Origin of the sequence: Cellulomonas sp. Leaf334 (assembly GCF_001424195.1) — a bacterium.
Taxonomy (GTDB): domain Bacteria; phylum Actinomycetota; class Actinomycetes; order Actinomycetales; family Cellulomonadaceae; genus Cellulomonas.
The window spans coordinates 1-53,605 of the sequence record NZ_LMOO01000007.1 but is presented as its reverse complement, the minus strand read 5'-3'; the positions used below and the strand labels follow the sequence as shown (position 1 = coordinate 53,605).

The following is a 53,605-nucleotide window of genomic DNA, read 5'->3' as shown; positions in this document are numbered from 1 at the left end:
CGACAGGACCGCGGCGACCACGTCGTCGTCCAGCGCTCGCTGCGAGCGCTCGGCGGCCTGCAGCTCGGCCAGCTGGGCGTCGTCCGGGAGCTCGCCGTGCCACAGCAGGTACGCGACCTCCTCGAACGAGCACTGCGCGGCCAGCTGCTGCACGGGGTACCCGCGGTACAGCAGGGAGTTGCTCGCGGCGTCCACGGAGGAGACCTCGGTGGTGTCGACGACCACGCCGGCGAGGCCCTTGTGGATCTGGACGTCGGACTCAGTCATGCGGTGTGCCTCCATCGTCGTTGACGGATCGGGACGTCCGAGGACGTGCGCGCTCGGGCGACCACGTCCTCGGACGGTGTGCGTGCGAAGACCTCAGAGCCTGAAGTTGAACACGTTCGCGTCGAACTGGCCGTAGGTCTCGTAGTCCAGCAGGTCGTAGAGCTCCGCGCGCGTCTGCATCCGGCCCAGCAGACCGGCCTGGGTGCCCTCGTCGCGGATCGTGTCGAGCCCCGCCATCGCGGCGCCCATGGCCAGCCGCAGCAGCGTGACCGGGTAGATGACGATGTTCATGCCGATGTCCTCGAGCTGGCGCGCCGTCAGCAGCTCGCCCTTGCCGAACTCCGTCATGTTGGCCAGCAGCGGGACGTCGACCGCCGCCCGCACGGCGGCGAACTCGTCGGGACCCGTCAGGGCCTCGGGGAAGATCGCGTCCGCACCCGCGTCGACCAGCGCCTTGGCCCGGTCGATCGTGGCGGCGAGGCCGTCGACGGCCCGGATGTCGGTGCGGGCCATGATGAGGAAGTTCGGGTCGCGGCGACCGTCGACGGCGGCGCGGATGCGCTGCAGCGCGGTGTCCTCGTCGACCACGGACTTGCCGTCCAGGTGCCCGCAGCGCTTCGGGTTGACCTGGTCCTCGATGTGGCAGCCAGCCAGGCCAGCGTCCTCCAGCCCTTGGACGGTCCGGGCGACGTTCATCGGTTCGCCGAACCCGGTGTCCGCGTCGACGATCGACGGGAGCCCGGTCATCCGGGCGATCTGCCCGGCCCGCTGCGTGACCTCGGTGGCCGTGGTCAGCCCGATGTCCGGCAGGCCGAGGTCGGCGGACAGCACCGCGCCCGAGATGTAGACGCCGTCGAAGCCCTTGGCCTCGATCAGCCGGGCCGACAGCGGGTTGAACGCGCCGGGGAGCCGCAGCAGCCGCCCGGACGCGAGGCCGTCGCGCAGAGCGATCCGCTTGTCGGCCGGTGTGGTGGTCGCGTACAGCATCAGAAGAGTCCTTCCGGCGTGCTGACCGTCTCCAGCAGACCCGCGGGGGCGACGACCGTGAGGCCGGCGAGCTCGTCGGCGGTCAGCGACGGCAGCCGCTGCGCGACGTCGAGGAACCGCTCGACCTCGTCGGCGGGGAGCACCCCGGCCGCCAGCGAGCGGAACTTCGCGACGTACTGCTCGCGGGCGAACGGCCGGGCGCCCAGCGGGTGGGCGTCGGCCACGGCGAGCTCGGCGACGACGACCTCGCCGCCGGTGGTCGTGATCTCGACCCGGCCGCCGAACGCCTTCTGCGCGGGGTCGCTCGAGTGGTACCGCTCGGTCCAGGCCGGGTCCTCGGTGGTGGTGACCTTCTGCCACAGCTCGACCGTGTCGGGACGGGCGGCGCGGTCGGGCGCGTAGGACGCGACGTGGTCCCAGGTCCCGTCCTGCAGCGCGACCGTGAAGATGTACGGGATCGAGTGGTCGAGCGTCTCGCGCGACGCCGTCGGGTCGTACTTCTGCGGGTCGTTCGCCCCCGAGCCGATCACGTAGTGCGTGTGGTGGGACGTGTGGATGACGATCGACGCCACGTTGTGCGGGTTGGTCAGGTCCGGGCGGTCGTGGTGCAGGCTGCGCGCCAGGTCGATCAGCGCCTGCGACTGGTACTCCGCGGAGTGCTCCTTGGTGTACGTGTCGAGGATCGCCCGCTTGGCCTCACCGGGGCCGGGCAGCGGCACGTCGTACGCCGCGTCGGGACCGTCGAGCATCCAGGCGATGACGCCGTCCTCGCCCTCGTAGATGGGCGTCGGCGACGTCTCGCCGCGCATCGCCCGGTCCACGGCCTCGATCGCGACCTTGCCCGCGAACGCGGGGGCGTACGCCTTCCACGACGAGATCTCGCCCTTGCGGGACTGCCGGGTGGCCGTCGTCGTGTGCAGCGCCTGGCCGACCGCGTGGAAGATCACCTCGGGGGACAGGTCCAGCAGGGTGCCCAGACCGGCGGCGACCGACGGCCCCAGGTGCGCGACGTGGTCGATCTTGTGCGCGTGCAGGCTGATCGCGCGGACCAGGTCCACCTGGATCTCGTAGCCCGTCGCGATGGCGCGCACGAGCTCCTTCCCGGAACGCCCGGTGTGCTGCGCGACCGCGACGATGGGCGGGATGTTGTCGCCCGGGTGCGAGTAGTCGGCCGCGAGGAACGTGTCGTGGTAGTCCAGCTCGCGGACCGCGACCCCGTTCGCCCACGCGGCCCACTCCGGAGACACCCGGGTACCGGGCTCGACGCCGGACACCGTCGCGCCGTGCTTCGAGCCGGCGTACGGGTGGCTCAGCGCCTGGGCGCGTGCGGTGGACGGGGGGGTGCGCGTCAGCGAGGCGACCGTCACCGCCGCGTTGTCGATGACGCGGTTGACGATCATGTCGACCACGTCGTCCGGCACCTCGACCGGGTCGGCGGCGACCTGCGCGATGGCCCAGGCCAGCTGGTCGGTGCGCGCCAGGCGGTCGGCGCTCGGGTGCACGCGCACGGCGTGGTTCTGGGTCATCGGGTCGCTTCCTGTGAGGTGGGAGACGTCAGCGTGCGTGGGCCATGTCGCCGACGGCGAGCCGGCGCAGGACCTCGACGACGACGGCCGCGGACCGCTCGGCAGCATCGTCCACGTGCGTGAGGAAGTCCGCACCCGCGACCGGGCCGCACAGGTCGGAGATGCCGCGGACCGACAGGAACGGCACCCCGTACAGGTGGGCGGTGTGCGCGAGGGCGGCCGACTCCATGTCGGTGGCCATGGCCGTCGGGAACGCCGTGCGGATCCGGTCGATCCGGCTGGCGTCGACGAACGCGTCACCGGACAGGATCGTGCCGGTCAGGACGCGCAGGTCGACGGCCGCGGTCGCCGCGGCGTCGTGCAGGATCTGCTCGGCCTCGTACACCTCGGGCATGCCCGGGACCTGGCCCAGCTCGTACCCGAACGCGCGCGCGTCGGCACCGGAGTAGAGGTACTCGGAGCCGACGACGACGTCGCCCACCCGCACGTCCAGCCCGACGCCACCCGCGCTGCCCGCGCTGATGACGGCACGCGGGTGCGTGCCCTGGATGGCGACGGCGGCGGCCGTGGCGGAGTTCACCAGCCCGATCCCGCACTGCACGAGCAGCACCTGCCGGCCGCACATCGTCAGCAGACGGTGCTCGGCGTGGCCCATCTGGGTGGGGTCCCCGACGACGTCGGCACGCGCGAGGAACGCGGCCGACTCGTCGGGCATCGCGGTGACGATGACCGCGTCGACGGCGATCACGCGGTGACCTGGGCCCACTCCTGGCGGGCGTCCAGGAACGTCTTCGCAGCCTCCTGCGCGCCGGAGAGCGTGTGGTTCGCACCCCAGCCGCACTGCACCTCGTTCGCGGCCGGCACCTCCGTGGCGGTCGTGATGTCCGTGAGCGTGTCCTGGACCAGGCCCAGCACGTCGTCGTAGGCCCACTCGCCCTGCAGGATCAGGTAGAACCCCGTCTGGCAGCCCATCGGCGAGAAGTCGACGACGCGCTCCGAGTGGTTGCGGGAGTGCTCCGCGAACAGGTGCTCGAGGGAGTGGATCGTCGGCATCTCGAGGTGCGCGACGTTCGGTTGCGTGAACCGGACGTCGTACTTCTGGATCACGTCCCCGGCGGGAAGCTGCTTGGTGTCGGCCAGGCGCACGTACGGCGCGGCGACGGTCCGGTGGTCGAGGTTGAACGACTCGACGTTCATGCGGGGCTGGTTCACGGCACAGGGTCCTTCTCGGTCGGCGACGGACCATTGTCTCCCGCGAGCGCCCGGTGGCCGAACTCGGGTCACCTACGATCGGCCCGTGCCGATCCCCGAGTTCATCCTCGCCCTGCGGGCCGCCGTCGGCCACGACCAGCTCTGGCTGACCGGTGTGACGGCCGTGGTCGTCCGCGACGACGAGGTCCTGCTGGTGAGGCGGGCCGACGACGGCGCCTGGACGCCGGTGACCGGGATCATCGACCCGGGCGAGGAGCCTGCCGTCGCCGGGTCGCGCGAGGTGCTGGAGGAGGCGTCGGTCGTCGCCGTCGCGGAGCGGCTGACGTGGGTGCACGTCCTGCCGCCGATGGTCTACGACAACGGGGACCGGGTGCAGTACCTCGACCACACCTTCCGGTTCCGCTACGTGTCCGGCGAACCGTTCCCCGCCGACGGCGAGAACACCGAGGCGGCCTGGTTCCCGCTCGACGCGCTCCCGCCGATGTCGGACGAGATGCACGCGCGGATCGGTTCCGCGCTGGCCCCCGCCGGACCGACCGCCTTCGAGAGCTGAGTCAGCGCGCGAGCCGTTCGACCACGGCGCCGTACAGCCCCGGCGCGGTGACCGCCAGCGGCACGATGCCGCGCCGCAGGGGTGACGCGGCGGCGGCGAGCAGGCCGCTGGTCAGTACCCGGTAGTCGCGGGTGGCTGCGGTCCACGCCTTCTCGTAGGCCGCGTTCGAGCGGCGGACGTCGTCGTCCAGCGTCGCGACGGCGGCGTGCGCCTGGGCGAGCCCGACCCGCACCCCCTCGCCGGTCAGGGCGTCGACGTACCCCGACGCGTCGCCGACGAGGCGCACGCGCCCGGCCGTGCGGTGCTGGCTCTGCTGGTAGAGCGGTCCCGCGCCGCGGGCGGGACCGAGCCGCTCCGCGCCGGCGAGGTGGTGGCGCAGCGCCCCGAAGGAGTCGAGGGTCCGGTCGTAGTCGTGGTGGGCGGGGCCCAGGAGCGCGACGCCGACGATGTCGTCGGCGACCGGGGTGACGTACGCCTCGACGGTGCGCCCCCAGTGCACCTCGACCAGGTCCGTCCAGGGCGCGACCCGGAAGTGGCGGCGCACCCCGAACCGTCGGGCGCGCAGGCGGTGGTGCGTCGCGAGGTCGACCTGGCGGCGGACCGTGGAGTGCAGGCCGTCGCACGCGAGGAGCCAGCGTCCCCGGATCCCCGCGCACCACACGGACGACCCGTCCTGCTCGACCGCACCGGCACGGCCCGGGACGACCTCGGCACCCAGCTCGACGGCCCGCCGCGCGAGGGCGGCGTGCAGGACGGTCCGGCGGACACCCCGCCCGGGGGACGACGCGAACAGGTGGTCGGCGGTGTGCGTGCCCCGCAGGTACCGGATCCCGGTGAGGGTGTGCCCGTCGGGGTCGACGCCGAGCCGGGCGAGCGCCGCGACGGCACCTGGCATCAGGCCTTCGCCGCACGCCTTGTCGACGGGGGTCGCGCGGGGCTCGACGACGATGACGGACAGCCCCGCGAGCCGCCCCTCGATCGCGACGGCGAGCCCGACGGGACCACCACCGATGACCAGCAGGTCGGCATCGGGGGTCATGCCGGGGCCGGGCTGACGGAACGCAGGGCTCGCTCCTCCGTGGGGATCCGGAAGCCGAGCAGCAGCACCGCGTTCAGCACCGTGAAGGCGATCGCGGTGACCCACGCGGTGTGCACCAGCGGGAGCGCGGCCCCCTCGACGGCGACGGCGACGTAGTTCGGGTGGCTCAGCCAGCGGTAGGGCCCTCGTCGGACCAGGGCGACCCCGGGGACGACGATCACCCGGGTGCTCCACTGGTTGCCGAGCGTCCCGATGCACCACCAGCGCAGCGCGTTCGCGGCGACCACGAACGCGAGCGCGGTCCACCCGAGCGCCGGGAGGAAGGGACGGTCCGCCACGTGCACCTCGACGACGCACGCGACGAGCAGCCCGCTGTGCAGAGCGACCATCGGCGGGTAGTGACGCTTGCCGGTCTCGATGCCGCCGTGCGCGAACGCCCAGGTCACGTGTCGTTGTGAGACGACCAGCTCGGCCAGGCGCTCGAACGCGATCACGACGATCAGCCAGTCGTACCAGCTCACCTACGGCTCCTCTGGCCAGCGCAGCAGGACGGTCTCCGTGCAGACCCCGGGACCGACGGCGAACAGCACACCGGCGGACCCGGGGATGTGCCCCCCGGCCGCCAGCTCGTCGGCGAGCACGTGCAGCACCCCCGACGACGACAGGTTGCCGACGCGCGCGAGCGACCGCCAGCTCGCCGCGAACGCCTCGTCGGGCAGCTCGAGCGCGCTCGCCGCGGCCCGCAGGATCCGCGGTCCGCCGGTGTGCGCCACCCACGTGCCGACGTCGGCGACCTTGAGGTCGTGCGCGGCGAGCAGGTCGACGACACCGGGGCCGAGGTTCCGCTCGACGATGTCCGCGAGGCTCGCCGCGAGCACGATCCGGAAGCCGCTGCCGCCGATGTCCCAGCCGAGCACGTCGGTGGTGCCCGGGACCAGGTCGCTGCGGGAGTCGACCACGTCGACGCCTCCGCGTACGTCGTCCACGCGGTCGCTGCCCACCATGACGACTGCCGCGGCACCGTCGCCGAACAGGCCGCTGGACACGATGTTCGCCATCGAGTCGTCGCCGTGCTGGAGCGTCAGCGAGCACAGCTCGACCGACACCAGGAGGGCGACGTCCTGCGGGTGGCCCTGCAGGTGGTCACGGACCCGGGCGATCCCCGCGGCGCCCGCGACGCACCCGAGGCCGAACACCGGCACCCGCTTGACGTCGGGACGCAGCCCGAGCCGCTCGACCAGGAGCACGTCGAGCGACGGGGTGGCGATGCCGGTGATCGTCGTGACCAGCAGGTAGTCGACGTCCGCGGCGTTCAGCCCGGCGGCGGCGAGAGCCTCGCGGCACGCCTGGGCCGCGAGGGTCGTGCCCTCGCGGACGAACGTGTCGTTGGCGACCGTGAACGTGGTCAGCTCTGCGTACTCGTCGAGAGGCAGGGCGAGGTGCCGCGTCTGGATGCCCGTCGCCGCGTGGATCCGCTCGATGGTGGCTAGGCGCCGGGGGTCCGAGGACAGCAGAGGAGCGATGACCGCGGTGATCTCGCTCTGGGCGTAGGAGTGCCGGGGGAGGACGGGGGCAATCGAGGCGATATGCGCCATCCGGGCATCGTGCCACGCGACCGCACGTCCGGCACGTGTCCGGGCCGTCGTACCGAACCTTCACCCCGACCTGCGACGATGGCCCGTCGAGACGGAGGTGGGTGGGTGGGCGAACGTGCCGGTGGGTCGCGCGTCGTCGACCTCGCGCTCGCCTGCCATCCGGCGCCCGCCGCCGCGGTGACCGTGTTCGCGATCGCCATGGCTGCGGGGACCGACGCTCCCGTCGGCACGACGGCGCTGATCGGTGCCGCGGTCCTGGCCGGCCAGCTCTCCGTCGGCTGGTCCAACGACTGGATCGACGCGGACCGGGACGCCGCCGTCGGTCGCACGGACAAGCCCGTCGGCGCCGGGCGGCTCACGGTCGCGACGGTCCGGACGGCGGCGCTGAGCGCGGCCACGGCGTGCGTGGTGCTCTCCCTGGCGCTCGGCTGGCGCCCCGGACTCGTGCACCTCGCGACCGTCGCGTCGGCCTGGGCCTACAACGTCCGCCTCAAGAGCACGGTCTGGTCCTGGGCGCCCTACGCGTTCTCGTTCGGGTTCCTGCCGCTGGGGATCGCCCTGGCTCTGCCGGGGTCGCCGGTCGCCACCTGGTGGGCGATGGCGGCGGGCGCCCTGCTCGGGATCGGCGCGCACGGGGCGAACGTGGTGCCCGACCTCCAGGACGACCGGGCGACCGGCGTCCGCGGGCTCCCGCACCGGGTGGGCGGGACCGCGACGAGCATCGGCACCGCGCTCGCGCTCGTCGGCGCGACGGTGCTGGTCGTCCTGGCCCCACCCGGCCCGCCGAGGGCGGTGGCAGCGGCGGCGCTCGTCGGCGCGGTCGGGCTGACGATCGCCGGGACGGTGCTCGCCCTGGGCGGAGGGCGGCACCGGCTGCCATTCCTGTTCGCCATCGCGGTCGCGGCGGTCGACGTGGTCCTGCTCGTCGGGTCCGACTGGGTCGCTTGACTTCGAGCGCGCTCGAACCGGCAGGGTGACGAGCAACCCCGTCGAAGGAGCTCCTCGTGCGCGTTGGCGTCCACCTCTACCGTTTCGACTCCGTCGAGCCCGGCGCCCTGCGCCAGGAGCTGGCCGACGCGACCCGCGCCGCGGAGGACTCCGGCGTCGCCTGGGTGTCGGTCATGGACCACTACTTCCAGATGATCGCCGCCGGGTTCCCTGCCGACGACCCGATGCTCGAGGCGTACACGACGCTCGGCTACCTGGCGGGCGTGACGTCTGAGGTGCAGCTGGGCGTTCTCGTCACGGGCGTGACCTACCGGCACCCGGGCCTGCTCGCGAAGATCCACGCCACCCTCGACGTGCTCTCCGGGGGCCGGGCCACGCTCGGCATCGGGGCCGCGTGGTACGAGGAGGAGCACCGCGCGATGGGCGTGCCCTACCCGCCGCTCTCCGAGCGGTTCGAGCGTCTCGAGGAGACCCTCCAGATCTGCCGGCAGATGTGGGACCCGGCCGACGACGGCCCCTACGACGGCACGCACTACCAGCTGGCCCAGACCCTGTGCTCGCCGCAGCCGCTGACGCGCCCCGAGATCCTCATCGGCGGCTCCGGCGAGCGCAAGACCCTGCGCCTGGTCGCGCAGTACGGGGACGCGTGCAACCTGTTCACGTCCACGCCCGACGAGGTCGCGCACAAGCTCGATGTCCTGCGCGGCCACTGCGCCGACGTCGGCCGCGACCCCGCCGAGATCCGCGTGACCATGCTGTCCCGCGGCGAGCGGCTGCTCGCCGGGGACGTCGACGGGTTCGTCGAGGAGATGCGGGCCTACGACGCCCTCGGCGTGGAGTCCGTCATCCTCACCCCGGCGGACACCAGCCTGACCGCCTGGGTGAAGGACGCGGTCGCCCCCGCCGTCCCGCGCCTGGCCGAGCTGGGCAGCTAGGCGCGTGCGTCCGCCGCCGCGTGCAGGGCGGCCACGTCGATCTTGTCCATCGTCAGCATGGCGTTCATCGCGCGGCCGGCGCGGCCCGGGTCGGGGTCGTTCAGCAGCTCCGGCAGGGCCGTCGGGACGACCTGCCAGGACAGACCCCAGCGATCCTTGAGCCAGCCGCACCGGCCGGGCTCGCCGCCGTCGGCGATCAGGGCGTCCCACACGCGGTCGCACTCCGCCTGGTCGGGGACCGAGACGGCGAAGGAGAACGCCTCGGTGAACGGGAACGCCGGCCCGCCGTTGAGGGCCTGGACCTCCTGGCCGTCGAGCACGAAGCTCACCGTCAGCGCGGTCCCGGCCTGGGGGGAACCCTCGGGGTACCGGGCGACCGAGAGGATGCTCGAGTTCGGGAAGATCTCGACGTAGCGCTGCGCGGCCTGCTCGGCCTGGTCGTCGAACCACAGGAACGGGCTGATGGTCATCTCGGTGCCTCCGGGGTGCTCGACGCGGGCCCACTGCCCGGCGTCCGTCGTGAGGTGGTCGGAGCCGTCCCCTCGATCTCGACATCGGGTCCGGGACGAGCTACCAGTGCGCGGGTGCGTCCAGACCGGCGGGGAGGCGCGTGGTCCGGTCGCCGCGCGCTGCGGCGACCTGCGGCAGTGTGACGAAGAGCGAGCCGGTGAGGTCGGCCCCGTCCAGCCGGGCACCGCGCAGGTCCGCGCCGAGGAGGTCAGCCAGCCGCAGATCGGCGCCGCGCAGGTCCGCGCCGATGAGGAGCGCGCCGCGCAGGTCGGCGCCGTGCAGGTCGGCACGCCGGAGTCCGGCACCCGTGAGGTCGGCGCCGCGCGCCTGCCGACCGTGCAGGCCGTCCCGCGCGAGCGTGCTCACACGTCCGAGCAGGTCACCGACCCTGGCCTGGGCGTCCGGTCCCGCACCGGCGTCCCGCAGGTCCGCCACCTCCGACCGAAGGCGGGCGACCTCGTCGTGCAGCGGTGCCGCGGCGTCGATCGACAGCGCCTCGGTCAGGTACCAGAGCAGCTCGTGCAGCCCACGCATGGTGCCGAAGACCGCGAACATGTCGGCGGCGATCGCGGGGTCGTCCCGCCACGTGCGGCCGTCGAAGAGCTGCTGCGTGACGAACTGGCCCGCGCCGAAGCACTCGTAGACCGTGCAGCCGGTGAACCCGCTGGTGCGCAGGTCGGGGTGGATGGCGCACCGGAAGTCGTCCTGCAGGTTGCGGCACGGCGTGCCGGCGGGCTTGTCGTACGCGAAGTCCGACGAGCGCTGGAACGAGTGCGCGACGCAGCACAGTCCCGCGCAGCGCGAGCAGTCCGAGCGCAGCTCCCGCAGCGGGATCGGCGCGTGGTCGGTCACGGGATCGAGAGTACGGCTGGTCGTCACTCCACCGCGTCGATCAACCGCCGCACCGCGGCGACGTGCTCGTGCAGCGCCTTGCGCCCGACCGGTGTCAGCCCGACCCAGGTGGTCCGTCGTCCGGCGTGGACGCCCTTGCGGCTGTGCAGGTAGCCGGCCTCGACCAGCGCCGAGACGTGCTTGGACAGCACCGAGTCGCTGACGTCGAGTGCCGTCCGCAACGTCGCGAACTCCGCTTCCGACACCGCGGACAGCGTCGTGACGAGCTGCAGCCGCGTGGGTGCGTGGATCAGCGGGTCCAGCCCGGTCATCGGCCGACGACCAGCAGCGCCGCGCACCCCAGGCACGCGACCACGGCGAGCAGCCCGAGCATCCGGGGGGAGGTGCCGCGCGCGTGGGCGGCGGGGTCGTGCCGGTAGGCGTGCCACCAGTGGCGGGCGCCGAGTGCGCAGCCGACTCCTGCCGCCACCGCCGCCACCGCGACCAGCCACCACCGGGAGCCGAACGCGGCGACGATCGCCACGGCGAGCGCACCGAGGTAGACGACCGAGGCGCGTGCGCCGGCCGCGAGGACGACCTGGCTGGCCAGACCGTCGACCCGGACGCCGTTGACCCGGCTGAACCGGTGCAGGAGGAGCGCCGCGACGCCCAGGAAGACCGCGACACCGGCCAGCGCGACGGCGACGCCCGTGGTCGCCTGCGCGGCGATCCCGTAGGCGGCGGCGCCGACCTGGACCGCGATCCCCGTGGCGAGCGCCGGGTAGAAGCCGACGGGCAGTCGTAGCCCGGACGCCAGTCGTCGGCGTGCCTCGTCGGCCATGTCCAGCTCTGCGCGTGGATCGTTACTTTCCATAGTGGAAAGCATAGGTCGAACTTTCCAGTCTGGCAAGTATGCGTCTGCCGTCGGCAGATCCGCCGACGGCAGACCCGGGGGTCGCGCACGGTCGGCGCGTGTGACGGTCGAGGGACCAGCGACCCACGGAGGCCCCCATGAGCACCGCACCACCCGCAGTCCGACCCTTCGACGACGACCTGTCCACCCGCCTCCTGCACCAGCGCATCGTGGTGCTCGGCCAGGAGGTCGACGACACCATCGCCAACCGTGTCTGCGCACAGCTGCTGCTGCTCTCCGCGGAGGACCCCCGGCGGGACATCGCGCTCTACATCAACTCCCCAGGAGGCTCCGTGAGTGCGGCGCTCGCGATGTACGACACGATGCGGCTCATCCCGAACGACGTCGCGACCCTCGCGATGGGACTGGCCGCGAGCGCCGCCCAGTTCCTGCTCAGCGCCGGCACCCCCGGCAAGCGGTTCGCCCTGCGGCACTCGCGCGTGCTCATGCACCAGCCGTCCGGAGGGATCGGGGGGACCGCGATCGACATCGCGATCCAGGCCCAGAACATGGCGCACGTGAAGCGGACCATGCAGTCGCTCACGGCGGAGCACACGGGTCAGTCGGTCGAGACCATCGAGCGGGACGCCGACCGGGACGCCTGGTTCACCGCCGAGGAGGCGCTCGCGTACGGGTTCATCGACCGGGTCGTCGAGCACCTTGACGACGTGCGGCCGGACGCGTCGCTGCGACGGGCGGGTCTGTGATGGCCGGCCAGTACACGATCCCGGTGGTCATCGAGCAGCGCCCGACGGGCGAGCGCGCGTCCGACGTCTACTCGCGCCTGCTCACCGACCGGATCATCTTCCTGGGCACCGAGATCGACGACGGCGTCGCCAACGTCGTCATCGCACAGCTGCTGCACCTGCAGTCGGAGAGCCAGGACTCGCCGATCCACCTGTACATCAACTCGCCGGGAGGCTCGATCACCGCGCTCCTGGCCGTGTACGACACCATCCAGTACATCAAGCCGACGGTGGCGACGTTCTGCCTCGGGCAGGCCGCGTCCGCAGCCGCGGTGCTCCTGGCCGCCGGCGCGCCCGGCAACCGGCACGTCCTGGAGCACGCGCGCGTGCTGCTGCACCAGCCGTCGGGCGGGGGAGAGGGCACCGCGGCCGACCTGGAGATCCAGGCGCGCGAGATCGCCCGGCTGCGCGAGCAGGTCGACGAGATCCTGCACCGTCACACCGGCCAGCCGCTGGCCAAGCTGCGCACCGACACCGAGCGCGACCTCATCCTCACCGCGCAGCAGGCGGTCGACTACGGGCTCGCCGACCGGGTGGTGACCACCCTCAAAGCCATCGAGTAGGAGGTCAGGCGGCGAGCAGGACGGCGGCGCCGGTGTCGCGGGGGGTGAGCGTCGTGACGGTCGCGAGCTCGGGACCCGCAGCCGGCGCCGTCAGGTCCACCACGACGCGGCCCTCGGCGAGCGCGAGCTGCGCGTGCGCGGTGCCGACGAGGTCGACGAGCCGCAGCCCGAGCGCCCGGCAGACCGCGGCGAGCACCTCCGACGACGCCTCCTTGCGGCCCCGCTCGACCTCGGACAGGTACGCGACGGACACCCGAGCGTCCTCGGCGACGTCACGCAGGGTCCGCCGCTGGCGCTCGCGCTGCTCGCGCAGGATCGAGCCGACGAGCCGCCGCAGCAAGGGCTCGGAGCGGTGCTCGAGGTGCGTCAGGTGCGGCGTCATCGCGTCCTCCGGGGTCCTGTGGTGCTCCTCGCCACGCTAGCCCGCGATGCCCGCTCCACGAGGCCGCGACCCTTCTGCCCTGAGCGGACGCACGACGTCGCCGACGAACCAGCCCTGAGTGACGTGTCGAGGCGTCGTGACAGCACTCAGGGCTCGTTCGCCGGTCGGGTCAGGGGCGGTGCCGCGGACAGGTGGAGGTCAGCTCGACACGTCGGCCGTCGTGAAGCGGCTCCACGCCAGGGCGCCGAAGATCGCCACCCATGCCGCCTGCAGTGCGAGTCCCTGTCCGAGCACGCCCCAGTCGGGTTCGAGGCGGAGGAACTCCGCGAAGTCGAGCCAGTGGTGGGTCAGCAGGGCGGGCGCGATCGTGGCCAGCTGCGGGAGCTGGTCGAGGACGCCGCAGACGATCGCGGTGACGACGGTGGCGGCCATCGCGCCGACGGGCACCTCGGTGAGCGTCGAGAAGAACAGCCCGACCGCGACGAGCCCGGTCATGGACAGCCCGACGTAGACGACGACCGCGGCGATGCGCAGGATGCCGTCGCCGAGAGGCACGGTGGTCCCCGACAGCAGCGTGATGCCGCGCAGGCCGAAGAACGCCGCCCCGGCCACGATCCCCACGATCGCGATCGCCGCCACGGCCGCGGCCGCGAACGTCAGGGCGCCGACGGCCTTGACCGCGAGCAGCCGACCCCGCGCGACGGGCACGGTCAGCAGGTACCGCAGGGTCCCGGCGGATGCCTCGCCGGCGATGGCGTCACCGGATGCGATGCCGATGGTCAGCGGCAGCAGGAACGGCAGGCACAGGAACAGGGACGCGACGACGAGGAACAGCCCGTTGCCGGTGACCCGCCCGACGAACCCCGGTCCCTGGCCGTCGAGCGCGGTGTCCTGGGAGAGGAACAGCACGGTCCCCAGCAGCAGGGGGACCAGTGCGAGCCCGAGCAGGAGGACGAGGTTGCGGCGCCGACCGAGGACGAGGCGCAGCTCGGAGCGGACGAGACGGAGCAGGGACCCTCGCAGCGGCCTGGCCACCGGCGTCGCGGTCTCAACGAGCGACATCGAAGCCCTCCCCGGTCAGCTCGACGAAGATCTGCTCCAGGTTGGGCCGCCGCACCTCGAGCCCCAGCAGGTCGACGCCCGCGTGCACGAGCGCTGCCGACACCTTCTCGGGCGGCACGGCGCCGAGGAGCGCGGACACGCCTGCTCCGGTGGTCTGGAGGTCGGTGAGACCCAGACCGGTGAGCACCTCCGCCGCGGCGCCGACGTGCTCGGGGGACGTCTGCACGGACAGCCGGGGCAGGCCGCGGGCGACGAGCTCGGCGCGGTCGCCCTGGAGCAGCAGGTGGCCGCCGCTCATGATCCCGACGTGGCTGCACACCTGCTCGATCTCGGCCAGCAGGTGCGACGAGACGAGCACCGTGGTGCCGTTCTCGGCGAGCTCCCGGACCAGGTTGCGGACCTCCCGGGTGCCCTGCGGGTCGAGGCCGTTGGTCGGCTCGTCGAGCACCAGCAGCTCGCGTGGCCGCAGCAGCGCCGCGGCCAGCCCGAGCCGCTGCTTCATGCCGAGCGAGTACTGCCGGTACGGCTTGCCGGCCGCGGCGCCCAGCCCGACGCGGTCGAGCGCCTCGTCGGCGCGCCGCCGGGCGGTGCGCGGGTCGGCCGTCGCGTCGCTGGCGTCGAGCCGCGCGAGGTTGGCCGAGCCCGTCAGGTACGGGTGGAAGGCCGGACCCTCGACGAGCGCGCCGACGCGCGGCAGCACGTCCGCGCCCGCACCCGGCATCTCCCCGCCGAGCAGGAACGCGCGCCCGCTCGTCGGCCGCACCAGACCGAGCAGCATGCGGATGGTCGTCGTCTTGCCCGAGCCGTTGGGCCCGATGAACCCGTACACGGCTCCGCGCGGGACGTGCAGGTCGATGCCGGCGACCGCGACCTGCCCCGAGCGGAACCGCTTGGTGAGGCCGTCGGTCGCGATGGCGAGGGACGCGACCGGAGCCGCACCCGAGGGTGCGGCTCCCGTCGTCGGATCCGTCACCGGGCCGCCAGGGCCTGGAGCGTGGCACCCGGCACCGCGCCGACCAGCACGCGGCCGTCGTCGGTGACCAGCACCGAGAGCAGCGCGGAGGACAGCAACCGTCCCTCGGGGACCTCGGTGGTCAGCGTGTCGTAGAGCGCGGTGGTGTCGAGGTCACCCATCGGTGAGCCCGAGCCCTCCTCCGGGACGAACTCCGAGTAGAGGTCCGCAGCACCCTGCGAGCCGAACGTCTTGTCGACACCGGGCAGGCTCGCCGCGGCCGACGGGTCACCGGCGACCAGGGCCGCCACGTCGAGCCCCGAGGCCTCCACGACGGCGTCCCAGCCGGTCCCGGTGACGGTGACGCCCTCCGGCAGATCCTTGGCGGAGCCGTCCGAGGCTGTCGCCGCAGCATCCTCCGGAACGTCCGGCAACGGCACGACGACCTCGCGGGTCGACGCCCCGGCGGGTGCCGAGAACGCGAGGACCGAGTCGGCCGGCGTCGCGAACGACACGTCGGTGAAGCCGATCTCCAGGGCGGGCGTCTTCGTGTCCGACGCGGCCCAGACCTGCACGCGCAGCGGGGTCGAGGTCTCGGCGTCCACGGCGACCACGATCCTCCCGACAAGGGTCGTGTCGCTCGTCGGCGTGACCACCAGCTGGTAGGCGGGCCGGCCGGCGACCTCCGTCTGCGCGTCGAGGGTCACCGTCGAGGAGAGCCGAGCCATCCCGACCGCCTGGCGACCGGCCTCCTCCGGCGTCGGCAGGTCACCCTGCACGGGCAGGTCGCCCGCCTCCGCCTGCGCGGTCAGCTCGTCGTACCGGGCGGCGTCGGCCGCGTCCAGGCTGTAGTGCACGACCGCGTCGTCGGTGCTCGAGTACGTCCACGCCTCCGGACCGTCCTGCACGACGGAGAACTCCGACGTGGCACCCAGGAGGGCGACGCGGGACCGGTCGCCACCGTCGGACCAGACCCGCATCGTCGACGACCCACCGAGGAGGGCGACCGGGTTGGCGCCCCCGACGTCACCGAAGGGGAGCTCCGGCAGCCCGAGGCGCGCGGTGTAGACGACCGTGCCGGACAGCGGCGACGGTTCGGCGCTCGCCACCTGCGCGGCGAGCTCCTCGGGGCTGATGGTCGGCAGGCCGGCGTCGTCGGCCGACGCGAACAGCGGGGGAGCGGCGAATGCCAGACCCACGGCCACGGCGGCGACGACGGGGACGGCCCAGCGGGTGCGGGGGGATGACAGGGCGCGGCGGGTGGGAGAAGCGGCAGGGCGACGGGACTCGGTCATGGCTCCACTGTGCGTCATGCCTGCTGAGGGCATCCTGAGAGCATCGGGACGTCGGCGCGGGCACCGGATGGGATGCTCAGGACATGCGGGTCCTGGTGGTCGACGACGAGCGCGGGCTCGTGCGCGCCCTGCACCGCGGGCTGACCGCCGAGGGCTTCGCGGTCGACGTCGCGTTCGACGGCGTGCGTGGGCTCGAGCTCGCCGCGCAGGGCACCTACGACGTCATCGTGCTCGACGTCATGCTGCCGCGCCGCAACGGGTACGACGTGGTCACCGAGCTGCGCGCCCAGGACGTGTGGACACCGGTCCTCATGCTCAGCGCCAAGGACGGCGAGTACGACGTCGCCGACGGGCTCGACGTCGGGGCGGACGACTACCTGACCAAGCCGTTCGCGTTCGTCGTGCTGGTCTCCCGGTTGCGCGCCCTCCTGCGCCGGCAGGGCCAGGTGCGGCCTCCGGTGCTGACCGCGGGGGACCTCGTCCTCGACCCCGCGACCCGACGCGTGACCCGGTCCGGCGAGACCATCGCGCTGACCACCCGCGAGCTCGCCCTGCTCGAGTACCTGATGCACCACGCCGACCGTGTCGTCGGCAAGGTCGAGCTGCGCGACCACGTCTGGGACGGCACCGGCGAGGACGTCAACGTGGTCGAGGTGTACGTCGGCTACCTGCGTCGCAAGCTCGGCCGGGAGTCCGTCGAGACCGTCCGCGGCGCCGGGTACCGCGTGGCGAGCTAGCCATGAGCGGCATGTCGCTGCGACTGCGTCTCTCGCTGCTGGCGTCGGGTGCGCTGTGCGTCGCGCTCGTCGTCGGCGCGATCGCGCTGACCACCGTCCTGCGCAGCACCCGCATCGACGCCCTCGACCAGGTGGTCCGCGACCGTGCCGCGACGGTGTCCGCGCTGGCGTCCGACGACCGTCTGCCCGAGACGCTGCCGGTCGCCGAACCCGGGGAGATCGTGCAGCTCATCGACGGCGACGGTGCCGTGCTCGCCACCTCCCCGAACGCGAGCAGGACGCTGCCGGTGCTGCCGCAGGACGTGCTGGCTGCTTTGAGCGGCGTCTCGACGACGGACCGCAGTGCGTACGACGACACCGCCCGCGTCGCCGTGCAGAGCACCACGTTCCAGGGCGTGCCGGCGACGGTCGTCGCGACCGTGCCGCTGACCGAGGTGCAGGGAGTGCTCGACGCGCTCCGGGTCGCGCTCGCGGTCGTCGTGCCGCTGCTCACGGTCGCGCTGGGGCTCGGCGTCTGGCTGATCCTCGGTCGGGCGCTGCGACCCGTCGAGGAGCTGCGTCGGGGTGCGGCGCTCGTCGCGTCGTCGGGCGGTCCGGGGTCGTTGCCGGTGCCGGCGCGTGAGGACGAGCTCGGTGCTCTGGCGCGCACGCTGAACTCGATGCTCGACCGGCTGGAGGCCGGTGCCGCACGGCAGCGCGCGTTCGTCGCCGACGCCGCCCACGAGCTGCGTTCCCCGCTCGCCGCGCTGCGGACCAGCGTCGAGGTCGCGCGGGCGCACCCGCAGTCCTACCGCACGGACGAGCTCGCGGCGGAGCTCGAGGGCGAGGTGCTGCGGATGCAGGCGCTCGTGGACGACCTGCTGCTGCTCGCGCGGGTGGGGTCGACGCCGATGGCGCACGAGGAGCTCGACCTCGGGGCGGTCGCGCGTGACGTGGTGCGGCCGACGGAGCCCGTGACCGTCACCGGCTCCGGGCGGGCCACCGGGGACGCGGCCGCGGTCGGCCGGGTGCTGCGCAACCTCGTCGACAACGCCGTCCGGCACGCGGGCTCCCGGGTCGCGGTCACCGTCGGCGACGGGTCGGTGCGGGTCGACGACGACGGGGCCGGTCTCGACCCGGCGGACCGAGACCGGGTGTTCGAGCGGTTCGTGCGGCTCGACGAGGCACGTCAGCGGGACGAGGGTGGGAGCGGGCTGGGCCTCGCGATCGCCCGCGAGATCGCCCGCGAGCAGGGCGGCGACGTCGTGCTCGGGACCGCGGACCTCGGAGGCCTGCGGGCCGAGCTGCGGCTGCCACGCTGACGTGGGCCGAGCCGTCGTCGTAGTTTGGTGGCGAGAGCCCCGGAGGTGACGACGATGCCCGAGCACGACCCGGTGCGCGACGCGGCCCGGTACCGCGTGGAGCGCGACTCAGCGGGTGAGCACGCCGAGAACGAGCCGGCCGCGATGCCGCGTGGCCGGATGGAGAACCGGCACCAGTGGGTCGACGTCGTGATCGACCAGGCGATCGCCCGCGGCGAGTTCGACGACCTGCCTCTGGCGGGCAAGCCGATCCCCGGTATCACGCGGCACGACCCGGACTGGTGGCTCAAGGCGCTCATCGAGCGGGAGCAGATCTCGGGGGTCCTGCCCGAGGCGATCCAGCTGCGCAAGGACGACGCCGTCCTGGCGGAGCGGCTGGACGCGCTGCACACGCAGGACGACGTGCAGGCCGCGGTCGAGGAGTTCAACGCGCGGATCGTGTCCGCCCGCCGGCAGCTCCTGGGCGGGCCGCCGGTGGTCACACCGCTGCGGGACGTCGAGGGCGAGGTGCGCGAGTGGCACGCCCGGCGTCGAGCAGCCGAGCCGCCACCGGCCCCGGAGCCGGTCCGCCGGCGCCGTCGTGGCAGCTACCGGTGGCGCCGATCGGCGAGCTGACCCGTCAGGCGCGGTCCTCGAGCGCCGGGAGGATCGTCGTCGGGATCGCGAAGGACAGCGAGATGGCGATGATGCCGCCGGAGAAGGCCCACGGGCCCCAGTCGCCGACGTTGAACGCCACCGTGAACAGGGCGAGGCCCAGCAGGAACAGGATGGCGGGGAAGACGACGCTGAGCATGCGACCGGGCGTGCCCGACCCGTCGTCCTCGCGACGCTCGATCACCGGGTAGCTCATGGGTCGTCCTCCAGGAGTGCTGTGCTGGGGTCCCCGGTGTGGTTCCACCGAGGACCCCAGCGTAGTCAGTGCGCCAGGGCCGGCGCCGCCTCGTCGACCGGTGCGCCGTGCGCGGACGGAGCGGCCCTGACGAAGAACGCGGCGGGGATCGCGGCGAGCGAGATCACCGCTCCCACCAGGAACGCCGCGTGGATTCCGCCCGCGGTCGCGTCGACCACCCCGGAGCCTGCGGCCGCCAGCGTGGCGCTCTGCGCGGTGAGCACGGTGACGAACAGCGCCGTCCCGGCCGCACCCGCCACCTGCTGGACCGTGCCGACCATCGCGCTGCCGTGCGAGTACAGGTGCATCGGCAACGAGCCCAGCGCCGAGGTGAACAGCGGCGTGAACATCAGGGCCAGCCCCGCGCTGAGCGTCACGTGGCACGCGAGCATGAGCCACGGCGAGCTCGTCGCACCCAGGAGCGTGAAGCCCCACGCGCTGGCGCTCACGATGATGGCGCCGGGGACCAGCAGCGGACGCGGACCGAACCGGTCGTAGGCCCGCCCGACGCTCGGGGCCAGCAGACCCATGAGCAGCCCGCCGGGCAGCAGGAGCAGACCGGTCTGCAGCGCCTCGAGGCCCAGCACCGTCTGCGCGTACAGGGGCACCAGGATCAGGGTCCCGAACAAAGACATCATGCTGATCGCCATCACGCCCACCGAGATCGTGAACGTGGACGACGAGAACGTGCGCAGGTCCAGCAGGGCGTCGTCGATCTTCTGCAGCTGCAGCTGGCGCAGCACGAAGACCACGAGCGCGACCGCACCGGCACCGAGCGACACCCAGGTGGACGTCGTGATGCCCGTCGTCGCCACGGCCCCGAGGCCGCTGAGCCCGTAGACGATCCCGCCGAACGCGACCGCCGACAGGATGACCGAGCCGATGTCGACGCGGGCGCGCCGGGTCTCGGTCAGGTTCGGCAGCCGGACCGCGCCGAGCGCCAGGGCGCTGATCGCGATGGGCAGGACCAGCGCGAAGAGCCAGCGCCAGTCGAGCACGCTGAGCACGAGCCCCGAGATGGTCGGGCCGAGCGCCGGGGCGACCGAGATGACGATGGAGATGTTGCCCATCGTGCGGCCGCGGCTCTCCGGCGGGGTCACCGTCATGACGGTCGTCATGAGCAGCGGGAGCATGATCGCCGTACCGCACGCCTGCACGACGCGGCCGACGATGAGCGCGTCGAACCCGGGCGCCAGCGCACAGATCGCGGTACCGAGGCTGAACAGGGTCATCGCCGCCAGGAACACGGCGCGCGTGGTGAACCGCTGGATCACGAAGCCGGTCACGGGGATGACGATCGCCATCGTCAGCATGAACGCGGTGGTCACCCACTGGGCGGTGCTCGCCGGGATGTCCAGGTCGCTCATCAGGCGGGGGAGCGCGACGCCCATGATCGTCTCGTTGAGGATGACGACGAACGTCGAGATCAGCAGCAGCCGGACGGCGAGACGGTCGCGGACGCCGGTCCCGCTCTCCGCGGGTGGATGGTTCGTGGTCAGGGTCTCGTCGGTCACGGAGCTACCTCGGGTGTGGGAGGGAAGTGTGTGGCGCTGCCGGTGGAGATCGGCGCGGCGGTGTGCACAGTCTGTGCGGTGCGGCCCGGACGGGTCGACGTTTTTCGCTGTCAGGAGACGGGTGTCACAGCTCCAGCGGCCAGAACGGCCGGACCTCGACGCGGCCGAAGCGGGCCATCGGGTGCGCCGCCGCCCGTTCCAGCGCCTCGTCGAGGTTCGCGCACTCCAGCACGTCGAACCCGGCGATGGACTCCTGCGTCTCCGCGAACGGTCCGTCGGTGACCAGCAGCTGCCCCGAGCGCACGCGGACCGTGCGAGCGTCCTGAGCGGGCCGCAGCCTGTCGCCGATGACGCTGAGGTGGCGACGGTCGTTCTCACCCACCCACTCGGCGATGGTGTCGTCCTCGGGGCGGTACGTCTCGGCGGTCGGGTCGTCGCAGATCAGCAGCAGGAAACGCATGGGTCCTCCAGGTGGTGGTCGTGCCTTCATCAGATGGACGATCCTGCGGGGGGCGGATCGACACGATCCGACGAGCAGTTTTCTAGTGCAGCGGTCGTGCGCGCGGCATGCGGGGCCCGAACCGGGGTGCGCGGGTGGTCTGGGTGAGCTCGATGAGCCGGATGACGCGCTGGCGGTGTCCCGCCCACGGCTCCAGGAGGCGCAGCATCCCCGCGTCGTCGGTGCGGCTGCCGGTCAGTGCCCAGCCGACGAGGTGCGCCAGGTGGTAGTCGCCGACGGAGACCGCGTCGGCGTCGCCCAGCGCGCGCGACGCGATCTCTGCGACGGTCCACGGCCCGATGCCCCGCACGGTGAGCAGGCGTCGTCGCGCCTCCTCGATCGGCAGGTCCGCGCCCTCCTGGAGCCGGGGCGCCACGACGGCGGCACGCAGCACAGCGCCCGCCCGAGCCTCCTCGACGCCCGCCCGGCGCCAGTCCCACACCGGGACCTCCCGCCAGGCCGCGGCGCTGGGGGGGACCCGCATCGTGCGCGGAGCCGGACCGGGGGCCGGGGTGCCGTGCTGCAGCACGAGCCGTCGCCACGCGGCCTTCGCGTCCAGACCGACCACCTTCTGCTCCAGGACCGCCGGGACGAGCGCCTCGAACACGTTGCCCGACCGGGGGATCCGCAACGAGGTCCGGCCCCGGTACGCCTCCCGGACCACCGGGTGCAGCGACGCGTCGAACCCGCTCGGGTCGTCGCGCGCGCCCAGCAGGTCGGGCACGTCGGCCAGCGCACGCTCCGCGCCCGGACCCCACGCGGTGGCATGGATCCCGTCGGCCCGGACGACGAGGTGGCGGGTGGCGGGACCGTCCGCGGTCAGCGTCGCCTGCCAGATCGCCCCGTCGGGCGCGAACCACCAGGCCGGGTCGCCGCCCCCGCGCCGCAGCGGACCGAGCGTCAGCCGGACGTCGACCCGGTCGCGCGGACGGTAGACGGACGTGCGACCCGCCTGCTCGTCGGTCGGCACGGTGGTCACGCCCACCACTATGCGCCGGACCGCCGACACACTGGGCCCATGACCATCCGCACGGGGATCTCCGGCTGGCGCTACGCACCGTGGCGCTCGGTGTTCTACCCCGCGGGGCTGCCGCAGCGCCGGGAGCTCGAGTTCGCGTCGCGGCAGCTCACGTCGATCGAGATCAACGGCTCGTTCTACGCGCTGCAGAAGCCCGAGAACTACCTGTCGTGGGTGGCTGAGACGCCCGACGACTTCGTGTTCTCGGTCAAGGGTCCGCGCTTCGTCACGCACCTGAAGAAGCTCGCCGACGTCCGGGTGCCGGTCGCCAACTTCTTCGCCAGCGGCGTGCTCGCGCTCGGCCCGAAGCTGGGTCCCGTCCTGTGGCAGCTCCCGCCGAACCTCGGGTTCCACCCCGACAGGCTCGCCACCTTCTTCGACCTCCTGCCGCGCACCACGGCCGAGGCTGCCCGGCTGGCAGCCGAGCACGACGAGCGCCTCGACGACCGGGCGTGGACCACCACGGACGCCGACCGCCCCATGCGCCACGTGCTGGAGGTCCGGCACGCGAGCTTCGAGGACCCCGCCTTCGTCGAGCTCCTGCGTGCGCACGGCATCGGGCTCGTCGTCGCCGACGCCGCCGGACGGTGGCCCGTGATCGAGGACGTGACGGCCGACCTGGTCTACGTGCGCCTGCACGGCGAGACCGAGCTGTACGCCAGCGGCTACGACGACGACGCGCTGGACCGGTGGGCGACGAAGGTCCGCGCCTGGGCGTCCGGTGGCGAACCCGTGGGCGCCCGCACCCTGGCCGGTGCCGCGGAGCCGGCACCCGAGCGCGACGTGTTCGTCTACTTCGACAACGACCTCAAGGTGCGCGCACCGTACGACTCGATCGCGCTCGCGGCCCGGCTGGGGCTCACACCGTCCCCGTGACCTCCCCACCGGCGACGTCCGCGGATCCGGTCGTCATGACGCGCGAACCGACGTCCGGGTCAGCGGCCCTTGAGGCGCTGGATCAGACGGCGGTCGCGCTTCGTCGGGCGGCCCGCGCCGCGGTCACGCTCGCCCGGGACCACGTGCTCCTTGGGCAGCGGCGCGGGGGAGCGGTCCAGGTAGCAGGCCACCGCGACGGGCGCGCCGACACGCTTCACGACCGTGCGCTGCACGACGACGATCCGCTCGCGCTCGCCACCGCGGACGTGCACCTCGTCGCCGGGGACCACCATCGTCGCGGGCTTGGCGCGGTCGCCGTTGACGCGCACGTGGCCGGCGCGGCACGCGGCCGCGGCGGCGGACCGGGTGGGGAACAGCCGCACCGCCCACGTCCACGCGTCCACGCGCGCCCGCGTCACCTCGCCCATCGTCCGAGCCTCTCACGCGTGCGATCGCGGTCCCGATCTGTCGAACCGCTTCCGCGGCGAAACGATTCGCGCCGCTGACCGTCGGCCGGACGGCCAGCACGCTGCACCGTGGCGGGCGTGTGCCCGCCCCGCCGGGGCATCGTGGCCGTCGGCGGATGCGGACGGAGGATCCATGACGACCAAGCTCGTGCGCCGACTGGCCGGCGCGCTCGCGGCCCTGGCGCTGCTCGTGACCGGAGCCGTGGGGCTGGCCGGCCCGACAGCCGCCGCCGACCCGGTGCGGATCATGACGCTCGGCGACTCGATCACGGGGAACCCCGGCTGCTGGCGGGCGTTGCTGTGGCAGAAGCTCCAGCAGACCGGCTACACGAACATCGACATGGTCGGTACCCTCCCCGCGCAGGGCTGCGGCGTGACCTACGACGGTGACAACGAGGGCCACGGCGGCTACCTGGTCACCAACGTCGCGGCGCAGAACCAGCTGGTCGGCTGGCTCTCGGCGACGGACCCGGACATCGTCGTCATGCACTTCGCCACCAACGACGTGTGGAGCAACAAGTCACCGCAGGAGATCCTCGGCGCCTGGACGACGCTCGTGCAGCAGATGCGGGCGAGCAACCCGGCCATGAAGATCCTCGTCGCGCAGATCATCCCGGTGGCGCCGTCGAGCTGCTCCGACTGCCCGCAGCGGACGGTCAACCTGAACGCGGCGATCCCGGCGTGGGCCGCCGGGCTGAGCACCTCGGCGTCCCCGATCACGGTCGTCGACCAGTGGACCGGCTGGAACCCCGCGACCGACACCTCCGACGGCGTGCACCCGAACGAGACCGGCATCGTCAAGCTCGCCGACCGGTGGTACCCGGCGCTCGCGGCGGCCCTGAGCGGGACGACCCCGACGCCGACGGCCACCACGACGCCGACGCCGACACCCACGCCGACACCCACCGCGACGCCCACGCCCACCGTCTCGCCGTCGCCGAGCCCGACGTTCACGATGCCGCCGGCGGGCGGCTGCACGGCCACCCTCACCGTCGCCAGCCAGTGGCCGGGCGGGTTCGTCGCGAACGTCCGCGTGGCCACCCGGTACGTGGCGATCACGAGCTGGCGGGTCACGGTGAACCTGCCGAACGGCACCGTGGCCAACGCGTGGAGCTCGGTGCCGACGACCTCGGGGACCTCGACGACGTTCGCGGCCGCGCCGTGGAACGGGTCGATCCCGGCGAGCGGCTACACCGAGTTCGGCTTCCAGGGCACAGGGAGCCCGAGCGCGTCGACGATCAGCTGCTGGTAGGACGACAACCCGACGACCTCGCGCGACGAGGTCGTCGGGTTGGTCGCATCAGGCGCGCAGTTCCAGGTAGCGGCTGATCAGGGCGCGGGTCGACGGGTCCTGGGCCGCGAGCGCCGCGGCGTCGCCCTGGACCGCCGGGGCGATCTCGAGCGCGAGCTTCTTGCCCAGCTCCACGCCCCACTGGTCGAACGAGTCGATGCCCCACACGACGCCCTGCACGAAGGTGATGTGCTCGTACAGCGCGATGAGCTGCCCGAGCACGCTCGGCGTCAGGGACGCGGCGAGGATCGACGTGGTCGGGCGGTTCCCGGAGAACACGCGGGCCGGGACGATGTCCTCGGCGGTCCCCTCGGCGCGCACCTCGTCGGCGGTCTTGCCGAACGCGAGCGCCTTGGTCTGCGCGAAGAAGTTGGCCAGGAACAGGCCGTGCACGTCGACGCCGTCGTCGGCCAGCGGGTGCGCCGGGTTGGCGACCGCGATGAAGTCGGCGGGGATGAGGCGCGTGCCCTGGTGGATGAGCTGGTAGAACGCGTGCTGGCCGTTCGTCCCGGGCTCGCCCCAGAACACCTCGCCGGTCTGCGTGGTCACCGGAGTGCCGTCCCAGCGGACCGACTTGCCGTTGGACTCCATGGTCAGCTGCTGCAGGTACGCCGCGAACCGGTGCAGGTACTGCGCGTACGGGAGCACGGCGTGGGTGTGCGCGCCGAGGAAGTTGACGTACCAGACGTTCAGCAGACCCATGAGGACGGGCACGTTCTGCGCGAACGGCGTCGTCGCGACGTGCTGGTCGACGGCGTGGAACCCGGCGAGGAACTCGCCGAACGCGTCGGGGCCGACGGCGATGGCCAGCGACGTCCCGATCGTCGAGTCGACGGAGTAGCGCCCGCCGACCCAGTCCCAGAACCCGAACGCGTTGGTCGGGTCGATGCCGAACGCCGCGACCTTGTCCAGGGCGGTGGAGACGGCGACGAAGTGCTTGGCGACGGCGGCGTTGCGCGACTCGTCGTCGTCGGCGGTGCCCAGCTGCTCCCAGAGCCACGTCCGGGCCAGGCGCGCGTTGGTCAGCGTCTCCAGGGTGCCGAACGTCTTCGACGCGACGATGAACAGCGTCGTCGCCGGGTCGAGGCCCTTGACCGTCTCCGCGAGGTCGCTGGGGTCGATGTTGGAGACGAACCGCACCTCGAGGCCGTCCTGCACGTACGGCTTGAGCGCCTCGTAGGCCATGACCGGACCGAGGTCGGAGCCGCCGATGCCGATGTTGACGACCGTCGCGACGCGCGCGCCCGTGACACCGGTCCACGCGCCCGAGCGCACCTTCTCAGCGAACGCATACATCTTCGCCAGCTCGGCCTGCACGTCGGTGTCGATGTCCTGCCCGTCGACGACGAGCGGCGGCTGCGCGCCCGCCGGCCGACGCAGGGCGGTGTGCAGGACCGCACGGTCCTCGGTGACGTTGATGTGGTCGCCGCGCAGCTGCGCCTGCACGCGGTCCGCCAGACCGACCTCGTCGGCGAGCCGGACCAGCAGCCCGAGCGTCTCGTCGGTGACCAGGTTCTTCGACAGGTCGACCGTGAGGTCCGCGAGCGGGAGGGTCAGGCGCGTCGCGCGCTCGGGGTCGTCGGCGAACCAGCCGCGCAGGTCGGGCGTGAGCGTCGACTCGTGGACGCTGAGCTCCTGCCAGGCGGCGGTGGACGTGGCATCGATCGGCGAGGTGGGCATGGGACAACCGTATTGCGCGGGCACGGCCCGTCGCACCGGCGTCCGCGTCCTACGGTTGTCCACATGTCACGCGTCCCCACCGCCGTCATCGCTGCGCTCACCCTGGTGGTCGGGTTCGCCGTCGCCGACCTCACCGGGGTGCGGCCGCTGGGCGGCGTCGTGCTGGTCGCGGGCGTGGTGTGGTGCGTCGTGCGGGCACGGTCCGCGGGCCGGTGGCGGGTCGCGGCGGTCGTGCTCGTCGGTGCCGTGTGCTTCGCCCTCTCGCACCCGCTCGGCGGGGTGATCGGTGCCTGGCCCGCCGTCCTCGTGGCCGCCCTCGTGCTCGGGGTCGCGACGTTCGCGCTGGTGGACCGCTCGTCCGCGCAGCCCGCCCGCGTCGGATGACGGCGCTGCTCGTCTGCTGCGGCCTGGCGACGCTCGACGTCGTGCAGGTGGTCGACCGGCTGCCCGCGGCCGACGAGAAGATCGTCGCCCGGAGCCTGGACGTCACCTTCGGCGGCCCGGCGGCGAACGCCGCCGCGACGGCAGCCGCGCTCGGGGTCCGCACAGTTCTCGTCACCGCGCTCGGGACCGGACCGGTCGCGGACCTCGTCCGCGCGGGACTCACGGCCGCGGGCGTGCAGGTCGTGGACCTGCTCGACGGACCGGGAACCCCGGCCGTCTCGACGGTGCTGGTGACGCGGGGGACCGGGGAGCGTGCGGTCGTCTCGGTCAATGCAGCGGCGATGCCGGACCTGAGCGCCCGAGCACGCGCCCTCGGCGTGCACGCGGGGGCGTCGGCGCTCCTCGTCGACGGCCACCACCTCGGGGCCGCGACGGTGCTCGCCGCCGAGGCTCGCACCCGAGGCATCCCGGTGCTCCTCGACGGCGGCAGCTGGAAACCGGGACTGGACGGACTGCTCGCTCACGTCGACCACGCCGTGCTGTCCGCGGACTTCCGGCTCGGCGACGGCACCGGCGACCTGCTCGACCGCGTTGCCGACCTGGGGCCGCGGTTCGTCGCGCAGTCGGCGGGCGGCGGGCCGGTCCGCATCCTCGTCGTCGGACCGCAGGAGCGTCGTCCGTCGGTGCTCCAGCCGCCGGCCGTCCCCGCCGCCGACATCGTCGACACCCTGGGCGCGGGGGACGTGCTGCACGGTGCGACGGCAGCCTCGCTCGCGGCGGGCCACGACGTCCTGACGGCGCTCGCGGACGGCATCGCCCGGGCGACCGAGTCGGTGCGTCATCCCGGAGCGCTGGGCTGGGTGCCCTGACGGACGACGAGCGACTCGACCGATCGGCCGAGCCGCTCGCGGACGTCCGTCCCTAGGCTGCACAACGTGATCCCCGACGCCCTCCGTCTGCTGTGGACGGCCCCCCGAGCACCCGGTGCGCCCGCACGGGTGTGGCGGGACTGGGTGCTCGTCGCCCTGCTCGCGCCCACCGCGGTGCTGGAGGCGGTGCTGCGGCCGGACGTGACGTGGCGGCCGGTCGCGCTCGTCCTGGCCCTCGTGGTGGTGGGGTCGCTCCTGTGGCGCCGGACCCACCCGTTGGGCGCGGTCCTGGCCGTGTTCGGCACCCTCATCGTGGTCAACACGGCGACCCTGGTCGGCGGGGCGGACGAGCTGGGGCTCTACACGACCACCTGCGTCATCCTGCTGCCGTACGCGCTGTGTCGTTGGGGCAGCGGACGGGAGGTCGCGCTCGGGCTGGCCGCGATCCTGGTGGCCGTTTCGCTCGGGATCGCCGCGGACTTCACCGGGGTCGCGGAGTCCGTCCTCGGCGTCGTGTTCATCCTGTCTCCCGCGGGAATCGGGGCCTGGGTGCGGCTGGCCTCGACGTCCCGGCTGCGTGAGCGCGACCAGGTCCGGCTGCGGGAGCGGGAGCAGCTGGCCCGGGAGCTGCACGACACCGTGGCGCACCACGTCTCCGCGATCGCGGTGCGCGCCCAGGCGGGTCGGGTGGTCGCCGCGACCAACCCCTCCGCCGCGCTCGACGCGCTCCTCGTGATCGAGGGGGAGGCGTCGCGTGCCCTGTCGGAGATGCGGCTGATGGTCAGCGCGCTGCGGGCCGACGAGGCTGCGGAGCTCGCGCCGCAGCGTGGGGTGGCGGACATCGAGCGACTGGCGACCGAGGGGCCGACGCCCGTGGCCGTCGAGCTGTCCGGCGACCTCGACGGCCTGCGACCGGCGGTCGGTGCGGCGCTGTACCGGCTCGCCCAGGAGTCCGTGACCAACGCGCTGCGGCACGCGCGGTACGCCTCGGGGGTGCGTGTGGGCGTGACTGCGGACGAGGCGAGCGTGCGCCTGACCGTGGTCGACGACGGCGAGCTCCAGGGCCGTGTCGGGACCGGCTACGGTCTGGTGGGCATGACCGAGCGGGCGGCCCTCCTGGGCGGCACGCTCGAGGCCGGACCAGGTCCGGAACGCGGCTGGACCGTGGTCGCGGTGCTGCCGAGGACGGGGGAGGTCGCATGACGATCCGGGTGCTCGTCGCGGACGACCAGGAGCTGGTCCGCACAGGGCTGTCGATGATCCTCGACGCGCAACCCGGGATCGAGGTCGTGGGTCAGGCCGCCGACGGTCGGCAGGCGGTGTCGAAGGCGCGGGAGCTGCGGCCCGACGTGTGCCTGTTCGACATCCGGATGCCGGAGCTGGACGGCATCGAGGCCACGCGCCGGCTCGCCGGACCCGACGTGGCCGACCCGATGGCGGTGGTCGTGATCACGACCTTCGACCTGGACGAGTACGTGCACGGTGCGCTGAAGGCGGGCGCGCGCGGGTTCCTGCTCAAGGACGCCGGCCCGGAGCTGCTGGTCCAGGCCGTGCACGCCGCCGCCGCCGGGGACGCGCTGATCGCACCGAACGTCACGGTGCGGCTGCTCGCCACGTTCGCCGCGACCGGGAAGCGCAACCGGGTGCTGCCGCCCGTCGTGCCGCTGACCGGGCGCGAGGAGGAGGTGCTGGTCACGGTGGCCCGCGGGCGGACCAACTCCGAGATCGCCGACGAGCTGCACATCAGCCTGAGCACCGTGAAGACGCACCTGGGCAGCCTCATGGACAAGCTGGGCGCCCGGAACCGCGTCGAGCTGGCGATGTGGGCCTACGAGTCGGGCCGGATGGACTAGCCGAGCGCGTCGCGCACGAGCGGCGCGACCTGCGTGCCCAGCAGCTCGATCGAGCGCAGCGACTCCGCCTGCGGCACCCCGGACAGGTCCATCTGGAACGCCTGCCGGTCGTGCCCGAGCACGCCGTGCAGCGCGACGATCCGCTCGGCGACCTGCTCGGGCTCCCCGACGAAGTACGCGCCGCCGCGCGCCGCCTGCGACTCGTAGGAGATCCGGTTGGGCATCGGGAACCCGCGTTCCGACGAGATCCGGCGCATGGTCTCCAGCCAGTACGGGTAGAAGAAGTCGCGGGCAGCCTTGCCGTCGTCGGCGAGGAAGCCCATCCCGGCGACGGAGACGAACGGGGCGGCGTGGGGGTGCTCGGACTGCGCGTGCGCCCGTCGGTACAGGTCGACGAGCGGCGCGAACTGGGCCGGCTGGCCGCCGATGATCGCGTAGCTGATGGGGAGGCCGAGCAGCCCGGCGCGCACGGACGACTGCGGGTTGCCACCCGTCGCGACGGCGATGCGCAGCTGCTCGCCGTGCGGCCGGGGGAGCACCAGGGCGTCGTCGAGGGCCGGCCGGAACCGACCTTGCCAGGTGATCCGCTCGGCCGCGTCGAGCCGCAGGAGCAACTGGATCTTCTCGTCGTAGAGCTCGTCGTAGTCCTGCAGCGACGCCCCGAACAACGGGTAGGACTCGATGAACGAGCCGCGTCCGGCGAGCAGCTCGACGCGGCCCTCGGAGAGCAGGTCCATCGTCGTGAACTGCTGGTACACGCGGACGGGGTCCTCGGTGGACAGCACGGTCACGGCGCTGCCGACCGTGATGCGGGAGGTCTGGGCGAGGGCGGCGGCGATGACGGTCGACGGCGACGAGATCGCGTAGTCGGGGCGGTGGTGCTCGCCGATCCCGGCGTAGTCGAGGCCGACCTCCTCGGCGAGCCGGATGCGTTCGAGGACCTCGCGGAGGCGCTGACCGGGGGAGGCGTCGCCGACGTCGCCGAACGTGTACATGCCGAGTTCCATGTCCGTGCGAACGCATCGACCGCGTGCGGTGTTCCCCGTGTTCCTGCAGGTGAGGGGCTCGGTCGTTGAATCGTTTCCGGCCAGGTCGTCCCATGAGTCGGTCCGGTGAACGTCCGATCACGATGTGGTCACGGTCACAGATCAGAGTTGACACGGATTTGTAAGGAAGGTCTACTAACAAACGTGACAGCGACGACGCAGCCCCTCGCGGCAGCCCACGGAGTCGGTCGGGCCCTGCGCCCGACGGGCAAGGTGCTGCCCGAGCATGCCCGCGCGCACAACCGGTCCCTGGTGCTCGCGCACCTGTTCCACATCGGCCACGCCTCCCGCGCCGACATCGCCCGCAGCACCGGCCTGACCCGGGTGACCGTGTCCGGTCTGGTGGCCGCGCTGATCGCCGAGGGGCTCGTCGAGGAGCTCGGCGTGCGCGTCGAGGGCAAGGTCGGCAAGCCGGCCACGCTCGTCGGGATGCGCACCGAGGCGTTCCAGATCGTCGCGGTGGACCTCACGGACGACGCCCACCTGCTCGGCGCCGTGATGACGCTGGTCGGTGCGGTCGTCGTCCGCCGGTCCGTCGCCCTCGACGGGCGCACCGGCGAGGCCGCCGCGGACCTGGTCGAGAGCCTGTGCCGGGACCTGCTCACGGACGCGACGCGCCCCGTCATCGGGATCGGCATCGCGTCCCCGGGCGTCATCGACCTCGACGGCACCGTCGTCCAGGCACCGAACCGGGGCTGGTACGACCTGCCGCTCGCCGCACGCCTCACCGAGAGCCTCGGCGTCCCGGTGCACGTCGCCAACGACGCCAACACCCGCGCGCTCGGCGAGTTCACCTACGGCTCTGCCGCCGGGTCCGGCTGCATGGTCGTGACGATCGGGGAGGGTGTGGGCGCCGGCATCGTCGTCGACGGCGCCCTCGTGCTCGGCCGGCACCACGCCGCCGGGGAGATCGGGCACGTCACCGTCGTCGACGGCGACGTCCGCGACGAGCCGCCGCTCGACTGCGCCTGCGGCCGCTCCGGCTGCCTCGAGACCGTGCTGAGCGTCCCGGCCCTGCGCCGCCGGACCGCCGGTCTGTCCCGCGAAGACTCCGACGCCGCCCTGGCGTCGGTCGGACGGTTGCTGGGCATCGCCCTGGCACCCGTCGTCAGTGCGCTCGACCTCGCAGAGGTCCTGCTCTCCGGCCCCCCGGAGCTGCTGGACGGTGCTCTGCGCGAGTCGGCGCTCACCACTGTCCGCGCACGAACGATGCCCGTCATCGGGCACGGACTGGCTCTGCGGATGGGATCCCTCGACGAGGACGGGGCGCTCGCTGGTGCGGCCGTCCTCGTCCTGTCAGGCCAGCTGGGGGTCTCGTGACGACCCCCAGCCGGCCCACTGCAGGTCGGAATCACCACCCGGCGGCGCCATCCGGCGCGCGCCTCGCTCACGGGAGGAACCCCAACGTGAAGATCCTACGTTTCGCGGCCGTCGGCGTGGCGGCCGCGCTCACGCTCACGGCGTGCGGCAACGGCGACGACGCCGCTGCCGACCCCACCGAGGCCGGCACGCCCGAGGCCGCCACGATCAAGCTGTGGCTCAACGGCACCGACACCCCGGACGCCCTGCGTGAGTACCTCACGACGACGTTCGAGTCGGAGAACCCGGGCTCCAAGCTCGTCATCGAGGAGCAGGACTGGAACGGCCTCGTGCCGCGCCTCCAGACCGCGCTGGGCTCGGCCGACCAGACGCCCGACGTCGTGGAGATCGGCAACACGCAGTCGCCGACGTTCACCTACGCCGGCGCCTTCGCCGACATCACGGACATGTACGACGAGCTGGGTGGCGACAAGCTGCTCCCCGGCTTCGTCGCCGCCGGCAGCGCGGACGGCAGCTTCTACGCCGCTCCGTACTACTCCGGTGCGCGTGCCGTGTTCTACAACAAGGACGCGTTCGCGGCGGCTGGCGTCGAGGTCCCCACGACGCTCGCCGAGTTCACCGAGGTCGCCAAGAAGCTCCAGACGGACACCCAGTCCGGCTTCTGGTTCCCCGGCCAGGACTGGTACAACGGCGCCGCCTGGATCTACACCAACGGTGGCGACCTCGCGGTGCAGGACGGCGACACCTGGAAGGGTGCGCTCTCCTCGGCCGAGTCGATCAAGGGCCTCGAGGAGGTCCAGGACCTGTTCGCCACCGCGACCAACGCGCCGGCCGACAGCGACTCGAACGAGCCGTGGGTCCCGTTCAACGCCGGCCAGTCGGCCATGTTCTCCGCTCCCACGTGGGCGCGGTGGAGCATCGACCTGCCGCAGTGCAACAAGGCCGTCGACCCGGACGACACGTCCGACGAGGCCAAGGCGCTGCGCGGCGAGCAGCAGGCCTGCAACGAGGAGCACACCGGTGTCTTCCCGCTGCCGGGTCTGGAGGAGGGTTCCTACGCGAACGGCTTCGCGGGCGGCTCGAACATCGCCGTCGCGGCGAAGTCCAAGCACCCCGAGCTGGCCAAGAGCCTCCTGCGGATCATGTTCACGGAGGAGTTCCAGAACATGCTCGGCGCGAACGGCCTGATCCCGGGCAACACGGAGTACGCCGCCTCGATGGGTGACGACGTGTACGCCAAGGCCGCCGTCGCCGCCGCGCTCAACGCCAAGCTCACGCCGGCGGCCGAGAAGTGGGCCGACGTCGAGGGTGACCGCATCCTGGAGGACTTCTTCCAGCAGCTCGCCACCGGTGCGGACGTCAAGGAGGCTGCCGCGGAGACGGACCAGCTCCTCGAGGACGCGCTGAACTGACACCACCCCGGCCGGCCGGATGCACACGGCCGGCCGGGGGAAGGTGATCCACGAACCACCGGTCCACGCGCCGCGCCGATCGACGAGGCCGCCGACCACCTGATCCGGGCACGACCGGGCCTGCCGACGCAGGCCGGCCCGGTCGTGCCACCAGACAGGAGCTCCACATGGCAGCCATGGCCCCCGCGCTGCAGCAGGACGACCCCGAGGTCGCCTTCCCGCGCCGCCGCCGCCGCAAGCTCGGCGTGTACGGCCTGCTCGTCCCCGCCGCGATCCTCATGGGCGTCGCGCTCGGCTACCCGCTGGTCCGCCAGTTCGTCATCTCCTTCCAGGAGTACGGGCTGCGTCAGCAGTTCGGGCAGCCCGCCGAGTGGGTCGGGCTGAAGAACTACACCGACCTGCTGACCGACCCCTACGTGTGGACGGTCATCGGCCGCTCGATCGTCTTCTGCCTGGTCAACGCCGCGGCGACGATGCTCATCGGTGTCGCGTTCGCGGTCCTGATGTCCCGGATCGGCAGGGCGTCGCGCATCACGCTGCAGGTGTCGCTGCTCCTCGCCTGGGGCACGCCGGTCCTCGCGTCGATGACGGTCTGGCAGTGGCTGTTCGACTCGCAGTACGGCGTCATCAACTGGGTCCTGGCGAACGTGTTCGGGCTCGAGGACATGGCCGGCCACTCGTGGATCATCGAGCCGCTGTCCTTCTACTTCGTCGCGACGGTCATCGTCGTGTGGATGTCCGTGCCGTTCGTGGCCTTCTCGGTCTACGCGGGCCTGCTCCAGGTGCCCGAGGAGACGATGGAGGCCGCGCAGCTGGACGGCGCGTCCGCCCGGCAGCGGTTCTGGAACATCACGATGCCGATGGTCCGCCCGGTCCTGTCGATCGTCCTGCTGCTGCAGGTGATCTGGGACTTCAAGGTGTTCACGCAGATCTACGTGCTCCAACGAGCCGGCGCCCCGACGCGCGAGACCAACCTCCTGGGCACCCTCATCTACTCCTACTCCGACGAGTTCTCCCTCGCCGGCGCGCTCGCCACGATCATGCTCGTCATCACGCTCGCCCTCACCGGGTTCTACATCCGGCAGATGCTGAAGGAGGACGAGCTGTGAGCGCCGTCACGACGCCCGCGCCGACCACCCTCGACCCGGCGCCCCGCAAGCCCACGCGGTCCTCCGAGGCCGGTCGCGCCCAGTCCCGGGGTGGCCGTCGCGCGCTCGGCATCCTCGCCGTCGTGCTCGCCGCGATGTGGGTCTTCCCCATCTACTGGATGATCAACAGCGCGTTCCTGCCGCTGAACAAGCTCCAGACGCCGGAGCCGACGTTCTTCCCGACCGAGGGCACGTTCTCGAACTTCCGTCGCGTGCTCGACGACCCGACCTTCTGGGCCGCGATGCGCATCTCGCTCGGGGTCGTCATCGTCGTCCTCGTCGCCGCGCTGCTGTTCGCGTTCCTCGCCGCGCTGGCCGTCAGCCGGTTCCGGTTCCGTGGCCGCAAGGGCTTCATCCTGACGATCCTCGTGGTGCAGATGATCCCCGCCGAGGGCCTGTTCATCTCGCAGTACCAGATGCTCGACGGCTGGAACCTGGTCAACAAGGTCGCGGGACTGTCCCTGGTCTACACGGCGGCGATCCTGCCCTTCACCATCTGGATGCTGCGCGGGTTCGTCGCAGGGGTGCCGATCGAGCTCGAGGAGGCCGGGATGGTCGACGGGCTGTCCCGGACCGCCGCCTTCTTCCGGATCACGTTCCCGCTGCTGGCTCCCGGGCTGGTCGCAGCCGGCGTCTACGGGTTCCTCCAGGCGTGGAACGAGTACACCCTCGCGCTCGTCGTCATGACCGACCCCGCGCAGCGCACCCTGCCGCTGTGGTTGCAGGGCCTCGTCGAGTCCAACCGCGCCACCGACTGGGGTGTCGTCATGGCGGGCTCCGCGGTCATCGCGATCCCCGTCATCGTGTTCTTCCTGTTCGTCCAGAACAAGATGACGTCCGGGCTCGTCGCGGGTGCGGTGAAGGGCTGACGTGAGCGCGCAGGGGATCCCGACGCCGCACTGGGCGCCGGTCGGGGGGACGTGGTCGGTCGGGCTCGACGTCGGCGGCACCAAGGTGCTCGGCGTGCTGCTCGACGCCGACGGTGTGGTGACCCACCAGCTGCGCTCGGCCACGGTCGGGGGAGCAGCCGGGGTCGTCGACACCGCGGTCTCCGTCGTCGAGGAGCTGTGCGCGGGCGCCGGCATCGCCGTCGACGAGCTCGCCGGGGTCGGCATCGGCCTGCCGGGCGTCGTCGACCCGTCGGACGGGACCGTCGAGCACGCCGTCAACCTCGGCATCGAGGAGCGCACGCCGCTCGGGGCGCTCGTCGCCGAGCGGCTCGGGGTCCGGGTCCACGTCGAGAACGACCTGACCGTCGCCGTCGTCGGCGCCGCGCACACGGTCGACGGCGGGCACGCGTCGGTCGTGCACGACCTCGCGTTCCTGGCCCTCGGCACCGGGCTCGCCGCCGGCCTGCTCCTCGAGGGGCGTCTGCGCCGAGGCTCCACCGGGGGAGCCGGCGAGATCGGGCACCTGACGCTGGTTCCCGACGGGCTGCCCTGCAAGTGCGGTCAGCTGGGCTGCCTGGAGCAGTACGCGTCGGGCTCGGCGCTCGACACGGCCTGGCCCAGCCGGTACGGGCGACCCGCCCCCGAGGAGCTGTTCGCGGCGGCGGAGGCGGGCGACGCGCGAGCGGTCGAGATCCGGGACCAGTTCGCCTGGGCGGTCGCCGCCGCGGTGCGGATCCTGGTGCTGACCTGCGACGTCGAGCTCGTGGTGATCGGTGGCGGCGTGAGCGCGCTGGGCCAGCCGCTGCTGCGGGCGGTCACGGCCGAGCTCGAGCGCGAGGCCCAGGCGTCCCCGTTCCTTGCGACCATGGGACTGGCGCGACGCGTGAGCCTCGCGCCCGCGGACGTGCCGGTCGGTGCGGTCGGCGCCGCCCTGCTCGGCCGAGGGGAGTACGTCTGATGGAGGTCGTCATCGCACCCGGCCCCGAGCTCGGCCGGCTGGCCGCCGCGGCGATCGAGAAGCTGGTCCGCGACCAGCCCGACTCCGTCCTGGGACTGGCCACGGGCTCGAGCCCGCTCGCGGTCTACGACGAGCTCGCCCGCCGGCACGCGGAGCACAGCCTGTCGTTCGCCCGCGTCCGCGCCTTCATGCTCGACGAGTACGTCGGCCTCGACGCGGACCACCCGGAGCGGTACCGCAACGTCATCGAGAAGGAGATCGCGTCGCGCGTGGACTTCGCCCCCGGTGCGGTGCAGGGGCCGGACGGCCTCGCCGAGGACCTCGTGGGCGCGTGCGCGGCCTACGAGGACGCCATCGCGTCCGTCGGAGGGGTCGACCTGCAGCTCCTCGGCATCGGCACCGACGGGCACATCGCCTTCAACGAGCCCGGCTCGTCGCTCGCGTCGCGCACCCGCATCAAGACCCTCACGCGCCAGACGCGCGAGGACAACGCGCGGTTCTTCGGCGGCGACCTCGACCAGGTGCCGCAGCACTGCCTCACCCAGGGCCTCGCGACGATCATGTCCGCCCGGCACCTGGTGCTCCTCGCCACGGGCCGGGGCAAGGCCGAGGCGGTGCACCAGCTGGTCGAGGGGTCGGTCAGCGCGATGTGGCCGGCGACGATCCTCCAGCACCATCCACACGTCACGGTGCTCGTCGACGACGCCGCCGCGAGCCGCCTCCAGCTGGCCGACTACTACCGCGAGACGTTCGCGGCGAAGCCGGCCTGGCAGGGGCTCTGACCGTCAGGCGAGCCTGTCGAGCAGCAGATTCATCCCGAGCAGGACCCCGACGCCGACCACGGCGAAGGCGGGCAGCAGCCAGGCCGCGAGGGTGTCGGCACGCACGTTGCGACGTCGCACCCGCTCGGGGTCTTCCCCCGGCGCGCTGACCACGTCTGCCGTCGGACGGTGCCTCGCCCGCACGGTCCCGACGACCGCGTCACCGACCAGCAGCACGGCGCCGAACGTCACCGCGACGGTGTCGGGCACCGTGGCGACCGTCGTCGTGAGCAGCACCCCGACCGCCACGACGGTGGCGAGGGTCGCCGCGATGACGGCAGCCACGCCGACCATGCCGCGCCAGCCCTCGGCCGCGAGGTACCCGAGCGTCCGGACGGTGAGCACGCTGCCCACGAGCACGACCGCCAGACCGACCAGCCAACCGACGGTGATCGCGAGGTCCGGGCCGTCGTCGACGACGCACGCCATGACGACGACCAGGCCGAGGAAGCCGACGAGCGTGCGACCGGTGGTCCGCAGGTCCTCACGCACACCCGGACGGGTGCGGCCGTCGGCCGCCGCGACGCTCTCGGCGTAGGCGGTGGGAGTGCCGAAGGCCGTCTCGGCGTCGAGGCCGCTGTCCGCGCAGTACTCGTCCACCTCGGCCAGGATCTCGCCGATCCGTGGACCGGGGACGTCACGCATCCGCAGGGCGAGGACGAGCTCGTCGCGCCAGCGTTGGGGGATCGTCGCGGCGTTGGCCTGTGTGTCGGTCATCGGGCGGTCCTCCGAGGGGTGGGCAGGCGGTCGGACGCCGGAGGGGCCGCAGGGGTGGCCGCCACCGGGGGCGCGGCGGGGTCGATGATCCCGACCGTGAGGCCGGCGAAGGCCCGCCAGGCGCTGCCGCGACGAGCGAGCTCGGCACGTCCGGCGGGGGTGAGTGCGAAGTACTTGCGGCCCGGTCCGCCCACGCCCGGGCGCCACTGCGTGGTCACCAGGTCCGCCTGCTCGAGGCGGACGAGCAGGGGGTAGAGGGTGCCGCCCTTGACGGCACCCAGACCCACCTCGTCGAGGCGTGCGCTGATCGCGTAGCCGTAGGTCGCCCCCTCGGCCAGGACGGCCAGGACGCAGACGTCGAGGACGCCGCGCAGCCACTCGCTGGGCCAGGGGTCGGTGCTCACGGACTAGACAGTACGGCTGACTAGTCGGCCTGTCTATGTAGTGGGGTCGGTCGTCTGAGGATCGCCCAGGCGTGCGCCGCGCAGCCGCGTCCCGATCGAGAGCAGCGCGGTGATCACCAGCGCGGTGCCGGCCAGCACGAGCGCCGAGCCGTAGCCGACGGCGTCGCCGAGCAGGCCGCCCAGCGGGGCGGCGATCACGATCATGGCCCGGTTGACCGAACGCATGGTGGCGTTCATGCGGCCCTGGAGCCCGTCGGGCGTCGCGGTCTGGCGGTACGCCATCTCGTTGGTGTTCTCCGCCCCCATGCACAGCCCGAGCAGCAGCTGCGCGAGCGCGAACACCGCCCAGGCCGCACCTCCGCCCCACCCGCCCGTCGCGGTGCCCGCCGGCAGCCAGAAGAGCGTCACGGCCATCAGCACCCACGCGAGCCCGGTCCCGATCCGTGCCGCGATGATGACGGTTCCCGCGCCCAGGCGTTCCCCGAGACGCACGGCGAACGACGCGCCGACCAGCGCACCGACCCCGGCGGCGGCGAGCGCGAGGCCGAGCGCCAGCACGCTCAGGTGCAGGGTCCTGAGGGCGAACGGGGTCAGCACGGCTCCCGCGACTGCCGAGCAGACGAACCAGGCGTGCGTCGAGATCGCCATCGGCCGCAGCGTCGGGTGAATGTAGACCCAGCGCAGCCCGTCGGCGATCTCGCGGCCGACGCCGTGCAGGCGGCCACGGGTCCGCGGTCCGGGCCAGGGCTCCTCGACCTTCACCGTGGCGAGCAGGACCGCGGACGCGAGGTAGCTCACGGCGTCGACGAGCACCGCCAGCGGCGCGCCCAGCACCGCGATCAGACCGCCGGCCAACGCGGGTCCGCTCGCCTGGGCGACCGCGTCCGACTGGTCGAGCCGCGCGTGGGCGGGCGCCAGCAGCCGGGCGGGGACGACGCGCGGCACGAACGACTGGAACGCGGCGTCGCCGACGAGGGTGCACAGCCCGAAGACGGCCATCAGGACGACCAGCCAGCCGACGTCGAGGTGCCCGGTGGCCGCCAGGACGGGGATGGTCGCGAGCGCGACCGCGCTGAGCGCGTCGGTGGCGACGAGCAGCGGACGGCGGCGCACCCGGTCGACGAGCACGCCGGCCAGCAGCCCGAACAGGAGGTACGGCGCCCAGCGGGCGGCGTTGACGAGCCCGACGTCGAACGCGTCAGCCTTGAGCACGTCCACGACGATGACCTGCAGGGCCAGGACGGTGACGTAGGTGCCGAACGCCGAGGTGGTCGACGCCGTCCACAGCCGCGCGAACCCGTGCGTCTGACGCAACGTCGCCGTCGGCTGGGTCTCGGTCACCGGTCATGTCTAGTGCACGGCCGGGGAACGGAAGGACCCGTCGGCGCACCCGGACGAACCGGGTTCGTGTCCGCCCCCCGACGTACACTTCACGCCATGAGCGAGCCCCTGCCTCCGAGCACCGGACCCGACGACCCGTTCTCCTCGGACCCGGGCACGTCGACCAGCGTGCTGGAGCGCGAGGAGACCACCGAGCAGGTCGAGCCGGGCGATCACGAGCGCTTCGCGCACTACGTGCGCAAGGAGAAGATCCTCGACTCCGCGATCAGCGGCAAGCCGGTGATCGCGCTCTGCGGCAAGGTCTGGGTGCCGGGCCGGGACCCGAACAAGTTCCCCGTCTGCCCCGTGTGCAAGGAGATCTACGAGGGTCTCCGTGAGCCGCAGGACGGCGACGGCGACAAGGGCGGCAAGGGCTCCGGCGGTGGCCGGAAGTGGGGCTTCGGCCGCAACCCCGGCAGCGGCGGCGCGTGACGGCCGCCCCGCGCCCGTCCTCCCTCCCCTCGACCCACGCGTCCTCGTCGGCGGCCTCCCAGCTGCCGCCGGCGTTCCCCGCGCGTGCGCCCTGGGGCACGGCGGGCAAGCTGCGCGCCTGGCAGGCGGAGGCGATCGAGCACTACCGGACGGCGAACCCGCGCGACTTCCTCGCGGTCGCGACGCCGGGCGCCGGCAAGACGACCTTCGCGCTGCGGATCGCCACCGAGCTGCTGGAGGCCAAGGTGGTGCGGCGCGTGACCGTCGTCGCGCCGACCGAGCACCTCAAGCGCCAGTGGGCCGACGCGGCCGCGCGGGTGGGCATCACGCTGGACCCGAACTTCAGCAACGCCCAGGGTCGGCACGGCCACGGGTTCGACGGGGTCGCGGTGACGTACGCGCAGGTGGCCAGCAAGCCCGCGCTGCACGCCGCCCGGACGGCCGCGGCGCCCACGCTGGTGATCCTCGACGAGGTGCACCACGGCGGTGACGCGCTGTCCTGGGGGGACGCCGTCCGGGAGGCTTTCGAGGGGGCCACCCGACGGCTGGCGCTGACGGGGACGCCGTTCCGGTCGGACACCGCGGCGATCCCGTTCGTGCGGTACGACCGGGACCGGGACGGCATCCGGCGCAGCGTCGCCGACTACACGTACGGCTACGGGGATGCGCTGCGCGACCACGTCGTGCGCCCGGTGATCTTCCTGTCCTACAGCGGCTCGATGCGCTGGCGCACCAAGGCGGGCGACGAGATCAGCGCCCGGCTGGGGGAGCCGCTGACCAAGGACATCACCGCGCAGGCGTGGCGGACCGCCCTGGACCCGAACGGCGAGTGGATCCCGAGTGTGCTCGCTGCCGCCGACCGGCGGCTGTCCGAGGTGCGCCGGGCCATCCCCGACGCGGGTGCGATGGTCATCGCCACGGACCAGACGGACGCGCGCGCGTACGCCGGGCACCTGGCGCGGATCACGGGGAGGTCCCCGACGATCGTGCTGTCCGACGACGACGGCGCGAGCGACCGCATCGACGAGTTCTCCGCGGGCGACTCGCGCTGGCTCGTCGCGGTCCGGATGGTCTCGGAGGGTGTCGACGTGCCGCGGCTGGCGGTCGGTGTCTACGCGACCAGCACCGCGACGCCGCTGTTCTTCGCCCAGGCCGTGGGCCGGTTCGTGCGAGCGCGCCGCCGCGGGGAGACCGCATCGGTGTTCCTGCCGAGCGTGCCGCAGCTGCTCGCGCTGGCGAACACCCTCGAGCTCGAGCGGGACCACGCGCTGGACCGGCCGAAGACCCTCGAGGAGCAGGGCGTCGACGTCGGCCTGGACGACGGTCTGCTCGACGAGGCCAACCGCGAGCGCAACGGTGCCGACGAGATCGGGCCGGACGGCAAGCAGGGGGCGTTCGAGGCCCTGGAGGCGCAGGCGTCGTTCGACCGCGTGCTGTTCGACGGCGGCGAGTTCGGCACGGGGGCCGAGATGGGGTCCGACGAGGAGCTGGACTTCCTCGGCCTGCCGGGGCTGCTCGACGTCGACCAGGTCTCCGCGTTGCTCCGGCAGCGGCAGGCGGACCAGATCAGTGGGCGGAACAGATCGACCGCAGCGTCACAGCAGGCGCTGGCCGAGATGGACCACCGCAAGCAGGCGGAGCTGCGCAAGGAGCTGTCGCAGCTGGTGGGGGCGTGGGCGCGCAAGAGCGGTCAGCCGCACGGGTCGGTGCACAACGAGCTGCGTCGCCGGTGCGGGGGTCCCGAGGTCGCGCTGGCGGACCCGGACCAGCTCACGGCCCGGGTCGCGATGGTGCGCGGGTGGTTCGTCGGCAAGAAGTGAGCCGACCGCTCCATGAGCATCGCGCGATTACATCAAGTCCGAGTAAAGCCGCAAGGGCTGTCTCATGATGTGGACACGCTCATGTGCGGTTAAACCTGCAGGTCACAGCCTTGGACGCGCGACCACATAGCAGTGTGCAACCCTCGCGCAACTTTTCTCCCAACATGCCGAAGACGCCTGGCGCTGCCACATTTGTCCTGTGACACACGGCCCCGGGTACCCCCGGACGCCGGATCGGTGACCACAGAACGAAAGGGTCAACCATGCCTACCTGGCTCATCCTCATCCTTGTCGGTGTCGTCCTCGTCGTCCTCGGCGTTGCGACGAACATCGGCCAGTTCCTCATCTGGATCGGCGTGATCGTGCTCGTCGTCAGCCTGATCCTCGGGCTGGTCGGCCGGGGCCGCTCGCGGGTCTAGACACCCAGACCGCAGTGCCGGCGCTGCGGCTCGGGCCCCTCAGTCCCCGAGCCGCAGCGCCACGGTCGGCACCGCTGCCTCGTCGTCCGACAGCCGTCGCGCCCCGCGCGGCAGCTCGTCGCGCGAGGCGCGGTGCCGTTCTGCTGCCTGGGACACGGCGTCGTGGCCCACCCAGCGCGGATCCACCGCACCGTCCGTCACGAGCGGCACGTGCAACGCACGCAGCGACGCGTCCGAAGAGGCCCACCGCCTGACGTCATCGTCGGGACCGGTGACGAGCACCTCCTCGACCGCCCGCCCGTCGGCCCCCAGCCGTCGCGCCGCCGCCTTGCGGCCCCCGACGCTGATCTTCCCGCGGGCCGCCTTCGCCACCGGAGCCAGCGCGCCGTCGGCCCCCTGGCGGGCGACCAGCTTGTAGACCATCCCGCACGTCGGCGCCCCGGAGCCGGTCACCACCGACGTGCCCACGCCGTACGAGTCCACCGGCGCGACCGCGAGAGACGCGATCGCGTACTCGTCCAGGTCCGACGTGACCGTGATCTTCGTGCTCCGGGCGCCGGCCGCGTCCAGCTGCGCGCGGACCTCGTGCGCGAGCACCCCCAGGTCCCCGGAGTCGAGCCGCACCGCGCCGAGCCCGGGCCCCGCGGCCGCCAGCGCGAGCTCCACCCCGCGACGGACGTCGTAGGTATCCACCAGGAGAGTGGTGCCCGCCCCGAACGACGCCACCTGAGCCGCGAACGCGGAGGCCTCGTCGTCGTGGAGCAGCGTGAAGGCGTGCGCGGCCGTGCCGATCGTCGCCAGCCCGTACCGGCGCCCGGCCTCCAGGTTCGACGTCCCCGCAAAGCCGGCGACCACGGCCGCTCGGGCCGCCGCGACGGCCGCCTCCTCGTGCGCGCGCCGCGACCCCATCTCCAGGCAGGGACGGTCGACCGCGGCGCTGGTCATGCGGGACGCCGCCGACGCCACCGCCGAGTCGTAGTTGAGGACCGACAGGACGAGCGTCTCCAGCAGGACCGCCTCCGCGAACGTGCTCTCGACGACCAGCACCGGCGACGACGGGAAGAACACCTCGCCCTCCGCGTACCCGACGACCGAGCCGGTGAACCGGTAGTCCGCCAGGAACGCGAGCGTCGCGTCGTCGACGACCCGCTCGTCGGCCAGCCAGTCGAGCTCGGCGGCGTCGAACCGGAAGCGCGGCAGCGACTCGAGCACCCGGCCCGTCCCGGCGAGGACCCCGTAGCGGCGACCGGCAGGGAGCCGGCGCGTGAACACCTCGAAGACGCAGCGCCGGTGCGCGGTCCCGTCGGCCAGCGCCGCCTGCAGCATCGTCAGCTCGTAGCGGTCGGTGAGGAGCGCCGCGCTGGGCGGCTGCGGGGCGGTCATGGGCCCAACGTAGGGCGGACGGCTGCTCCGGACCTGGTGAGCGGCCGTGCCTGTGGTCGGGGTGACCGTGCGTTCCGCTCCAGGCGGGTGCGCTGGCGCGCCCCCACCTTCCGCTGCACTCCGGGTCAGCCCGACGGACCTACAGTGGACGACGTGCCAGTGCAGACCCTCCCCGACGCCGACGTGGCGCAGGAGGAGAAGACCGCGGTCGCCGACCCGTGGGTGACGATCGTCTGGAACGACCCCGTGAACCTCATGAGCTACGTGACGTACGTGTTCGAGTCCTACTTCGGCCACCCCCGTCAGAAGGCCGAGCGGCTCATGAAGCAGGTGCACGAGCAGGGCCGGGCGGTCGTGTCGACCGGGTCGCTCGAGGCGATGGAGGTCGACGTGCAGGCGATGCACGGGTTCGGGCTCTGGGCGACGCTCCAGCGCAGCGGTCAGTGATGCGCGCCTTCAAGCGTCGCCGGGGGATGTACGCGGCCCGCCTCGACACCGACGAGCGCGACGTCATCGCGGCCCTGGTCGCGGACGTGGCCGAGCTGCTCGGTGCCGGGCGCCTGGAGACGCGGGACCCGCAGGCCGTGGTCGCCGGCGACGGCAGCCCGCGGATGCGGATCGAGCCGCTGCCGCCGCCGTCGGACCCGGCGGTGCGCCGGCTGCTGCCCGACGCGTCCCGGGACGACCCGGAGATCGCCGAGGAGTTCCGCCGGCTCACCGAGGACGACCTGCGTGCGGGCAAGATCGAACGCCTCACCAGGCTCTGGGACGCCCTGACCACACCGGTCGAGGGCTGGCGGGCCGACGCGTTCGTCGTCGCACCGCAGGACGCGCAGGACGTCGCCGCCGCGATCACCGACCTGCGGCTCGTGCTCGCGGAGCGTCTCGGGATCCGCACCGACGAGCAGGCCGAGCGCCTGTACGACGCCCTGCTCGACGCGCCGCAGGCGGAGGTCGAGCAGGCTGACGAGATCCTCGACCCGGCCGCCCGGCGCTACCTCGTCGCCGTGTACGGCGCCCTGAGCTGGCTGCAGGAGTCGCTCGTCGACCTGATGCTGCACGACCTGCGCGCCCCGGGGCGCCCGGCGGACCAGTGAGCCGCCAGAGGTTAGGCTCGTCCGCGTGAACGACGCCCCTCTCGGCATCTTCGACTCCGGCGTCGGCGGACTCACCGTGGCCCGGTCGATCCTGGACCAGCTGCCCCAGGAGTCCACCCTCTACATCGGGGACACCCTCAACACGCCCTACGGCTCCAAGCCGCTCGCGGCCGTGCGCGCTCACGCGCTGGAGGTCATGGACGACCTGGTCGACGCGGGCGTGAAGCTGCTGGTCATCGCGTGCAACACGGCGTCGTCGGCGATGCTGCGCGACGCCCGCGAGCGGTACACGCTGCGCCGCGGGATCCCCGTCGTGGAGGTCATCCTGCCGGCCGCCCGCCGTGCGGTCGCCGCCACGCGGACGGGGAAGATCGGCGTGATCGCGACCAAGTCGACGGTCGAGTCGCGTTCCTACGACGACGCCTTCGCGGTGGCGCCCGGGGTGGAGCTGACGACGCAGGCGTGCCCGGAGTTCGTGCGTCTGGTCGAGGCGGGCATCACGTCGGGGCCCGAGGTCCTGGCGTTCGCGCACGAGTACCTCGACCCCGTCCGACGGGCGGGCGTCGACACGCTCGTGCTCGGCTGCACGCACTACCCGCTGCTCACCGGCGCGATCTCGTACGTCATGGGGGAGGAGGTCACCCTCGTGTCGAGTGCCGAGGAGACCGCCAAGGACGTCTACCGGACGCTCGTCGCGCACGACCTGGAGCGCGACCCCGCGGCAGGACCGCCCGTCCACCGCTTCCTGGCCACGGGTGACCCGGACCAGTTCCGCGTCCTCGCACGCCGGTTCCTCGGTCCCGAGGTCGAGGTCGTCGAGCCCAGCGCGGCCCTGCGGTGAGGCTCACCGTCCTGGGGTGCGCCGGGTCGTTCCCGGGTCCCGACTCGGCGGCGTCGGGCTACCTGGTGCAGGCCGACGACGCGGACGGGCGCACCTGGACCGTCCTGCTCGACCTCGGCAACGGCGCCCTGAGTGCCCTGCAGCGGTTCGGCGACCCGACGCGGCTCGACGCGATCGGGCTGTCCCACCTGCACTCCGACCACATGGCCGATCTCGTGGTGCTCAACGTCCTGCGGAGGTACCACCCGGAGGGTCCGTGCGAGAAGGTCCCTGTGCACGGTCCGACCGGCACCGCCGAGCGGCTCGCGCAGATGTCCGGCAAGGACCCCGCGACCAGCACGGACGGCCAGTTCGACGTGGTCGAGTGGCAGGACGGCTCGCCGGTGACCGTGGGGCCGCTCGTGCTCGTGCCGGTGGCCGTCGAGCACCCCGTGCCCGCGTTCGGGATCCGGGTGTCCGGGCCGAGCGACACGGATCCGTCGCGCACCGTGACGCTCGCCTACACGGGGGACACCGACGCGTGCGCGGGCCTCGACACCCTCGCCGCGGGTGTCGACCTCCTGCTCGCCGAGGCAGCGTTCCTCGAAGGGCGCGACGACGCCGTGCGCGGCGTGCACCTGACCGGCCGCCGCGCCGGCGAGGCGGCCGCCCGCGGGGAGGTCGGGCAGCTCGTCCTCACCCACATCCCCGCCTGGAACGACCCGGGCGTCTCCTCGGCCGAGGCCGCCGCGGTGTACGACGGCCGCATCGACCTCGCCACGCCCGGGGCAGTGCACGTCCTGTAACGCGATCGGCCCAGCGGATCCGTGGCGGTGCGGGACGCGCTGTACCCTGCGATCTCCCGGGGAGATCCACCGGGTCCCCTCGACCGGTGGACGTGCCATGCCGACCTTCCTGCGCCACGCGCTGAGCGCGACCCTCGTCACCGCCCTGGGTGCTCTCGGCCTGCTGGCCGTGACGCCACCCGCCGTGGCAGCTGCACCCGTCACCATCGACGGCTTCAGCCCCCACGCAGGTTCGTCGGCGGGCGGCGAGATCGTCACGCTGCGGGGTTCCGGTCTGTCGGGGGCCACCTCGGTGACGGAGACCCTGGGCTTCGGGACGGTGGAGTTCGAGGTCGTCTCCGACTCCGAGATCCGCCTCCGCACCAGGCCGGGGTCCGGGTGGGCGCAGTTCGTCGTGACCGCACCGGGCGGCACGACGACGACCTCGGACGCGTACCACCTCCGATCCGCCATCAGCGACCGCACGGCGCGCGTCGTGCCCGCCACGCGCGTGACGCCCGGGACGCCGGTGTGCATGCGCTGGGAGGACTGGCCGGGCATCGCCGTCGACCCGCTCGGCGGTTCCACCGAGGTCGTGCTCAACGTGACCACCGTCAGCCCGAGCTCGCGGGGATGGACCGTCGCGTACTCCGACATCGGCTACGGGACGCCCGGCACGTCGACGGTGAACTTCCTGCCGGGCTCGGACGTCGCCAACGTCACCGTCGTCTCGCTGTACCGCGACGTCCCGTTCTGCATCGCGACCGGAGGGGCGGCCGCCGACGTCATCGTGGACCTGCAGGCGACACTGCCCCCGGGCGGGCACGTCCAGCCCTTCCGCTCGTTCCGCCAGATCGACACGCGCGCCGGCTCGGTCGTCGGAGACCTGCACGGTGCCCTTCCCGGCCGCACGCTCGCCACGAGCACGCTCGACGGGCTCTACTGGCAGACCCAGTTCGCCCTGGCCAACGTCACGGTTCCCGCTGCCCCGGGGGCGGGGAACCTCCGCATCTTCAAGCACGGTGACGGCCTGCCGTCGTCGTCGACGGCCAACTATCTGCCGGGCCGGGACCGGGCGACCGCCGCGATCCTGCCCGTCGACGTCGAGCAACGTGTGGACCTGTACTCCGACAGCGCCCCGGGCGCCCGCGGGACGGACGTGATCGTGGACCTCTACGGCGAGGTCTCCGGGCATGTCTACACGTCGGCGCAGAAGCGTGTCCTGGACACCCGGACCGGTCTCGGCGCACCGAAGGGGCGGGTGGGTGCGACCTCCGGGGGCGCGGCGCTGCGCATCCCGGTCAGCTCGCTGGGTGCGCCTCCTGCTGCGACTGTCGCCGTCCTGAGCGTCGTGTCGGTCGCCCCGACCGCGCCCGGACACGTGCGCGTCTATCCCGAGCGGACCCCCGGCTCCGGCACCCTGCCGGCGACGTCCACCCTCAACTACGTGCCGGGCGCCGACAGCTCGAACCTCGTCTGGGTCGACCTGTGGCCGGACGGCGACGTCGCGCTGAGCAGCTGGCAGAACACCGGAAGCACGGACCTCGTCGTCGACGTCGTGGGATACCTGCAGCTCCCGTAGCCCGTCCGCGGTGCGTCAGAGGTGTCCGGGGGCGCCGTTAGGCTCGTGCGCATGACTTCTGCTGCTACCACCCCAGCGGTCGCGCACGTGCGCGCCGACGGCCGTGCGCCCGACCAGCTGCGTCCTGTGACGCTGACCCGCGGCTTCCTGGAGGCGGGCGAGGGCAGCGTGCTCGTCGAGTACGGCGGCACCAAGGTGCTGTGCGTGGCGTCGTTCACGCCGGGGGTGCCGCGCTGGAAGAAGGGGTCCGGCGAGGGCTGGGTCACCGCCGAGTACTCGATGCTGCCGCGCGCCACGTCCAGCCGTTCCGACCGCGAGTCGGTCAAGGGCCGCGTCGGTGGCCGCACGCACGAGATCTCGCGGCTGATCGGCCGGTCGCTGCGCGCCATCATCGACGTCTCGGCCCTGGGCGAGAACACGATCGTCCTCGACTGCGACGTGCTCCAGGCGGACGGCGGGACGCGGACGGCGTCGATCACGGGCGCGTACGTCGCGCTGGCCGACGCGGTGGCCTGGGCGGTCGAGAACAAGCACGTCCCGGCGAACACGGTGGTCCTGCGCGACTCGGTCGCCGCCGTGAGCGTCGGCATCGTAGACGGGGTGCCGGTCCTCGACCTGCCGTACGTCGAGGACGTGCGTGCGGAGACGGACATGAACGTCGTGGTCACCGGGTCGGGCACGTTCGTCGAGGTGCAGGGCACCGCCGAGCACGCCCCGTTCGACCGCGCCGAGCTCGACGCGCTGCTCGACCTCGCGGTCGCGGGCACCGCGCAGCTCACCGCCCTGCAGGTGGCAGCGCTGGCGTCCGCATCCGGAGACGGCTCGGCCACCCGGCTGGTCCGGTGAGCGCGCGCCTCGTCCTGGCCACGCACAACGCGCACAAGGTGGGCGAGCTGCGCGCCATCCTCGCGCCCGTGCTGCCCGGGCTGGACCCGGCGTCGGTCGTCGGGGCGCGGGACGTCGACGCCCCCGAGCCGGTCGAGGACGGCGTCACGTTCACGGAGAACGCGCTCATCAAGGCGCGCGCCCTGGCGGCGTTCACGGGTCTGCCGGCTGTCGCCGACGACTCCGGGCTGAGCGTCGACGTCCTCGGCGGAGCCCCCGGGATCTTCTCCGCGCGCTGGGCGGGCCGGCACGGGGACGATGCCGCCAACCTCGCGCTCCTGCTCGCGCAGCTCGCCGACATCGCCGAGCCGCACCGCTCCGCCCGGTTCGTGTGTGCCGCAGCGCTGGTCACACCGGACGGGTTCGAGCACGTCGAGACCGGGACGCTCGAGGGCGTCCTGGCCACCGAGCCGCGCGGGGCGGGCGGCTTCGGCTACGACCCCATCCTCGTGCCCGTCGGCGAGACCCGGTCCTGCGCGGAGCTCACCCCCTCGGAGAAGAACGCGATCAGCCACCGCGGCACGGCGTTCCGCGCGCTCGTCCCGACGCTCGTGCGGGTGCTCGGCGGATGACCTGTCGTGACTGAGGGCCCCCCGGCCGACGTGCAGCTCGTCGCCGACGCCGTCACTTACGGGTACCCGGAGCACCCCGTGCTGGACCGGGTCGACCTCGTGGTCAGCGCGGGGGACCGGGTGGGTGTCGTCGGGGAGAACGGCGCGGGCAAGACGACGCTGCTGCGGGTGCTGGCGGGCGAGCTCGCACCCCAGACGGGTGTCGTGCGGCGCCGCGGGACGCTGGCGTCGGTCGAGCAGGAGCTGGACGCTCCCGGGGGTGCGACCGTCGGGACGTTCGTCGCGGAGGCCCTCGGCGGGGTGCGTGCTGCGGCCGGTGAGCTGGAGGCCGCCATCGCCGGGTTCGACCACGAGTCGGGGGACCTCGCGCGCCTGACCGCGGCCGTCGCCCGCTACGAGCACCTCGCCGCGTGGGACGCGGACCGCAGGGTCGACGAGGCGCTGACCCGGTTCGGTGCGCCGCGGGACCCGGACCGGCGGCTCGACGAGCTGAGCGTCGGTGAGCGGTACCGGGTGCGCCTCGCGTGCCGGATCGGGGAGCGCGCGGACCTCCTGCTGCTGGACGAGCCGACGAACCACCTCGACGCGGCCGGCATCGACTACCTGACCGCCCGGCTGCGCGAGTGGCCGGGCGCCGTCGTCATCGTCACGCACGACCGTCGTCTGCTGGACGACGTCATGACCGCGATCCTCGACCTGGACCCGGCGATGGACGGACGGCCCGCGCTGTACGGCGCGACGCGGTACTCCGACTACCGGTTCCTCAAGAGCCAGATGGTCCGTCGCTGGCAGGCGCGGTACCGGGCGGAGCGCAAGCGCGCGATCGAGCTGGCGGAGCGGCTGGACTCGACGTACGAGAACCTCTCCGACGAGTGGCGCCCGCCCAAGGGCTCGCAGAAGCACCGCCGAGCGACTCGGGCTCGTGGGCACGTGAAGGCGGCCGACCGGCTGATCCAGAAGCTCGACGCCGAGGCCGTCGAGGTCCCGGCCCCGCCGCTCGTCCTGACGTTCCCCGACCTGCCGTCCCTGCCACCGGAGCCCCAGCCGGGACCGCTCCTGGACCTGCGTGCCCCGCGGGTCCAGGGTCGGCTCGACCTGGCCGGTGTCCGGGTCGAGGTGCCGGCGTGCGGACGCCTGCTCGTCACCGGCCCCAACGGCTCGGGCAAGTCCACGCTGCTCGCGGCCCTGGCCGGCTCTGTCCCGCTCGATCGTGGGGTGCGCGCGATCGCGCCGGGGGTCCGGCTCGGGGTGCTCGCGCAGGAGGGGCCGACGGAGCACGCGGCCGCTGTCGTCGCCCACCCGCGTGCCGCCGGCACCGCCGAGCAGCTGTCGGGGTTCGACGCCTACGCCCGGCACGCGCTGACGCTCCTGGAGGCCCGGCTGCTCGACCCGGACCAGCTGGTCCCCGTCGCGGCGCTCGGCCTGCTGACCGAGGAGGACCTCGACCGGCCCCTGCGCGAGCTGTCCGTCGGTCAGCGCCGACGGTTCGACCTGGCGTGCGCGCTCCTCGCAGCCCCGCACGTGCTCGTCCTCGACGAGCCGACCAACCACCTGTCCGTCGGCCTCGTCGACGAGCTCACGGCTGCGCTGCGCGCCACGTCGGCCGCCGTCGTCGTCGCCACCCACGACCGCCGGATGCGCGCGGACCTGGCGGACTGGCCGGAGCTCAGGCTGTGACGGTCCCGCGGACGGGACGCGGCGCCGGCGGCAGGAGCCTTTCCAGGGCCCGGGCCGCGAACGCCAGGACGAGGAAGATGACGGCCACCACACCGGTGCGCACGAGCGCGGACCGGAGCCCGATCTCGGAGACGTCGAGGAACGGGTACGGGTACCAGTCGACGATCGCGCCCCGGAGGAACGTGTACGCGATCCAGCCGAGCGGGTAGACCAACGACCAGCCGACCACGGCGGGGGACAGCCGCGGGCGCGGCCCGACGAGGAGCCACGCGACGACCGTCCCGACGGGGACCACGGTGTGCAGCAGGAGGTTGGACAGCGCCCCCGCGGCCGTGAGGTCCTGCAGTCCGGAGAGCACGGCGTGGTAGACGATCCCCGTCACCGCGATGCAGAGCAGCGCATCGAGCCGCAGGACCGCGAACACCCGTCCGCGGCGGTCCGGTCGCCACAGGAGCATCCCTGCTGCCACGGCCGCGAGGATGTTCGACTGGATGGTGAAGTAGCTGAACAGCCGCACGAGCCGCGTCCCGACGTCGTCGGAGGTGAGCGCCCGGACGAGCTCCATCGAGAGGCCGACGACCGCGGCGACGAGGACGACCGCGTGCAGCGTGCGCGCGAGCACGTAGTGCGGCGAGCCGTCCGTCACGGCAGCCGGCCGACGTGCCCCATGGCCTGCCGCAGCAGCAGACCCTGGCCGCCGTTCATCTCGAACTGGATCTGCTGCGCGCACGCCTCCTCCGGCGTCATCCACGCGAGGTCGATCGCGTCCTGCTGCGGCCGGCAGTCCCCGAGCACGGGCACGACGTACGCGAGCGACACCGCGTGCTGGCGGGGGTCGTGGTACGGCGTGACGCCCGGCGTCGGGAAGTACTCGGCGACCGTGAACGGCTGCGGGGAGGCGGGGATCTGCGGCAGGGCGACGGGACCGAGGTCCTTCTCGATGTGCCGGAGCAGGGCGTCCCGCACCCGCTCGTGGTACATGACCCGGCCGCTGACCAGCGCGCGGGACATGACGCCCTCCTGCGTGACCCGCAGCAGGAGACCGACCTGGACGACGTCGCCCGAGTCGTCCACGCGGACCGGGATGGCGTCCACGTAGAGGATGGGCAGCTGGGTGCGGGCATGGGTGATCTCGTCGGCGCTCAACCAGCCGGCGGGACGCTCCGGGCCCCGAGGGAACTCAGCAGATGCAGTCACTGACCATGTCTACCGCCCCGCCGGGGCCGACGTGGAGCGCGCCGCGCTGATTCAGCCTGTGCCGAGGTGTGCGTCGCGACACCCTCGGGAATAGTCGTCGGTGGCTGCGCGCTCTATCTGGCGGTAACCGAGCACTGGAGGAACTCATGGCGACGACTGAGCTGACCGGCAGCACGATCGGCCAGACCATCAAGGACAACGAGATCGTCCTTGTCGACTTCTGGGCGGAGTGGTGTGGGCCGTGCAAGCGCTTCGGCCCGGTCTTCGAGGACTCCTCGGAGAACCACCCGGACGTCGTGCACGCGAAGGTGGACACCGAGGCCGAGCAGGAGCTGGCCGCCGAGCTGCAGATCTTCTCGATCCCCACGCTGATGGCGTTCCGCGACGGGATCCTGGTGTTCAACCAGGCTGGCGCGCTGCCCGCCCCCGCGCTGGAGCAGGTCGTCGAGGCCGTCAAGGCGCTCGACATGGACGAGGTCCGCGAGAAGATCGCGGCCGCGGCCAGCACGGACGCCTGACCTGACGTCAGAAGGGCCGGCCCCCGGGTGGGGGCCGGCCCTTCCGTGCGTGCGGGTCTACCGCTGGAGGGTCAGCAGACCCGGACGGTACGGCAGCCGGCCGTAGTCGCCACCCGAGCTGGGCGAGCGACCCTGGTAGAGCAGCTGCAGGTTGCAGGGGTCGATGGTCATGGTCTGGTCGGCGCTGGTCCGGATGAGCTCACCGTGGCTGATGTCGTTGGTCCATGTCGCGCCGCTGTTGGCCTTGCCGGCGAACGGGTTGCTCTCGGACGCGGCCTGCGGCGTCCAGGAGCCGGAACTCACCGTGGCTGATGTCGTTGGTCCATGTCGCGCCGCTGTTGGCCTTGCCGGCGAACGGGTTGCTCTCGGACGCGGCCTGCGGCGTCCAGGAGCCGGAGAGGCTGGTGGCGGTGAACGAGCGGAAGTACCGGCCGTTGGCACCGATCGCCTCGACGATCATCAGGTACTGGTTGCGGTCCTTGACCTTGTAGACCTGCGGCGCCTCGAACAGGTTGTTCGTGGTGTCGGTCATGATCGTGGTGTACGAGGAGCCGAAGTTGCCCGGGAAGTTCCCGATCGGCATGCTCGCGCGGTAGATCCCCGATCGGCATGCTCGCGCGGTAGATCC

The 53,605-nt window shown here is 72.9% G+C and carries 63 protein-coding genes (1 of these 63 cut by a window edge); 32 read left to right on the top strand and 31 right to left on the bottom strand.

Annotated features, from left to right (window positions below):
• From ASF78_RS16665 to ASF78_RS16645, 5 genes are all read right to left on the bottom strand, one after another.
• A protein-coding gene (locus ASF78_RS16665) for a bifunctional 2-methylcitrate synthase/citrate synthase (protein ID WP_056591994.1) crosses the window boundary here: on the bottom strand, nucleotides 1–267 show its 5' portion. Its footprint begins 852 nt before the window's first position; only the first 267 of its 1,119 coding nucleotides appear in the window; the start codon lies at nucleotides 265–267; its stop codon lies off the left edge, out of view.
• A gap of 93 nt (nucleotides 268–360) precedes the next feature.
• Nucleotides 361–1,254 (bottom strand): methylisocitrate lyase, encoded by an 894-nt coding sequence (prpB, locus tag ASF78_RS16660; RefSeq protein ID WP_056591991.1) that lies wholly within the window; start codon nucleotides 1,252–1,254, stop codon nucleotides 361–363.
• On the bottom strand, nucleotides 1,254–2,780 hold the full coding sequence (locus ASF78_RS16655) for an MmgE/PrpD family protein (protein WP_056591988.1): 1,527 nt from the start codon (nucleotides 2,778–2,780) through the stop codon (nucleotides 1,254–1,256). Before ASF78_RS16655 ends, prpB begins: the two co-directional genes overlap by 1 nt.
• Before the next feature lie 28 nt (nucleotides 2,781–2,808).
• Entirely contained in the window at nucleotides 2,809–3,528 is a 720-nt protein-coding gene (locus ASF78_RS16650; RefSeq protein WP_056591986.1) for a 5'-methylthioadenosine/adenosylhomocysteine nucleosidase, read from the bottom strand.
• Entirely contained in the window at nucleotides 3,525–3,977 is a 453-nt protein-coding gene (locus ASF78_RS16645) for an S-ribosylhomocysteine lyase (protein ID WP_056591983.1), read from the bottom strand. The genes ASF78_RS16650 and ASF78_RS16645 overlap by 4 nt, the downstream gene beginning before the upstream one ends.
• 100 nt (nucleotides 3,978–4,077) lie before the next feature.
• On the opposite strand from ASF78_RS16645, the gene ASF78_RS16640 reads away from it, so the two are divergent.
• A complete protein-coding gene (locus ASF78_RS16640) occupies nucleotides 4,078–4,545 on the top strand; it encodes an NUDIX domain-containing protein (RefSeq protein WP_056591980.1) in 468 nt (155 codons plus the stop codon).
• A gap of 1 nt (nucleotide 4,546) precedes the next feature.
• On the opposite strand, the gene ASF78_RS16635 is transcribed toward ASF78_RS16640, so the two are convergent.
• The 3 genes from ASF78_RS16635 to ASF78_RS16625 are packed head-to-tail and all read right to left on the bottom strand — an operon-like array spanning nucleotide 4,547 to nucleotide 7,179.
• Nucleotides 4,547–5,584, bottom strand: coding sequence for an NAD(P)/FAD-dependent oxidoreductase (locus ASF78_RS16635; RefSeq protein ID WP_056591976.1), 1,038 nt, complete (start codon nucleotides 5,582–5,584; stop codon nucleotides 4,547–4,549).
• Entirely contained in the window at nucleotides 5,581–6,105 is a 525-nt protein-coding gene (locus ASF78_RS16630; RefSeq protein WP_056591972.1) for an isoprenylcysteine carboxyl methyltransferase family protein, read from the bottom strand. Before ASF78_RS16630 ends, ASF78_RS16635 begins: the two co-directional genes overlap by 4 nt.
• Complete coding sequence (locus ASF78_RS16625; protein ID WP_056591968.1) at nucleotides 6,106–7,179, bottom strand: type III polyketide synthase; 1,074 nt, start codon at nucleotides 7,177–7,179, stop codon at nucleotides 6,106–6,108.
• A gap of 105 nt (nucleotides 7,180–7,284) precedes the next feature.
• On the opposite strand from ASF78_RS16625, the gene ASF78_RS16620 reads away from it, so the two are divergent.
• Both ASF78_RS16620 and ASF78_RS16615 read left to right on the top strand, forming a co-directional pair.
• On the top strand, nucleotides 7,285–8,127 hold the full coding sequence (locus ASF78_RS16620; RefSeq protein ID WP_235518661.1) for a UbiA family prenyltransferase: 843 nt from the start codon (nucleotides 7,285–7,287) through the stop codon (nucleotides 8,125–8,127).
• 56 nt (nucleotides 8,128–8,183) lie between these two features.
• Nucleotides 8,184–9,062 carry an LLM class F420-dependent oxidoreductase gene (locus ASF78_RS16615; RefSeq protein WP_056591962.1) on the top strand — a complete coding sequence of 293 codons (879 nt, stop codon included), beginning with the start codon at nucleotides 8,184–8,186 and terminating at the stop codon, nucleotides 9,060–9,062.
• Here the strand turns inward: ASF78_RS16615 and ASF78_RS16610 are convergent.
• The 4 genes from ASF78_RS16610 to ASF78_RS16595 all read right to left on the bottom strand — a co-directional run bounded on the left by ASF78_RS16610 (nucleotide 9,059) and on the right by ASF78_RS16595 (nucleotide 11,277).
• Nucleotides 9,059–9,532, bottom strand: a complete 474-nt coding sequence (locus tag ASF78_RS16610; protein WP_056591959.1) for a VOC family protein — start codon at nucleotides 9,530–9,532, stop codon at nucleotides 9,059–9,061. The two genes, ASF78_RS16615 and ASF78_RS16610, sit on opposite strands and share 4 nt — an antisense overlap.
• Before the next feature lie 100 nt (nucleotides 9,533–9,632).
• Complete coding sequence (locus ASF78_RS16605; protein ID WP_056591958.1) at nucleotides 9,633–10,424, bottom strand: pentapeptide repeat-containing protein; 792 nt, start codon at nucleotides 10,422–10,424, stop codon at nucleotides 9,633–9,635.
• 23 nt (nucleotides 10,425–10,447) lie between these two features.
• On the bottom strand, nucleotides 10,448–10,735 hold the full coding sequence (locus ASF78_RS16600; RefSeq protein WP_056591955.1) for a transcriptional regulator: 288 nt from the start codon (nucleotides 10,733–10,735) through the stop codon (nucleotides 10,448–10,450).
• The gene (locus ASF78_RS16595; protein ID WP_156374201.1) at nucleotides 10,732–11,277 is read right to left on the bottom strand and encodes a hypothetical protein; all 546 of its coding nucleotides are present in this window, start codon (nucleotides 11,275–11,277) and stop codon (nucleotides 10,732–10,734) included. The genes ASF78_RS16600 and ASF78_RS16595 overlap by 4 nt, the downstream gene beginning before the upstream one ends.
• A 137-nt stretch (nucleotides 11,278–11,414) precedes the next feature.
• Here ASF78_RS16595 and ASF78_RS16590 point away from each other — a divergent pair, with 137 nt between their 5' ends.
• Nucleotides 11,415–12,023, top strand: coding sequence for a ClpP family protease (locus ASF78_RS16590; protein WP_056591953.1), 609 nt, complete (start codon nucleotides 11,415–11,417; stop codon nucleotides 12,021–12,023).
• Nucleotides 12,023–12,625, top strand: coding sequence for a ClpP family protease (locus ASF78_RS16585; RefSeq protein WP_056592771.1), 603 nt, complete (start codon nucleotides 12,023–12,025; stop codon nucleotides 12,623–12,625). The genes ASF78_RS16590 and ASF78_RS16585 overlap by 1 nt, the downstream gene beginning before the upstream one ends.
• 4 nt (nucleotides 12,626–12,629) lie before the next feature.
• On the opposite strand, the gene ASF78_RS16580 is transcribed toward ASF78_RS16585, so the two are convergent.
• From ASF78_RS16580 to ASF78_RS16565, 4 genes are all read right to left on the bottom strand, one after another.
• Nucleotides 12,630–13,007: a helix-turn-helix domain-containing protein gene (locus ASF78_RS16580; RefSeq protein ID WP_082495147.1), complete on the bottom strand. Its 378-nt coding sequence runs from the start codon at nucleotides 13,005–13,007 to the stop codon at nucleotides 12,630–12,632.
• Nucleotides 13,008–13,205: 198 nt separating this feature from the next.
• Complete coding sequence (locus ASF78_RS16575; RefSeq protein ID WP_056591949.1) at nucleotides 13,206–14,069, bottom strand: ABC transporter permease; 864 nt, start codon at nucleotides 14,067–14,069, stop codon at nucleotides 13,206–13,208.
• Nucleotides 14,056–15,042 carry an ABC transporter ATP-binding protein gene (locus ASF78_RS16570; RefSeq protein ID WP_056591945.1) on the bottom strand — a complete coding sequence of 329 codons (987 nt, stop codon included), beginning with the start codon at nucleotides 15,040–15,042 and terminating at the stop codon, nucleotides 14,056–14,058. The genes ASF78_RS16575 and ASF78_RS16570 overlap by 14 nt, the downstream gene beginning before the upstream one ends.
• A complete protein-coding gene (locus ASF78_RS16565) occupies nucleotides 15,039–16,316 on the bottom strand; it encodes a hypothetical protein (RefSeq protein WP_056591941.1) in 1,278 nt (425 codons plus the stop codon). Before ASF78_RS16565 ends, ASF78_RS16570 begins: the two co-directional genes overlap by 4 nt.
• Nucleotides 16,317–16,399: 83 nt before the next feature.
• Here ASF78_RS16565 and ASF78_RS16560 point away from each other — a divergent pair, with 83 nt between their 5' ends.
• The 3 genes from ASF78_RS16560 to ASF78_RS16550 are packed head-to-tail and all read left to right on the top strand — an operon-like array spanning nucleotide 16,400 to nucleotide 18,969.
• Nucleotides 16,400–17,053, top strand: coding sequence for a response regulator transcription factor (locus tag ASF78_RS16560; protein WP_056591937.1), 654 nt, complete (start codon nucleotides 16,400–16,402; stop codon nucleotides 17,051–17,053).
• Between the two features lie 2 nt (nucleotides 17,054–17,055).
• Nucleotides 17,056–18,354, top strand: coding sequence for an ATP-binding protein (locus ASF78_RS16555; protein ID WP_056591934.1), 1,299 nt, complete (start codon nucleotides 17,056–17,058; stop codon nucleotides 18,352–18,354).
• 54 nt (nucleotides 18,355–18,408) lie between these two features.
• Complete coding sequence (locus ASF78_RS16550; RefSeq protein ID WP_056592769.1) at nucleotides 18,409–18,969, top strand: DUF1992 domain-containing protein; 561 nt, start codon at nucleotides 18,409–18,411, stop codon at nucleotides 18,967–18,969.
• A gap of 4 nt (nucleotides 18,970–18,973) precedes the next feature.
• Here ASF78_RS16550 and ASF78_RS16545 read toward each other — a convergent pair whose 3' ends face one another.
• The 4 genes from ASF78_RS16545 to ASF78_RS16530 form a co-directional block, all read right to left on the bottom strand.
• Entirely contained in the window at nucleotides 18,974–19,204 is a 231-nt protein-coding gene (locus ASF78_RS16545; protein ID WP_056591932.1) for a hypothetical protein, read from the bottom strand.
• A 65-nt stretch (nucleotides 19,205–19,269) separates the two neighbouring features.
• Nucleotides 19,270–20,757, bottom strand: coding sequence for an MDR family MFS transporter (locus tag ASF78_RS16540; RefSeq protein ID WP_082495145.1), 1,488 nt, complete (start codon nucleotides 20,755–20,757; stop codon nucleotides 19,270–19,272).
• A gap of 124 nt (nucleotides 20,758–20,881) precedes the next feature.
• Nucleotides 20,882–21,217: a YciI family protein gene (locus ASF78_RS16535; protein ID WP_056591929.1), complete on the bottom strand. Its 336-nt coding sequence runs from the start codon at nucleotides 21,215–21,217 to the stop codon at nucleotides 20,882–20,884.
• An 82-nt stretch (nucleotides 21,218–21,299) separates the two neighbouring features.
• A complete protein-coding gene (locus ASF78_RS16530) occupies nucleotides 21,300–22,235 on the bottom strand; it encodes a DNA-3-methyladenine glycosylase (protein WP_056592761.1) in 936 nt (311 codons plus the stop codon).
• A gap of 39 nt (nucleotides 22,236–22,274) precedes the next feature.
• Between ASF78_RS16530 and ASF78_RS16525 the strand changes: the two genes are divergently transcribed.
• Entirely contained in the window at nucleotides 22,275–23,150 is an 876-nt protein-coding gene (locus tag ASF78_RS16525) for a DUF72 domain-containing protein (RefSeq protein WP_056591926.1), read from the top strand.
• A gap of 59 nt (nucleotides 23,151–23,209) precedes the next feature.
• On the opposite strand, the gene ASF78_RS16520 is transcribed toward ASF78_RS16525, so the two are convergent.
• Nucleotides 23,210–23,578, bottom strand: coding sequence for an RNA-binding S4 domain-containing protein (locus ASF78_RS16520; protein WP_056591923.1), 369 nt, complete (start codon nucleotides 23,576–23,578; stop codon nucleotides 23,210–23,212).
• A 172-nt stretch (nucleotides 23,579–23,750) separates the two neighbouring features.
• Here ASF78_RS16520 and ASF78_RS16515 point away from each other — a divergent pair, with 172 nt between their 5' ends.
• Nucleotides 23,751–24,869, top strand: a complete 1,119-nt coding sequence (locus ASF78_RS16515) for a GDSL-type esterase/lipase family protein (protein ID WP_056591920.1) — start codon at nucleotides 23,751–23,753, stop codon at nucleotides 24,867–24,869.
• Between the two features lie 48 nt (nucleotides 24,870–24,917).
• On the opposite strand, the gene pgi is transcribed toward ASF78_RS16515, so the two are convergent.
• Nucleotides 24,918–26,588, bottom strand: a complete 1,671-nt coding sequence (gene pgi, locus ASF78_RS16510; RefSeq protein WP_056591917.1) for a glucose-6-phosphate isomerase — start codon at nucleotides 26,586–26,588, stop codon at nucleotides 24,918–24,920.
• Between the two features lie 63 nt (nucleotides 26,589–26,651).
• Between pgi and ASF78_RS16505 the strand changes: the two genes are divergently transcribed.
• From ASF78_RS16505 to ASF78_RS16490, 4 genes are all read left to right on the top strand, one after another.
• Nucleotides 26,652–26,972, top strand: a complete 321-nt coding sequence (locus ASF78_RS16505; RefSeq protein ID WP_056591914.1) for a hypothetical protein — start codon at nucleotides 26,652–26,654, stop codon at nucleotides 26,970–26,972.
• Entirely contained in the window at nucleotides 26,969–27,841 is an 873-nt protein-coding gene (locus ASF78_RS16500) for a PfkB family carbohydrate kinase (protein ID WP_056591912.1), read from the top strand. Before ASF78_RS16505 ends, ASF78_RS16500 begins: the two co-directional genes overlap by 4 nt.
• Nucleotides 27,842–27,907: 66 nt before the next feature.
• Nucleotides 27,908–29,044 (top strand): sensor histidine kinase, encoded by a 1,137-nt coding sequence (locus ASF78_RS16495; protein WP_082495144.1) that lies wholly within the window; start codon nucleotides 27,908–27,910, stop codon nucleotides 29,042–29,044.
• The gene (locus tag ASF78_RS16490; protein ID WP_056591909.1) at nucleotides 29,041–29,694 is read left to right on the top strand and encodes a response regulator; all 654 of its coding nucleotides are present in this window, start codon (nucleotides 29,041–29,043) and stop codon (nucleotides 29,692–29,694) included. Before ASF78_RS16495 ends, ASF78_RS16490 begins: the two co-directional genes overlap by 4 nt.
• On the opposite strand, the gene ASF78_RS16485 is transcribed toward ASF78_RS16490, so the two are convergent.
• Nucleotides 29,691–30,689: an LLM class flavin-dependent oxidoreductase gene (locus ASF78_RS16485; RefSeq protein ID WP_235518660.1), complete on the bottom strand. Its 999-nt coding sequence runs from the start codon at nucleotides 30,687–30,689 to the stop codon at nucleotides 29,691–29,693. The genes ASF78_RS16490 and ASF78_RS16485 overlap by 4 nt on opposite strands.
• 195 nt (nucleotides 30,690–30,884) lie before the next feature.
• Here ASF78_RS16485 and ASF78_RS16480 point away from each other — a divergent pair, with 195 nt between their 5' ends.
• The 6 genes from ASF78_RS16480 (at nucleotide 30,885) to nagB (ending at nucleotide 37,250) form a co-directional block, all read left to right on the top strand.
• Nucleotides 30,885–32,060 carry an ROK family transcriptional regulator gene (locus ASF78_RS16480; protein WP_056591903.1) on the top strand — a complete coding sequence of 392 codons (1,176 nt, stop codon included), beginning with the start codon at nucleotides 30,885–30,887 and terminating at the stop codon, nucleotides 32,058–32,060.
• A gap of 86 nt (nucleotides 32,061–32,146) precedes the next feature.
• On the top strand, nucleotides 32,147–33,472 hold the full coding sequence (locus tag ASF78_RS16475; protein WP_056591899.1) for an extracellular solute-binding protein: 1,326 nt from the start codon (nucleotides 32,147–32,149) through the stop codon (nucleotides 33,470–33,472).
• A gap of 167 nt (nucleotides 33,473–33,639) precedes the next feature.
• On the top strand, nucleotides 33,640–34,581 hold the full coding sequence (locus tag ASF78_RS16470; protein WP_056591896.1) for a carbohydrate ABC transporter permease: 942 nt from the start codon (nucleotides 33,640–33,642) through the stop codon (nucleotides 34,579–34,581).
• On the top strand, nucleotides 34,578–35,489 hold the full coding sequence (locus ASF78_RS16465; RefSeq protein WP_056591895.1) for a carbohydrate ABC transporter permease: 912 nt from the start codon (nucleotides 34,578–34,580) through the stop codon (nucleotides 35,487–35,489). The genes ASF78_RS16470 and ASF78_RS16465 overlap by 4 nt, the downstream gene beginning before the upstream one ends.
• 1 nt (nucleotide 35,490) lies before the next feature.
• Entirely contained in the window at nucleotides 35,491–36,468 is a 978-nt protein-coding gene (locus ASF78_RS16460; protein ID WP_235518658.1) for an ROK family protein, read from the top strand.
• Nucleotides 36,468–37,250: a glucosamine-6-phosphate deaminase gene (nagB, locus tag ASF78_RS16455; protein WP_056591891.1), complete on the top strand. Its 783-nt coding sequence runs from the start codon at nucleotides 36,468–36,470 to the stop codon at nucleotides 37,248–37,250. Before ASF78_RS16460 ends, nagB begins: the two co-directional genes overlap by 1 nt.
• A gap of 3 nt (nucleotides 37,251–37,253) precedes the next feature.
• On the opposite strand, the gene ASF78_RS16450 is transcribed toward nagB, so the two are convergent.
• From ASF78_RS16450 to ASF78_RS16440, 3 genes are read right to left on the bottom strand one after another with little or no spacing between them, the layout of a single operon-like run.
• Nucleotides 37,254–38,006: a hypothetical protein gene (locus tag ASF78_RS16450; RefSeq protein ID WP_056591888.1), complete on the bottom strand. Its 753-nt coding sequence runs from the start codon at nucleotides 38,004–38,006 to the stop codon at nucleotides 37,254–37,256.
• Nucleotides 38,003–38,410 carry a PadR family transcriptional regulator gene (locus ASF78_RS16445; RefSeq protein WP_056591885.1) on the bottom strand — a complete coding sequence of 136 codons (408 nt, stop codon included), beginning with the start codon at nucleotides 38,408–38,410 and terminating at the stop codon, nucleotides 38,003–38,005. Before ASF78_RS16445 ends, ASF78_RS16450 begins: the two co-directional genes overlap by 4 nt.
• Nucleotides 38,411–38,443: 33 nt before the next feature.
• Nucleotides 38,444–39,751, bottom strand: a complete 1,308-nt coding sequence (locus ASF78_RS16440; RefSeq protein ID WP_056591883.1) for an MFS transporter — start codon at nucleotides 39,749–39,751, stop codon at nucleotides 38,444–38,446.
• A 96-nt stretch (nucleotides 39,752–39,847) separates the two neighbouring features.
• On the opposite strand from ASF78_RS16440, the gene ASF78_RS16435 reads away from it, so the two are divergent.
• From ASF78_RS16435 to ASF78_RS22825, 3 genes are all read left to right on the top strand, one after another.
• On the top strand, nucleotides 39,848–40,222 hold the full coding sequence (locus ASF78_RS16435; RefSeq protein WP_056591878.1) for a DUF3039 domain-containing protein: 375 nt from the start codon (nucleotides 39,848–39,850) through the stop codon (nucleotides 40,220–40,222).
• Nucleotides 40,219–42,042 (top strand): DEAD/DEAH box helicase, encoded by a 1,824-nt coding sequence (locus ASF78_RS16430; protein WP_056592751.1) that lies wholly within the window; start codon nucleotides 40,219–40,221, stop codon nucleotides 42,040–42,042. Before ASF78_RS16435 ends, ASF78_RS16430 begins: the two co-directional genes overlap by 4 nt.
• A 263-nt stretch (nucleotides 42,043–42,305) precedes the next feature.
• The gene (locus tag ASF78_RS22825) at nucleotides 42,306–42,461 is read left to right on the top strand and encodes a hypothetical protein (protein ID WP_186813466.1); all 156 of its coding nucleotides are present in this window, start codon (nucleotides 42,306–42,308) and stop codon (nucleotides 42,459–42,461) included.
• A 39-nt stretch (nucleotides 42,462–42,500) separates the two neighbouring features.
• Here ASF78_RS22825 and ASF78_RS16425 read toward each other — a convergent pair whose 3' ends face one another.
• On the bottom strand, nucleotides 42,501–43,844 hold the full coding sequence (locus tag ASF78_RS16425) for a nicotinate phosphoribosyltransferase (RefSeq protein WP_056591875.1): 1,344 nt from the start codon (nucleotides 43,842–43,844) through the stop codon (nucleotides 42,501–42,503).
• Between the two features lie 153 nt (nucleotides 43,845–43,997).
• On the opposite strand from ASF78_RS16425, the gene clpS reads away from it, so the two are divergent.
• The 8 genes from clpS to ASF78_RS16385 all read left to right on the top strand — a co-directional run bounded on the left by clpS (nucleotide 43,998) and on the right by ASF78_RS16385 (nucleotide 51,262).
• The gene (clpS, locus tag ASF78_RS16420; RefSeq protein ID WP_082571012.1) at nucleotides 43,998–44,291 is read left to right on the top strand and encodes an ATP-dependent Clp protease adapter ClpS; all 294 of its coding nucleotides are present in this window, start codon (nucleotides 43,998–44,000) and stop codon (nucleotides 44,289–44,291) included.
• The gene (locus ASF78_RS16415; protein ID WP_056591871.1) at nucleotides 44,291–44,941 is read left to right on the top strand and encodes a DUF2017 domain-containing protein; all 651 of its coding nucleotides are present in this window, start codon (nucleotides 44,291–44,293) and stop codon (nucleotides 44,939–44,941) included. The genes clpS and ASF78_RS16415 overlap by 1 nt, the downstream gene beginning before the upstream one ends.
• Before the next feature lie 25 nt (nucleotides 44,942–44,966).
• On the top strand, nucleotides 44,967–45,782 hold the full coding sequence (gene murI / locus ASF78_RS16410) for a glutamate racemase (protein WP_056591869.1): 816 nt from the start codon (nucleotides 44,967–44,969) through the stop codon (nucleotides 45,780–45,782).
• Nucleotides 45,779–46,567, top strand: a complete 789-nt coding sequence (locus ASF78_RS16405) for an MBL fold metallo-hydrolase (RefSeq protein ID WP_056591866.1) — start codon at nucleotides 45,779–45,781, stop codon at nucleotides 46,565–46,567. Before murI ends, ASF78_RS16405 begins: the two co-directional genes overlap by 4 nt.
• 97 nt (nucleotides 46,568–46,664) lie before the next feature.
• Entirely contained in the window at nucleotides 46,665–48,128 is a 1,464-nt protein-coding gene (locus ASF78_RS16400; protein ID WP_056591863.1) for an IPT/TIG domain-containing protein, read from the top strand.
• Between the two features lie 51 nt (nucleotides 48,129–48,179).
• Nucleotides 48,180–48,974, top strand: a complete 795-nt coding sequence (gene rph, locus ASF78_RS16395) for a ribonuclease PH (protein ID WP_056591860.1) — start codon at nucleotides 48,180–48,182, stop codon at nucleotides 48,972–48,974.
• Nucleotides 48,971–49,585 (top strand): RdgB/HAM1 family non-canonical purine NTP pyrophosphatase, encoded by a 615-nt coding sequence (gene rdgB / locus ASF78_RS16390; RefSeq protein WP_056591857.1) that lies wholly within the window; start codon nucleotides 48,971–48,973, stop codon nucleotides 49,583–49,585. Before rph ends, rdgB begins: the two co-directional genes overlap by 4 nt.
• A gap of 30 nt (nucleotides 49,586–49,615) precedes the next feature.
• The gene (locus ASF78_RS16385) at nucleotides 49,616–51,262 is read left to right on the top strand and encodes an ABC-F family ATP-binding cassette domain-containing protein (RefSeq protein ID WP_056592748.1); all 1,647 of its coding nucleotides are present in this window, start codon (nucleotides 49,616–49,618) and stop codon (nucleotides 51,260–51,262) included.
• On the opposite strand, the gene ASF78_RS16380 is transcribed toward ASF78_RS16385, so the two are convergent.
• Together ASF78_RS16380 and ASF78_RS16375 are read right to left on the bottom strand one after the other, a co-directional pair.
• Nucleotides 51,252–51,908: a Pr6Pr family membrane protein gene (locus ASF78_RS16380; protein WP_056591855.1), complete on the bottom strand. Its 657-nt coding sequence runs from the start codon at nucleotides 51,906–51,908 to the stop codon at nucleotides 51,252–51,254. The two genes, ASF78_RS16385 and ASF78_RS16380, sit on opposite strands and share 11 nt — an antisense overlap.
• Nucleotides 51,905–52,459 carry an NUDIX hydrolase family protein gene (locus ASF78_RS16375; protein ID WP_056591851.1) on the bottom strand — a complete coding sequence of 185 codons (555 nt, stop codon included), beginning with the start codon at nucleotides 52,457–52,459 and terminating at the stop codon, nucleotides 51,905–51,907. Before ASF78_RS16375 ends, ASF78_RS16380 begins: the two co-directional genes overlap by 4 nt.
• 146 nt (nucleotides 52,460–52,605) lie before the next feature.
• Between ASF78_RS16375 and trxA the strand changes: the two genes are divergently transcribed.
• Complete coding sequence (gene trxA / locus ASF78_RS16370; RefSeq protein WP_056591845.1) at nucleotides 52,606–52,977, top strand: thioredoxin; 372 nt, start codon at nucleotides 52,606–52,608, stop codon at nucleotides 52,975–52,977.
• 57 nt (nucleotides 52,978–53,034) lie between these two features.
• Here trxA and ASF78_RS23245 read toward each other — a convergent pair whose 3' ends face one another.
• Nucleotides 53,035–53,280: a non-reducing end alpha-L-arabinofuranosidase family hydrolase gene (locus ASF78_RS23245; RefSeq protein ID WP_255354836.1), complete on the bottom strand. Its 246-nt coding sequence runs from the start codon at nucleotides 53,278–53,280 to the stop codon at nucleotides 53,035–53,037.
• Nucleotides 53,177–53,560, bottom strand: coding sequence for a non-reducing end alpha-L-arabinofuranosidase family hydrolase (locus ASF78_RS16365; RefSeq protein WP_056591841.1), 384 nt, complete (start codon nucleotides 53,558–53,560; stop codon nucleotides 53,177–53,179). The genes ASF78_RS23245 and ASF78_RS16365 overlap by 104 nt, the downstream gene beginning before the upstream one ends.
• Nucleotides 53,561–53,605: the final 45 nt, after the last annotated feature.

Bases quoted from the DNA above. Each gene is read 5' to 3' on its own strand.
- ASF78_RS16415 (WP_056591871.1), top strand. From the start codon at position 44,291: ATGCGCGCCTTCAAGCGTCGCCGGGGGATGTACGCGGCCCGCCTCGAC.
- ASF78_RS16470 (WP_056591896.1), top strand. From the start codon at position 33,640: ATGGCAGCCATGGCCCCCGCGCTGCAGCAGGACGACCCCGAGGTCGCC.
- prpB (WP_056591991.1), bottom strand. From the start codon at position 1,254: ATGCTGTACGCGACCACCACACCGGCCGACAAGCGGATCGCTCTGCGC.
- ASF78_RS16655 (WP_056591988.1), bottom strand. From the start codon at position 2,780: ATGACCCAGAACCACGCCGTGCGCGTGCACCCGAGCGCCGACCGCCTG.
- ASF78_RS16600 (WP_056591955.1), bottom strand. From the start codon at position 10,735: ATGACCGGGCTGGACCCGCTGATCCACGCACCCACGCGGCTGCAGCTC.
- ASF78_RS16625 (WP_056591968.1), bottom strand. From the start codon at position 7,179: ATGGCGCATATCGCCTCGATTGCCCCCGTCCTCCCCCGGCACTCCTAC.
- ASF78_RS16485 (WP_235518660.1), bottom strand. From the start codon at position 30,689: ATGTACACGTTCGGCGACGTCGGCGACGCCTCCCCCGGTCAGCGCCTC.
- ASF78_RS16635 (WP_056591976.1), bottom strand. From the start codon at position 5,584: ATGACCCCCGATGCCGACCTGCTGGTCATCGGTGGTGGTCCCGTCGGG.
- ASF78_RS16500 (WP_056591912.1), top strand. From the start codon at position 26,969: ATGACGGCGCTGCTCGTCTGCTGCGGCCTGGCGACGCTCGACGTCGTG.
- ASF78_RS16610 (WP_056591959.1), bottom strand. From the start codon at position 9,532: ATGACCATCAGCCCGTTCCTGTGGTTCGACGACCAGGCCGAGCAGGCC.
- ASF78_RS16505 (WP_056591914.1), top strand. From the start codon at position 26,652: ATGTCACGCGTCCCCACCGCCGTCATCGCTGCGCTCACCCTGGTGGTC.
- ASF78_RS16590 (WP_056591953.1), top strand. From the start codon at position 11,415: ATGAGCACCGCACCACCCGCAGTCCGACCCTTCGACGACGACCTGTCC.
- ASF78_RS16595 (WP_156374201.1), bottom strand. From the start codon at position 11,277: ATGGAAAGTAACGATCCACGCGCAGAGCTGGACATGGCCGACGAGGCA.
- ASF78_RS16425 (WP_056591875.1), bottom strand. From the start codon at position 43,844: ATGACCGCCCCGCAGCCGCCCAGCGCGGCGCTCCTCACCGACCGCTAC.
- ASF78_RS16490 (WP_056591909.1), top strand. From the start codon at position 29,041: ATGACGATCCGGGTGCTCGTCGCGGACGACCAGGAGCTGGTCCGCACA.
- ASF78_RS16365 (WP_056591841.1), bottom strand. From the start codon at position 53,560: ATGCCGATCGGGAACTTCCCGGGCAACTTCGGCTCCTCGTACACCACG.
- ASF78_RS16450 (WP_056591888.1), bottom strand. From the start codon at position 38,006: ATGACCGACACACAGGCCAACGCCGCGACGATCCCCCAACGCTGGCGC.
- ASF78_RS16545 (WP_056591932.1), bottom strand. From the start codon at position 19,204: ATGAGCTACCCGGTGATCGAGCGTCGCGAGGACGACGGGTCGGGCACG.
- ASF78_RS16520 (WP_056591923.1), bottom strand. From the start codon at position 23,578: ATGGGCGAGGTGACGCGGGCGCGCGTGGACGCGTGGACGTGGGCGGTG.
- ASF78_RS16535 (WP_056591929.1), bottom strand. From the start codon at position 21,217: ATGCGTTTCCTGCTGCTGATCTGCGACGACCCGACCGCCGAGACGTAC.
- ASF78_RS16400 (WP_056591863.1), top strand. From the start codon at position 46,665: ATGCCGACCTTCCTGCGCCACGCGCTGAGCGCGACCCTCGTCACCGCC.
- ASF78_RS16645 (WP_056591983.1), bottom strand. From the start codon at position 3,977: ATGAACGTCGAGTCGTTCAACCTCGACCACCGGACCGTCGCCGCGCCG.
- ASF78_RS16525 (WP_056591926.1), top strand. From the start codon at position 22,275: ATGACCATCCGCACGGGGATCTCCGGCTGGCGCTACGCACCGTGGCGC.
- ASF78_RS16585 (WP_056592771.1), top strand. From the start codon at position 12,023: ATGGCCGGCCAGTACACGATCCCGGTGGTCATCGAGCAGCGCCCGACG.
- ASF78_RS22825 (WP_186813466.1), top strand. From the start codon at position 42,306: ATGCCTACCTGGCTCATCCTCATCCTTGTCGGTGTCGTCCTCGTCGTC.
- ASF78_RS16550 (WP_056592769.1), top strand. From the start codon at position 18,409: ATGCCCGAGCACGACCCGGTGCGCGACGCGGCCCGGTACCGCGTGGAG.
- rph (WP_056591860.1), top strand. From the start codon at position 48,180: ATGACTTCTGCTGCTACCACCCCAGCGGTCGCGCACGTGCGCGCCGAC.
- ASF78_RS16555 (WP_056591934.1), top strand. From the start codon at position 17,056: ATGAGCGGCATGTCGCTGCGACTGCGTCTCTCGCTGCTGGCGTCGGGT.
- ASF78_RS16580 (WP_082495147.1), bottom strand. From the start codon at position 13,007: ATGACGCCGCACCTGACGCACCTCGAGCACCGCTCCGAGCCCTTGCTG.
- trxA (WP_056591845.1), top strand. From the start codon at position 52,606: ATGGCGACGACTGAGCTGACCGGCAGCACGATCGGCCAGACCATCAAG.
- pgi (WP_056591917.1), bottom strand. From the start codon at position 26,588: ATGCCCACCTCGCCGATCGATGCCACGTCCACCGCCGCCTGGCAGGAG.
- ASF78_RS16575 (WP_056591949.1), bottom strand. From the start codon at position 14,069: ATGTCGCTCGTTGAGACCGCGACGCCGGTGGCCAGGCCGCTGCGAGGG.
- ASF78_RS16515 (WP_056591920.1), top strand. From the start codon at position 23,751: ATGACGACCAAGCTCGTGCGCCGACTGGCCGGCGCGCTCGCGGCCCTG.
- nagB (WP_056591891.1), top strand. From the start codon at position 36,468: ATGGAGGTCGTCATCGCACCCGGCCCCGAGCTCGGCCGGCTGGCCGCC.
- ASF78_RS16560 (WP_056591937.1), top strand. From the start codon at position 16,400: ATGCGGGTCCTGGTGGTCGACGACGAGCGCGGGCTCGTGCGCGCCCTG.
- ASF78_RS16565 (WP_056591941.1), bottom strand. From the start codon at position 16,316: ATGACCGAGTCCCGTCGCCCTGCCGCTTCTCCCACCCGCCGCGCCCTG.
- ASF78_RS16435 (WP_056591878.1), top strand. From the start codon at position 39,848: ATGAGCGAGCCCCTGCCTCCGAGCACCGGACCCGACGACCCGTTCTCC.